57 protein-coding genes and 2 tRNA genes (1 of these 59 running past the window's edge) are annotated in these 57,671 nt (G+C 49.7%); 12 read left to right on the plus strand and 47 right to left on the minus strand.

Going from position 1 to position 57,671, the window contains the following annotated elements; translation table 11 throughout:
* On the minus strand, positions 1 to 215 hold a 215-nt coding region (locus LBQ00_04435; GenBank protein ID MDR2018107.1), incomplete at its 3' end, for a hypothetical protein.
* 101 nt (positions 216 to 316) lie between these two features.
* Between LBQ00_04435 and LBQ00_04440 the strand changes: the two genes are divergently transcribed.
* Together LBQ00_04440 and LBQ00_04445 are read left to right on the plus strand one after the other, a co-directional pair.
* Entirely contained in the window at positions 317 to 892 is a 576-nt protein-coding gene (locus LBQ00_04440; protein ID MDR2018108.1) for a hypothetical protein, read from the plus strand.
* A 480-nt stretch (positions 893 to 1,372) separates the two neighbouring features.
* Positions 1,373 to 1,831: a hypothetical protein gene (locus LBQ00_04445; GenBank protein ID MDR2018109.1), complete on the plus strand. Its 459-nt coding sequence runs from the start codon at positions 1,373 to 1,375 to the stop codon at positions 1,829 to 1,831.
* Between the two features lie 348 nt (positions 1,832 to 2,179).
* Here LBQ00_04445 and LBQ00_04450 read toward each other — a convergent pair whose 3' ends face one another.
* Positions 2,180 to 2,506: a hypothetical protein gene (locus tag LBQ00_04450; protein ID MDR2018110.1), complete on the minus strand. Its 327-nt coding sequence runs from the start codon at positions 2,504 to 2,506 to the stop codon at positions 2,180 to 2,182.
* 859 nt (positions 2,507 to 3,365) lie between these two features.
* On the opposite strand from LBQ00_04450, the gene cobO reads away from it, so the two are divergent.
* Positions 3,366 to 3,890 (plus strand): cob(I)yrinic acid a,c-diamide adenosyltransferase, encoded by a 525-nt coding sequence (cobO, locus tag LBQ00_04455; GenBank protein MDR2018111.1) that lies wholly within the window; start codon positions 3,366 to 3,368, stop codon positions 3,888 to 3,890.
* 245 nt (positions 3,891 to 4,135) lie between these two features.
* Positions 4,136 to 5,113: a DUF4931 domain-containing protein gene (locus LBQ00_04460; GenBank protein MDR2018112.1), complete on the plus strand. Its 978-nt coding sequence runs from the start codon at positions 4,136 to 4,138 to the stop codon at positions 5,111 to 5,113.
* Between the two features lie 290 nt (positions 5,114 to 5,403).
* Here LBQ00_04460 and LBQ00_04465 read toward each other — a convergent pair whose 3' ends face one another.
* The 14 genes from LBQ00_04465 to LBQ00_04530 all read right to left on the minus strand — a co-directional run bounded on the left by LBQ00_04465 (position 5,404) and on the right by LBQ00_04530 (position 17,969).
* Positions 5,404 to 6,543 carry a glycosyltransferase family 4 protein gene (locus LBQ00_04465; protein ID MDR2018113.1) on the minus strand — a complete coding sequence of 380 codons (1,140 nt, stop codon included), beginning with the start codon at positions 6,541 to 6,543 and terminating at the stop codon, positions 5,404 to 5,406.
* A complete protein-coding gene (locus LBQ00_04470; protein ID MDR2018114.1) occupies positions 6,540 to 7,664 on the minus strand; it encodes a DegT/DnrJ/EryC1/StrS family aminotransferase in 1,125 nt (374 codons plus the stop codon). Before LBQ00_04470 ends, LBQ00_04465 begins: the two co-directional genes overlap by 4 nt.
* Positions 7,665 to 7,668: 4 nt before the next feature.
* Positions 7,669 to 8,433, minus strand: coding sequence for a methyltransferase domain-containing protein (locus LBQ00_04475; GenBank protein MDR2018115.1), 765 nt, complete (start codon positions 8,431 to 8,433; stop codon positions 7,669 to 7,671).
* A gap of 137 nt (positions 8,434 to 8,570) precedes the next feature.
* On the minus strand, positions 8,571 to 9,656 hold the full coding sequence (locus LBQ00_04480) for a DegT/DnrJ/EryC1/StrS family aminotransferase (GenBank protein ID MDR2018116.1): 1,086 nt from the start codon (positions 9,654 to 9,656) through the stop codon (positions 8,571 to 8,573).
* Entirely contained in the window at positions 9,653 to 10,021 is a 369-nt protein-coding gene (locus LBQ00_04485) for an FdtA/QdtA family cupin domain-containing protein (protein MDR2018117.1), read from the minus strand. Before LBQ00_04485 ends, LBQ00_04480 begins: the two co-directional genes overlap by 4 nt.
* A gap of 95 nt (positions 10,022 to 10,116) precedes the next feature.
* Positions 10,117 to 10,884 carry a glycosyltransferase family 2 protein gene (locus tag LBQ00_04490; protein MDR2018118.1) on the minus strand — a complete coding sequence of 256 codons (768 nt, stop codon included), beginning with the start codon at positions 10,882 to 10,884 and terminating at the stop codon, positions 10,117 to 10,119.
* 316 nt (positions 10,885 to 11,200) lie between these two features.
* Positions 11,201 to 11,683, minus strand: coding sequence for an adenylyltransferase/cytidyltransferase family protein (locus tag LBQ00_04495; protein MDR2018119.1), 483 nt, complete (start codon positions 11,681 to 11,683; stop codon positions 11,201 to 11,203).
* Positions 11,684 to 11,718: 35 nt separating this feature from the next.
* Positions 11,719 to 12,876, minus strand: coding sequence for a PfkB family carbohydrate kinase (locus LBQ00_04500; GenBank protein MDR2018120.1), 1,158 nt, complete (start codon positions 12,874 to 12,876; stop codon positions 11,719 to 11,721).
* The gene (gene waaF, locus LBQ00_04505) at positions 12,863 to 13,858 is read right to left on the minus strand and encodes a lipopolysaccharide heptosyltransferase II (GenBank protein MDR2018121.1); all 996 of its coding nucleotides are present in this window, start codon (positions 13,856 to 13,858) and stop codon (positions 12,863 to 12,865) included. Before waaF ends, LBQ00_04500 begins: the two co-directional genes overlap by 14 nt.
* Entirely contained in the window at positions 13,827 to 15,329 is a 1,503-nt protein-coding gene (locus tag LBQ00_04510) for a B12-binding domain-containing radical SAM protein (GenBank protein MDR2018122.1), read from the minus strand. The genes waaF and LBQ00_04510 overlap by 32 nt, the downstream gene beginning before the upstream one ends.
* Positions 15,287 to 16,342 (minus strand): glycosyltransferase family 9 protein, encoded by a 1,056-nt coding sequence (locus LBQ00_04515; protein MDR2018123.1) that lies wholly within the window; start codon positions 16,340 to 16,342, stop codon positions 15,287 to 15,289. The genes LBQ00_04510 and LBQ00_04515 overlap by 43 nt, the downstream gene beginning before the upstream one ends.
* A gap of 34 nt (positions 16,343 to 16,376) precedes the next feature.
* Positions 16,377 to 16,817, minus strand: a complete 441-nt coding sequence (locus LBQ00_04520) for an acyl-CoA thioesterase (protein ID MDR2018124.1) — start codon at positions 16,815 to 16,817, stop codon at positions 16,377 to 16,379.
* A gap of 1 nt (position 16,818) precedes the next feature.
* Positions 16,819 to 17,694 carry a radical SAM protein gene (locus tag LBQ00_04525; GenBank protein ID MDR2018125.1) on the minus strand — a complete coding sequence of 292 codons (876 nt, stop codon included), beginning with the start codon at positions 17,692 to 17,694 and terminating at the stop codon, positions 16,819 to 16,821.
* Positions 17,691 to 17,969 carry a septum formation initiator family protein gene (locus LBQ00_04530; GenBank protein ID MDR2018126.1) on the minus strand — a complete coding sequence of 93 codons (279 nt, stop codon included), beginning with the start codon at positions 17,967 to 17,969 and terminating at the stop codon, positions 17,691 to 17,693. Before LBQ00_04530 ends, LBQ00_04525 begins: the two co-directional genes overlap by 4 nt.
* 510 nt (positions 17,970 to 18,479) lie before the next feature.
* Here LBQ00_04530 and LBQ00_04535 point away from each other — a divergent pair.
* Both LBQ00_04535 and LBQ00_04540 read left to right on the plus strand, forming a co-directional pair.
* Complete coding sequence (locus LBQ00_04535) at positions 18,480 to 19,196, plus strand: SDR family NAD(P)-dependent oxidoreductase (protein ID MDR2018127.1); 717 nt, start codon at positions 18,480 to 18,482, stop codon at positions 19,194 to 19,196.
* 117 nt (positions 19,197 to 19,313) lie between these two features.
* Positions 19,314 to 19,529 (plus strand): 1-acyl-sn-glycerol-3-phosphate acyltransferase, encoded by a 216-nt coding sequence (locus LBQ00_04540; protein ID MDR2018128.1) that lies wholly within the window; start codon positions 19,314 to 19,316, stop codon positions 19,527 to 19,529.
* Positions 19,530 to 19,555: 26 nt separating this feature from the next.
* Here the strand turns inward: LBQ00_04540 and argJ are convergent, their stop codons facing one another.
* From argJ to LBQ00_04555, 3 genes are all read right to left on the minus strand, one after another.
* The gene (gene argJ, locus LBQ00_04545) at positions 19,556 to 20,701 is read right to left on the minus strand and encodes a bifunctional glutamate N-acetyltransferase/amino-acid acetyltransferase ArgJ (protein ID MDR2018129.1); all 1,146 of its coding nucleotides are present in this window, start codon (positions 20,699 to 20,701) and stop codon (positions 19,556 to 19,558) included.
* A 2-nt stretch (positions 20,702 to 20,703) separates the two neighbouring features.
* A complete protein-coding gene (secA, locus tag LBQ00_04550) occupies positions 20,704 to 23,304 on the minus strand; it encodes a preprotein translocase subunit SecA (protein ID MDR2018130.1) in 2,601 nt (866 codons plus the stop codon).
* 107 nt (positions 23,305 to 23,411) lie between these two features.
* Positions 23,412 to 23,882 carry an HAD family hydrolase gene (locus LBQ00_04555; protein ID MDR2018131.1) on the minus strand — a complete coding sequence of 157 codons (471 nt, stop codon included), beginning with the start codon at positions 23,880 to 23,882 and terminating at the stop codon, positions 23,412 to 23,414.
* Between the two features lie 228 nt (positions 23,883 to 24,110).
* Here LBQ00_04555 and LBQ00_04560 point away from each other — a divergent pair, with 228 nt between their 5' ends.
* Positions 24,111 to 24,770, plus strand: a complete 660-nt coding sequence (locus tag LBQ00_04560) for an HAD family hydrolase (protein MDR2018132.1) — start codon at positions 24,111 to 24,113, stop codon at positions 24,768 to 24,770.
* On the opposite strand, the gene pssA is transcribed toward LBQ00_04560, so the two are convergent.
* The 7 genes from pssA to LBQ00_04595 all read right to left on the minus strand — a co-directional run bounded on the left by pssA (position 24,709) and on the right by LBQ00_04595 (position 31,693).
* The gene (gene pssA, locus LBQ00_04565; protein MDR2018133.1) at positions 24,709 to 25,476 is read right to left on the minus strand and encodes a CDP-diacylglycerol--serine O-phosphatidyltransferase; all 768 of its coding nucleotides are present in this window, start codon (positions 25,474 to 25,476) and stop codon (positions 24,709 to 24,711) included. The two genes, LBQ00_04560 and pssA, sit on opposite strands and share 62 nt — an antisense overlap.
* A gap of 72 nt (positions 25,477 to 25,548) precedes the next feature.
* Positions 25,549 to 26,196, minus strand: a complete 648-nt coding sequence (locus LBQ00_04570) for a phosphatidylserine decarboxylase family protein (protein MDR2018134.1) — start codon at positions 26,194 to 26,196, stop codon at positions 25,549 to 25,551.
* Positions 26,193 to 27,215, minus strand: a complete 1,023-nt coding sequence (gene ilvC / locus LBQ00_04575; GenBank protein ID MDR2018135.1) for a ketol-acid reductoisomerase — start codon at positions 27,213 to 27,215, stop codon at positions 26,193 to 26,195. Before ilvC ends, LBQ00_04570 begins: the two co-directional genes overlap by 4 nt.
* Positions 27,184 to 27,714, minus strand: coding sequence for an acetolactate synthase small subunit (gene ilvN / locus LBQ00_04580; protein MDR2018136.1), 531 nt, complete (start codon positions 27,712 to 27,714; stop codon positions 27,184 to 27,186). The genes ilvC and ilvN overlap by 32 nt, the downstream gene beginning before the upstream one ends.
* 8 nt (positions 27,715 to 27,722) lie before the next feature.
* Positions 27,723 to 29,414 carry a biosynthetic-type acetolactate synthase large subunit gene (ilvB, locus tag LBQ00_04585; GenBank protein MDR2018137.1) on the minus strand — a complete coding sequence of 564 codons (1,692 nt, stop codon included), beginning with the start codon at positions 29,412 to 29,414 and terminating at the stop codon, positions 27,723 to 27,725.
* Complete coding sequence (locus tag LBQ00_04590; GenBank protein MDR2018138.1) at positions 29,415 to 29,663, minus strand: hypothetical protein; 249 nt, start codon at positions 29,661 to 29,663, stop codon at positions 29,415 to 29,417.
* Between the two features lie 767 nt (positions 29,664 to 30,430).
* Complete coding sequence (locus tag LBQ00_04595) at positions 30,431 to 31,693, minus strand: hypothetical protein (GenBank protein ID MDR2018139.1); 1,263 nt, start codon at positions 31,691 to 31,693, stop codon at positions 30,431 to 30,433.
* A 219-nt stretch (positions 31,694 to 31,912) separates the two neighbouring features.
* Between LBQ00_04595 and LBQ00_04600 the strand changes: the two genes are divergently transcribed.
* Positions 31,913 to 33,118 (plus strand): iron-containing alcohol dehydrogenase, encoded by a 1,206-nt coding sequence (locus LBQ00_04600; protein ID MDR2018140.1) that lies wholly within the window; start codon positions 31,913 to 31,915, stop codon positions 33,116 to 33,118.
* A gap of 418 nt (positions 33,119 to 33,536) precedes the next feature.
* On the opposite strand, the gene LBQ00_04605 is transcribed toward LBQ00_04600, so the two are convergent.
* The 8 genes from LBQ00_04605 to galT form a co-directional block, all read right to left on the minus strand.
* Entirely contained in the window at positions 33,537 to 34,157 is a 621-nt protein-coding gene (locus LBQ00_04605; protein MDR2018141.1) for a hypothetical protein, read from the minus strand.
* 43 nt (positions 34,158 to 34,200) lie between these two features.
* Positions 34,201 to 34,425, minus strand: coding sequence for an MmcQ/YjbR family DNA-binding protein (locus LBQ00_04610; protein ID MDR2018142.1), 225 nt, complete (start codon positions 34,423 to 34,425; stop codon positions 34,201 to 34,203).
* A complete protein-coding gene (locus LBQ00_04615; protein MDR2018143.1) occupies positions 34,412 to 34,873 on the minus strand; it encodes a hypothetical protein in 462 nt (153 codons plus the stop codon). The genes LBQ00_04610 and LBQ00_04615 overlap by 14 nt, the downstream gene beginning before the upstream one ends.
* 156 nt (positions 34,874 to 35,029) lie before the next feature.
* Positions 35,030 to 35,104 (minus strand) — tRNA-Ala (locus LBQ00_04620).
* Positions 35,105 to 35,391: 287 nt separating this feature from the next.
* Positions 35,392 to 35,751, minus strand: a complete 360-nt coding sequence (locus LBQ00_04625; GenBank protein ID MDR2018144.1) for a response regulator — start codon at positions 35,749 to 35,751, stop codon at positions 35,392 to 35,394.
* Positions 35,748 to 37,484, minus strand: a complete 1,737-nt coding sequence (locus tag LBQ00_04630) for a hypothetical protein (protein MDR2018145.1) — start codon at positions 37,482 to 37,484, stop codon at positions 35,748 to 35,750. Before LBQ00_04630 ends, LBQ00_04625 begins: the two co-directional genes overlap by 4 nt.
* Positions 37,471 to 38,928 (minus strand): glycogen synthase GlgA, encoded by a 1,458-nt coding sequence (glgA, locus tag LBQ00_04635; protein MDR2018146.1) that lies wholly within the window; start codon positions 38,926 to 38,928, stop codon positions 37,471 to 37,473. Before glgA ends, LBQ00_04630 begins: the two co-directional genes overlap by 14 nt.
* A 12-nt stretch (positions 38,929 to 38,940) precedes the next feature.
* A complete protein-coding gene (galT, locus tag LBQ00_04640; protein ID MDR2018147.1) occupies positions 38,941 to 39,942 on the minus strand; it encodes a galactose-1-phosphate uridylyltransferase in 1,002 nt (333 codons plus the stop codon).
* A 145-nt stretch (positions 39,943 to 40,087) separates the two neighbouring features.
* Between galT and LBQ00_04645 the strand changes: the two genes are divergently transcribed.
* The 3 genes from LBQ00_04645 (at position 40,088) to LBQ00_04655 (ending at position 42,879) form a co-directional block, all read left to right on the plus strand.
* The gene (locus tag LBQ00_04645) at positions 40,088 to 40,672 is read left to right on the plus strand and encodes a rhomboid family intramembrane serine protease (GenBank protein ID MDR2018148.1); all 585 of its coding nucleotides are present in this window, start codon (positions 40,088 to 40,090) and stop codon (positions 40,670 to 40,672) included.
* A gap of 39 nt (positions 40,673 to 40,711) precedes the next feature.
* A complete protein-coding gene (locus tag LBQ00_04650) occupies positions 40,712 to 42,049 on the plus strand; it encodes a radical SAM protein (GenBank protein MDR2018149.1) in 1,338 nt (445 codons plus the stop codon).
* 748 nt (positions 42,050 to 42,797) lie between these two features.
* Positions 42,798 to 42,879, plus strand: a tRNA-Leu gene (locus LBQ00_04655).
* Between the two features lie 502 nt (positions 42,880 to 43,381).
* Here LBQ00_04655 and hisH read toward each other — a convergent pair.
* From hisH to dnaA, 13 genes are all read right to left on the minus strand, one after another.
* Positions 43,382 to 43,996 (minus strand): imidazole glycerol phosphate synthase subunit HisH, encoded by a 615-nt coding sequence (gene hisH / locus LBQ00_04660; GenBank protein ID MDR2018150.1) that lies wholly within the window; start codon positions 43,994 to 43,996, stop codon positions 43,382 to 43,384.
* 1 nt (position 43,997) lies between these two features.
* Positions 43,998 to 44,582 carry an imidazoleglycerol-phosphate dehydratase HisB gene (gene hisB / locus LBQ00_04665; GenBank protein MDR2018151.1) on the minus strand — a complete coding sequence of 195 codons (585 nt, stop codon included), beginning with the start codon at positions 44,580 to 44,582 and terminating at the stop codon, positions 43,998 to 44,000.
* A 10-nt stretch (positions 44,583 to 44,592) separates the two neighbouring features.
* Positions 44,593 to 45,462, minus strand: coding sequence for an ATP phosphoribosyltransferase (gene hisG, locus LBQ00_04670; protein MDR2018152.1), 870 nt, complete (start codon positions 45,460 to 45,462; stop codon positions 44,593 to 44,595).
* Positions 45,459 to 46,736, minus strand: a complete 1,278-nt coding sequence (gene hisD / locus LBQ00_04675) for a histidinol dehydrogenase (GenBank protein MDR2018153.1) — start codon at positions 46,734 to 46,736, stop codon at positions 45,459 to 45,461. Before hisD ends, hisG begins: the two co-directional genes overlap by 4 nt.
* Positions 46,717 to 47,991, minus strand: coding sequence for a UDP-N-acetylglucosamine 1-carboxyvinyltransferase (gene murA, locus LBQ00_04680; GenBank protein ID MDR2018154.1), 1,275 nt, complete (start codon positions 47,989 to 47,991; stop codon positions 46,717 to 46,719). Before murA ends, hisD begins: the two co-directional genes overlap by 20 nt.
* On the minus strand, positions 47,976 to 48,785 hold the full coding sequence (gene prmC / locus LBQ00_04685; protein ID MDR2018155.1) for a peptide chain release factor N(5)-glutamine methyltransferase: 810 nt from the start codon (positions 48,783 to 48,785) through the stop codon (positions 47,976 to 47,978). The genes murA and prmC overlap by 16 nt, the downstream gene beginning before the upstream one ends.
* A 23-nt stretch (positions 48,786 to 48,808) precedes the next feature.
* Positions 48,809 to 49,873, minus strand: a complete 1,065-nt coding sequence (gene prfA, locus LBQ00_04690; protein ID MDR2018156.1) for a peptide chain release factor 1 — start codon at positions 49,871 to 49,873, stop codon at positions 48,809 to 48,811.
* Positions 49,873 to 50,082 (minus strand): 50S ribosomal protein L31, encoded by a 210-nt coding sequence (gene rpmE / locus LBQ00_04695; protein MDR2018157.1) that lies wholly within the window; start codon positions 50,080 to 50,082, stop codon positions 49,873 to 49,875. Before rpmE ends, prfA begins: the two co-directional genes overlap by 1 nt.
* A 2-nt stretch (positions 50,083 to 50,084) precedes the next feature.
* Positions 50,085 to 51,338, minus strand: coding sequence for a transcription termination factor Rho (gene rho, locus LBQ00_04700; protein ID MDR2018158.1), 1,254 nt, complete (start codon positions 51,336 to 51,338; stop codon positions 50,085 to 50,087).
* A complete protein-coding gene (gene coaE, locus LBQ00_04705) occupies positions 51,320 to 51,940 on the minus strand; it encodes a dephospho-CoA kinase (GenBank protein MDR2018159.1) in 621 nt (206 codons plus the stop codon). The genes rho and coaE overlap by 19 nt, the downstream gene beginning before the upstream one ends.
* Entirely contained in the window at positions 51,937 to 54,294 is a 2,358-nt protein-coding gene (gyrB, locus tag LBQ00_04710) for a DNA topoisomerase (ATP-hydrolyzing) subunit B (GenBank protein MDR2018160.1), read from the minus strand. Before gyrB ends, coaE begins: the two co-directional genes overlap by 4 nt.
* Before the next feature lie 17 nt (positions 54,295 to 54,311).
* Positions 54,312 to 55,400 carry a DNA polymerase III subunit beta gene (gene dnaN / locus LBQ00_04715; protein ID MDR2018161.1) on the minus strand — a complete coding sequence of 363 codons (1,089 nt, stop codon included), beginning with the start codon at positions 55,398 to 55,400 and terminating at the stop codon, positions 54,312 to 54,314.
* 119 nt (positions 55,401 to 55,519) lie between these two features.
* Positions 55,520 to 56,836, minus strand: a complete 1,317-nt coding sequence (gene dnaA / locus LBQ00_04720; protein MDR2018162.1) for a chromosomal replication initiator protein DnaA — start codon at positions 56,834 to 56,836, stop codon at positions 55,520 to 55,522.
* A 342-nt stretch (positions 56,837 to 57,178) separates the two neighbouring features.
* Between dnaA and ileS the strand changes: the two genes are divergently transcribed.
* Positions 57,179 to 57,671 carry the 5' portion of an isoleucine--tRNA ligase gene (gene ileS / locus LBQ00_04725; protein ID MDR2018163.1) on the plus strand. The gene runs 2,252 nt beyond the window's last position, so only the first 493 of its 2,745 coding nucleotides appear in the window; it begins with the start codon at positions 57,179 to 57,181; its stop codon lies off the right edge, out of view.

Below are 57,671 nucleotides of genomic sequence, written 5' to 3' on the forward strand. Positions count from 1 at the left end.
GTATCAAAGGCAATTACGGAATAACGGGAGACACCATATAGTGACCGATGGAGACAGAAGGCATGGCCGGGCGACACCATGATAGCGCAGGGGGGCGGCTCTTTATCCTTCTCTTCTTCCATTGGATGTTTTGTTAAACCGAAGAATACGGCTTGTCCATCAAGCAAATCATCGTCAGGCAGGGAGATTGATTCTGTCGCGCATCCACAAGTCATACTTGCAGGCGCGACAGAGGGGAACGTGACATAAAGGCTTTTCCAGGCTTGAGTGCCGACCATCTTAACATTTCGGCTGAATTGGTCTATAATAAGGCATTATGAAAAAACTTATCGTTGATATTGATAATACGTTATGGGATTTCTCTGCCGTCCTTTACAAACGGATGGTAAAGGTGAACCCCGAGCTCACCCTGTATACGGAGTGGCATGATCTCGACTTCTGGAAGAAATATGTTACACCACGGGCGTTCTACAGTTTTATCAGGGACATCCATATGGACCAGTACATGTTCACCCCATACCATGACGCCGCGCCGTTTCTCTCCTCGTTAAAAGAAAATGGTTTCCACATCATCATCGCGAGCCACAGGCAAAAGGAGGCTCTTGACCCGACGGAGCGCTGGCTCAGAGCAAACAATCTGCTTTTTGACGAGATCCATCTCAGTTACGACAAGACGGTCCTCTTCGACGACTGCTTCGGCATTGTCGATGACAGTCCTTTAATTCTCGGAAAAGCATATGAGGCGGGCATCATGGGGACCGGGCTTAAAATGCCGTGGAACAAATACAAGGATTATCCATTATTCGACAGCCTAACCGAGGTGTCCCTGTTCGTGAACAGTAAGCATGATGCCTTTCGGTCTCCGGACTACCCTTTAAACCCTTCGCCTTAGAAGTATCCCTCTAAGGCTGCCGATAATCTTTCGGGACTTCCGGTGAACAAGCCAGGGGAAGCCTTGTCCTCAATGTGGGTGCGGACACAGAGATATTATTCACACATTTCGCTCATAGATTTCGGAATGACCTGAGCATGGCCCCATCCCCGCGAAGGAATGTTGCGGTATGTGCCCTGTATGCGCATAAGGTAAGGGCAAATCGTGGGCTTCATAAGGACGGTCGGCAAAGGGAAGCGATTACGAGATTAACCACACCCCTTGGTTTCAGGAAGAGGTCTTATAGCGAACCTCCCCGCCCCAAGGGGCGGGGAATTAGCCCCGTAGAGTTAAATAAATTAAGAAAAATTGAAATCCCTATGGGGTGGGTGGCATAAAGACAAGAATCATAATAAGATAGTTAAGATAAAACGAAAAAAGGATCAAAAGACAATGAGAAACCCCAAACATATTTTTATAAGGAAACAAAGGTGCCGATAGATGAAACGGAAAACCGTTTACATGGATATGGATAACGTGCGTGTCGATTTTCCATCGGGGATTGCTAAATTAGATGCCGATACCAAAGCGAAATATGAGGGCTGTTTAGATGAGGTTCCAGGAATTTTTAGCTTGATGGAGCCTATGCCCGGCGCTATTGAAGCAGTAGACCAGATAGCCAAGCACTATGATGTATTCATCCTCTCTACCGCGCCGTGGCTTAATCCCTCCGCATGGTCAGATAAATTGCCGTGGGTTCACAAGTATTTTGGGGCGGAAAAAGGCAGCTCTTTTTATAAGCGGCTGATTCTTACACATCACAAAGACCTGTTGCGTGGCGATTTCCTGATTGATGACAGAACCAAAAATGGCGCTTCTGAATTTCGGGGAGAATTGATTCAATTTGGCAGCGAGAAATTTCCGTATTGGCCCGCTGTTATTAAGTATCTTGTGGGTTAAATAGTGAAGCTCCATTCCCAGAACATTCTATTGGGCTTTCCATAATAGATTTCTAAAGGCATGTATGCGTGGCGCTGGAAATGACAAATTGGCGCCACGAAGATGAGCGCGCCGCATTTTCGGTTATATGCGACCCTGTTTTGTCAACAATGTGCCGGTATTTGGCGTCGGATGTTGTCCGGGCAGTATGCCGGACTTGAGACAAACTTTTGTTTCTATGCAGAATTCAACCGTTGACAAAAGAAGTTCGGAGGAGAGGGGATCCTCCTCCGAGCCCGACTGTTTCTCCATAGCCAGCACTACCCTGGCTTATGCGCTCATTTATAGACCAGGGATAATCTATAAGCACTACCCGGGAGTGTTTGCCTCTTCCACAGGGAAGAGACCGAAGGAAACTACAATGTTTTTCTTTATAAGGACCGAGAGAGCGATGGATACTCCCCCGCCTATCTCAATGCCGCTACGCCAGAGGCTGTACCCTCTGCCGACTTTCGTTATGGCACAAGGGATATTGCGGGTCTTGAACCATTCAACCCAGCCACTCAATGATTTTGCCGATCCCACAACTTTGCTTACCCTGAAAAATTGGTCCCGGACCTGATGATTCTCCTGAGACCCTGAGTCTTCCACCTTCAGGGGTTCCTCCGTCTGCACCTTCAGTCTGGTTGGTTCCATGAGGTCCTCCTTTTCATTCTTTCCCTTATGTCCGCTCCCCGTGTTGCACGATCAAAAGCGGCGATGCAGGGTGTTTTTGCGGGTCAGGAGTCATTGATATTGGGGTATGGTAACACATGGTTTCGCTTTTCCGGCCAATAACCGGCGCCCCCGATCCCTTTTTAAGGAGAAAGCAACAGGTATGCCAAAAATTGAACATGCCCAACATGCAGGAATTATTATTGATATTGACAGCGCATGTGTGCGATAAACTGACAAATTTGTCAGGACGTAGATCTGTGATGACGAAATTGTCAGAATTTTCCCCCAGGCCATATATGGATACCAATCAGCGAATTCAAAAGAATTCCCCTTCAGTCTCCTGATGTTTTCGGCTTAAACCAGCCAGCTGCAAAGGAGGGCCGCGCGAGGAACCTTTCGGCAATGGACGCACGACCCTGTCCTGGTCCGGCCAGCCCTTGAGGCCGTTTTTTGGCTTAGCGGATTCTATACACCTTTTTCCTCCATTCCGGGGCTCTTTTCAAAAGGAAAATCATCGTGACAGACCGGGCGAAGCCCGTCTGAAGCCCCCCCTTGTCTTCCATTTCAATGCATACAAGGAAGTATATCGTCCTGAAATGAAAACCCCCACGGCAAAATTTTCACGGGGGCAAGGAAACGCTCACGAGGCGGAAAGCAGTAGTTCTCTCTTGAGCCGTTGCAGGAATATTTTGACAATCTCTTCTGCATTTGCATAAATTAAATATTGTCGCGCAAAAAGGAAACATTGACGAGCCGGCAATCGTGACGCGACACGGTTTGAACGCTGAAAAAGGGGAGCGCATGTCGGGGTACATAGCGCTAACAACGGCTGACGGGAATGAATAACAGAGGCTATATAATCGTACTCACTGGCAATGGAAAGGGAAAGACCACGTCCGCCCTCGGCATGGCCATGAGGGCAGTGGGCCAAGACCTGAAAGTAATTATGCTTCAATTCATCAAAGGCTCGTGGCGTTGCGGCGAGCATGAAATAGCGAGGAGGTTAGGACCCTGCCTGACCATCAGGCAGTTGGGGGGCGGCTTCGTCAATGCAAAAAACCAGGATCACGAAGACGTGAATGGGGTGGCTGAGGCCTGGGCCGTATGCAAAGGAGTACTGTCTGCCGGTGAATATGACATGGTGATACTGGATGAGATCAATAATGCCTTAGCGTACGGGTTGCTTCCCGCAGACGATGTCCTGGACGCGCTCCGGCAACGCCCTGCCGGACTGCATGTAGTCCTTACCGGCAGGGACGCCCATCCACGTCTCATTGAAGCAGCGGATATTGTCACGGAGTTTAATGAAGTGAAGCATGTCTTTCAGAATGGTGAGGCAGCGAGAAAGGGGATAGAGTACTGATGTAAGGGCGCACAATGGAACGAAAACCATGGTCCTGGTGCTGTCGCTTATTCATGACGAGGGCGCCGAAGCAGGACCAGCGGGCAATTGCAGTGAAGGCCATGTATGAAAAGTATATCCAGGCTGCACGAGAAAAAGACCTGCCAAGCGAGGAAGTATTGAATTTTTGCGCTCACGCCTTCGCCTCTCGCACTGGGGGAGAGGCGAGTTTGACAAACATTCGGTCATAGCCTATTATTAAAGCAATGGCAGAGTTTCGCAGAGACCCCATATCAGGCAACTGGGTAGTATCCGGTTTAATCATGGCCAAGGGCGACTCCGCCGGCGAATGCCCGTTCTGTCCGGGCAATGAAAACCTGACCCCACCGACCATAAAACAATACCAGGGCAGCGAAAATGAATGGCGGATCCGATGTTTTGCTGCCGCCAACCCCATATTTCTGTCTGACATAGACGAGGCAAAAAGGGCCGAGGGGCTTTATGACAAGATGGGTAATGTGGGAGCCCATGAGATCATAGTGGAGAACAGGTCCCACACCAAAAGTCTTTCGAGTTTTACTGAGGACGAGTTCCTCCTCCTCATGGCGTTCTACATGGAGAGGATTCGCGATCTAAAGCAGGAAAAAAGATTCAAACATATCCAAATATTCAAGAACCACGGGGAACTTGCGGGCTCTTTTCTCTTTCATCCCCACTCCCACCTGCTTGCCATGCCAATCGTGCCGCAAATGATTGAGACGGAGCTTTCAAACACAAAAAGGCGTTACCTTCAGAAGGAACGCTGTCTTTTTTGCGACATTATTGCCCAGGAAATCAGGCAAAACAAAAGGATCGTTAGTATCAACGCCAACTTCGCTGCCATATGCCCTTTTGCCTCACGGTTTCCTTACGAGGTCTGGGTAATGCCCAGATTTCATGACGATTGTTTCGAACGCCCCGTGGATCATGGGGTCTTACGCGACCTCACCTCTATCATGCTCGACATCATGAAGAGAATGGAAAAAGTAGTAAACGCATACAGTGTGGTGCTCCATACTTCGCCAAACATGTATAAAGACCCTTATGTCACCGATGATCTTCCTGTGAGCGAATACTTCCACTGGCGTATCGAGATACTCCCCAGGGACCTCCGGTCTTCACGATTTAAGCGGAACGACCAATTCTATGTCGTGGCCATCACGCCCGAGGAAGCGACAAGCTCACTGAAGACACAGAAAATTTAGCTGCCCCGCGCAAGGGGACCATGCTAGGAAGCCGACGATGAATCTCCTCTCCTCTCTTTTTCACTCTGGCTCTGCTTCGGGTATTTTCTTTGGACTATCGCCTGCTTACGCAGAGAAACCTGGAGACATGGTTGCCTCTTTGGGCGCACTGCAGGGAATTGATTGATTCAACAAGATTGGGCGCCCTCGTGGTTAATTGATAGCGTCTATTTCTGGATTTGGATTAACGCAATAACAGGACCGGAGTAGAAAAAAAGGGGGGGTGCCGGCAGTATACAGTATGGGGTGTATTATTTTCTACGGCCCATTGTGAGAAGGGTCTCGTAGAACTCACTCATTGCATGCGCCTGAGCGGCGTAGCTCCATTTTTCCCGGGCGGACTCTTTCGCATAACTTCCGAAAGCCTCCCGCTTCGTATCGTCTGTAAGGATCGTCATTATTTTTTCGGCCACCTCACCTGGTTCGGGCGCCGCGACAAACCCGGATTTCCCATGATCCACCAGCTCGGGAAGCATCCCCAAGTCGGACACAACGGCGGGTTTACCCATTGCCATGACCTCTCTCAGGGCTCGCGCACTCCCGTCACTCCCGGCCCTCATCATGACAAAGAGGTCAAAAGCAGAAATCATCGAGAAATAATCTTCTACCCTGTATCCCGCGAGTATAACATGGTCCGCGATTCCCAGTTGTAAAAGGGGTCCGAGTATACTGTTTTCTATTTGGGAGCTTCGCCCCACGATAACGAGCTTCACTTTGTCGATTTGTTCCAGCACAATCTTGAAAGCTCTGAGTATTACATCGTAGCCCCGGTCGGGTTTCAACCGGCCTATTACTCCGATCACCAATTCGTCCGGCTTGATTCCGAGGGAGTCTCTCAGGTCTTCGACGGGACCGGTATAAGGGGTGATCCCGGGAGGGATGACGCAGGTCCTCTCCCCGTTGAACCGGAAATTTGCGATGTCGCGGTCCATGATTTTCCTGCTGAAGGTCACGAGACCATCCGTTTTCCCAAACGCCCATGACATGGTAAGGCTCTTGGGGAGACCATCCCTCTTGTGGTCCGACCGTATGACAAGCGGTCGCCATACCCCTGAGAAGGCGAAGGAAAAGAGGGCGGTAAAGTGATCATGAGACAGGTTCGTGTGTACGATGTCGATTTTCTGTTCCTTTACATAGGACCTGATGGAGCCTATATCATACGCCCAATCCGAGACAGAGAAATACCTGTTGAGCTTGAAGCCGCCGTGGTATTTTATTTGAGTCCTTTTATGGACCTCTTTCTCCACGGTCCTGTCGGGATACTCCATGGGGGTCGGGCGATAGGCTATGGTCACGTCCACACCAGCATCGGTCAAGGCTTCACACAGGGATACCGTGGGCTCCGCAGGACCGGTCCATTTCCAGTCGCTGAAAAGGTGAAGGACTTTCATGCGGCTCCTGCTCCGTAAAAGTCCCGTATGGTCTGGGAAACGTATTGGACCTCGTCCTCGGTGAGGGAGGGATACATGGGAAGGGTTATGATCTCCCTGGCGGCCTTCTCTGCCACGGGGAAAGAACCTTCCTTATATCCGAGACGGGCGTAGACCTGCTGTAGGTGAATCGGCGTGGGATAGTTTATGATGGTCGTAATCCCTTTTGAAGATAGGTATGTCATCAGATCCTTTCTTTTTTCCGATCTTATGGCGTAAATGTGATAGACGTGGCGCGCCCAGGGCTCTTCCAAGGGAAGACTGACGGGTATGCCCGCGAGTGTCCGAGTGTAAAGGGAGGCAAGGGCTCTCCTTTTTTCATTCCAGACATCAAGAAAAGGAAGTTTGTAGTGGATCATTGCCGCCTGCAGCTCATCAAGCCTTGAGTTAAACCCCTCGGTTATGTGGACGTGTTTTGCGCGGTCATCTTGACCAAAATTTCTGAGCCTGAGGGCCCGCTCATAAACCTCGTCTGAATCGGTGACCAAGATGCCGCCATCCCCGAAGCCACCCAAGTTTTTGGTGGGATAGAAACTGAATATCGCGGCGTCACCGAGGCTACCTACTTTCCTGTTCTTATAAAGGGCACCATGGGCTTGGGCTGCGTCTTCAAGCACCCGGACCCCATGGGCCGTGCAAATTTGCATGATCTCGTCCATCCGGGCGGAATGGCCATAGAGATGGACTGGTATGCAAACCTTTATATCTTTATGTTTTTTCAGGATGTCGTCAAGCAGGGCAGGATCCATGTTTAATGTCTCTTCTTCAATATCACAAAAAACGGGGTCGATTCCCTGTACGGAAAGAGCCATTGCTGTCGCCACATACGTATTCGGAGTGGTGATGATCTTATCCCCTGTTGTGAGTCCGAGGGCAAGCCCGCCCACTCTTATGGCATCCGTCCCGTTGCCCACTCCCACCCCATGCCTGACTCCTATATACGACGCGAACGCCTCTTCAAGGGCCTTCACGCCCCTACCCAAAATAAATTGTCCACCCGACAGGACTTCTTCAAATATCCTGACCAACTCCCCCTTCATCTCGCGGTGATCTCTCCCGAGATCGAATATATTCACATTCACAGGCTCAAACTCCTTTGAGCGGTTTTTCCGCAAAGATAATCAGGGTATTTCCCCCTTCCAGTATATCACTCCCCGATGTCTCCCCGAGCCAATATTTTGCCCGTTTCTTTTCCGGCCAAAACTTTATGTACAATCGTATGAGCCATACGACGGGCTTCAGGAACATCTGCTTAGGTTTCTTCTTATCATACGTGACGGTCCTTATGTCGAGTCCCGCATGTTCCAGGGCGAACCTGATGAGTGTATAGCCCATGGGGCTCATGTGCAGGCCATAAGTCTTTCCCTGGCAGTCGTTCAGGAACATCTCGCGGGAAACGGGCCGGGTGAAGAAGCCGGTAACGAGAAATTTGAGCCGCCGCTCGATGTTCAGGTAGTTGGGGGTGCTGAGGATGAGTGTGCCTCCCGGCTTAAGGACCCGTGCAAGCTCGCGGACCGCATTGTAAGGGTTCTCCGTATGTTCTATGGCTTCGAGAAAGCAAACATAGTCGAACTTCCCGTCTTCATAAGGAATCCGTCCGTTGAGGTCGCCCCTATCGACCATGAGACCATTCGCGAGAAATTGCGCGGTGTCAATATCGCAGCATGATACATGAAATTTCATCCCATGCAGTACTTCAGCGAGGGCGCCCAAGCCGGTGGGGATATCAAGTACCTCGCCCCGCGGCTTATCCCGGAGGTAACCTATAACTTTCTCGTGGACCCCGTCCCGCGCCAGGGCGCGGATGGTTGCAGGGGAAAAAGCGTTCCGTGTCTGTCGGGATTTTGTCATAGATAATATCCGTTACTATAACATACCAGAGAGACCACTTCCAGTTTTTGGAGTCCTTGCTTCTTTGGCAGTATTCATCTTTCCGTGGCCGAACCCAGGAGTGATCAAGTATGAATCTGCAATTCTCAATCCATCAATCAAAAACGGTTCATTGCATGTACAACCTGAAGGATGTCGTCTTCGCTGTGAGAGAACGATATGGGGAGACTTAGTATGGTGTTGTGTATCTCTTCGGAGATGGGGTAATTCCGGTCATCAAGTATCCCTTTCATGGCTTCCTGCCTGTGGGGAGGGATCGGGTAATGGATCTCGGTTTTTATACCCTTTGCCATGAGGTGCTCTCTCAGCCGGTCTCTTTCGGGGTGCCTTATCGCGTAAATATGGTACACGTCAAAACAGTCGCCGTTCATTGCGGGCTTCACGAAACCGTCTTTAAGATTCTCATGATAGACTTGCGCGAGCCGCCTCTTGTGCCGGTTTATCTCGTCGAGTTTCCTGAGCTTGACGGATAGAAAAGCCGCCTGTATCTCGTCCAGCCGCGAATTGACGCCGATAAGATCATTCCGGTACTTCGTATCGGAGCCGTAATTCCTTAGTTTTCGGACCCGGTTGGCAGTCTCATCACTTCCCGTCGTGACCGCCCCGGCATCGCCTAGCGCACCCAAGTTCTTGGTGGGGTAAAAACTGAAGGCTCCGGCATCCCCGAAAGATCCAATCTTCCTGTTCCGATACATGGCGCCGTGCGCCTGGGCACAGTCTTCCACGACTTTCAGGTCGTACTTCGCCGCTATTTCCATGATAGGACCCATTTCACACGGCTTGCCATAGAGGTGCACCAAAAGGATGGCCGCCGTATCAGGACCAATCCTCTCTGCTATTTTCGCCGGATCTATGTTGTAGGTGCGGATATCGGGCTCCACCGGTACAGGCATAAGACCGCACCGGAGTACCGCGATAATAGTGGCGATGTAGGCATTCGAGGGTACAATGACTTCCCTCCTGCCCTTGAGGTCAAGGGCGGACAGGGCAAGCGTGATGGCGTCCAAGCCGGAGCCGACGCCGATGCAATGTAGGCATTCCGAATACGCAGCGAACTCGCTCTCAAAGCGTTCCACATTCTTCCCCAAGATAAACCAGCCGCTTTTCAGTGTATCCCTGAAGCGTTCCACAAGGCTGTCAAAGAAGAGCAGGTTGGATTTTTCGAGGTTTTCGTATTCGATCATGGGTATTCGTCCGGTATATATTCCCCTGGATCGTAATACTCCGAGGCAAGGACAAGGAGAATCGCGTCGTCGCTGAAGTTATACATGGTGTGCCAGTCCTCCGGAGGGAGTATGAGGCCCTGATCGGGGGAATTGAGGAGGAACGTCGCCTCCGTGACGCCATTGTTTACATAAACTTCACAGCTTCCTTTCAGACAGGTCAGGGCATGGACGGTCCTGTGGTGCCTGTGTCGGCCCCTCACAGACTGCGGTGAGACTCCATAAATGTAATAGACGCGTTTTATATCAAAGGGGATTTCCTTCTCCATCACGGTCAGATGGCCTCTGTGATCGGAGTGGGTGTTAAATTTTATAAGATGGGCCAACGAAATCCTCCGGCAATGAGTTCATTTTTTATAACAGTATGCACAAGGGTTGTCAAATCAACCGTTGGTAACGCAGGGCCTCAATCCATTCATCTTCAGCGCCCCGCTTTCCGCTCAATCTCCCAGAGTTTGGCATGCTTCATGAACACGTAGTACATGGTAGAGATGACAATGATGAGTCCGGGCAGCCCATCAAGAAATCCTCTTTTCATGACATAATCTCTGAAGAAACGGTAGGCGGGCCTGAAAAGCAGGTTGGCCATATGAAAAGAGCGGCCAGCGGAATGCAGGTCCCTGGCGTAGGTTGCGGAGTAGCGGTCCACGGTCTTTATCTGGTCCGCAATGCTTAGGTAAGGTGTATGCATGTAATGGTTCTTCAGTCGTCCGACTTTGCCCTCAATGTAAATCTTGGCGTGGAGGTCACCCTTCCAGTACCCGCTTTTCTTCCTGTAAAGCCTGATCTCCTCGTCCGGATACCACCCGCCGTATTTTATCTCCCGCCCAAGGTAGATGTTTCTCCTGCTGACGACAAACCCATCGAAGATCGTTTCCGTTGCGATGACCTCTGCAATCTCCTTTTTAATCCTTTCGGTGAGCCATTCATCGGCATCAATGAATAGCACCCACGGGTTGCGGCACCGATCCTGTGCATGCTGGTATTTCTCTCTGAAATTGTTGTTGTCGAACTGAAAAACGTGGTCGGTATACCTCTCCATTATTTCGAGTGAGCCGTCAGTGCTATGGGAGTCAACCACCACGATCTCGTCCGCCCAGTCTGCCACGCTCTCAAGCGCATGCTCAATGGTCTTCCCATTGTTGAAGGTAATCATGTAGACGGAAAGGGGCTGTTTATTCTTTTTCATGCGAAGACTGGCTTTGGGTAAATTTACACCAAAAAGTGCCTGGAATCAAACAGAAGTTGCTGGGTCTCCCTTTCGCTGCTCCCGGCTGCGGGAAACGGTATAAAAAGAGATATTTTTCAAAAAATTCACCCCGGACAGGGTAGCCTGAAGCAGTTGGAGTATGCGTCTCACATGGGGCTTTCGCAGCCTGGATTATGAGCTGGCAGAATTATGAACGGCTCCGCGAAGCGTTTCACAAACAACAGTCTGTAGATTATTATACCGGTGGTAGCTGGTTTGACAGCCGTGAACGTCTCGGGGACTGACTGCAACAGCCCTATTTTTCATCAATCTCTTTGATAACCTTGATTATATCCCTGGTGGAGTGGTCCTTGGGGTCGCCTACTATGGCCACCTCTCCGCCATAGGAACGCACTATCTTACCCTCTGGCACACTGTCCACCGTGTAATCCGTGCCCTTGGCATGTATGTCCGGCTTCAGGGTGATGAGGAGTCTCTCCACCGTGGGATCACTGAAGATGATGACATAGTCGACGCAGTCGATAGCAGCTATGATCTCGGCCCGCTCGTTGGCCATGGTCACGACCTTCTTTCTCTTTCCGAGTCCCGTTACGGATGAATCGTCGTTGACAGCCACAATAAGGAGGTCGCCTAAGGCTTTCGCCCCCTTCAGGTATCGTATGTGGCCCACATGGAGGATATCGAAGCAGCCGTTCCCGAATACAACACGCTTGCCCTTCTTCTTTTCCCCGTCGATAACCTTTTGCAGATCCTTTAGACTATTGATGATCGTGCCCATGGTGAGTTACAGCCCCTCTCGTTTATTTGTCCTGCTTATTGCTCATTAAGAACTTTTCTCAACTCATCCACTGTCACAGTTGCAGTTCCCCGCTTCATAACCACAATGCCTCCGGCCACATTGGCGATTTTTGAAGCGCTGTAAAAGTCCACGCCGCTCGCAAGGGAAAGGGTGACGGCAGCACAGACCGTGTCGCCGGCGCCGGTGACGTCCGTGACGTCGTCCGAGCCGGAAATGGGAATGTGATGCACCCTGCCGTCCCTCAGGAAGAGACTCATGCCCTTGTTACCTCTGGTGACAAGAAGTGCCGTCACATTCATAAGTCCCATTATCTTCCTTCCCACCGTCTCCATATCGTCTCCGTCGCCAAGGGAAGCAAGCGCCAATGCCTCCGATTCGTTGGGCGTGATAAGGGTGAAACCCTTGAAGCTTCTCAAATTATATCTTGAATCACCCACCACCGGTTTGCTTTTCGCTGCCTCGGCCATAAGCCGTATGACGTTCCGATCAATTACTCCATGCCCGTAATCGGAGACGATAAACGCATCCATCCGGGGGATCAGACTCCTTACTTTTTCAATGAGAAGCCTTCTCTCGCCTTTGCTTATGAGGTGGCTGGTATCTTTGTCGATCCTTATGACCTGCTGCTTTGACGTGTGGGTGTCGCCGGCAAGGATCCGCGTCTTCGTCACTGTTTCGCCATCATGACGGAGAAACCCCTCTGTATCCACGGCCTCGTAGCGGGAAAAATGGTCAATGAGCCTGTCGCCTGCGGCATCGCTCCCTATAAATCCGACGGGAAAAACTTGGGCGCCAAGCGCTAAAAGGTTGTTGATCGTGTTACCAGCGCCTCCCGGGTAAATTTTTTCCTCCTCGTATTTTACGACGACCACCGGGGCTTCTCTCGAAAGCCTGTAGGGCTTGCCAAAAATATATACGTCCGCGATGATGTCACCTATCACGCATATCTTCTTTCTCTGAAATTCTTCGATCAAATCAGACGATTTCCCGCGCCTTGCCGGGAGGTAACCGCACCTCTCCTGCCCCTCCGGGGGAGCCGAAAGCAGGCGCCTGGAGGCGCGAGACCGAGGCGAGGAAGAACGTGCGTCTTCATTCTGACGATTTCCCGCGCCTTGCCGGGAGGTTTGTCTGTTTCGGTGCAGATTCGTTTCCGATTTCTTAGTTTGTGCCATTCAGGACACTCTCCACCTTCATGAAAATATCTTGGGGTTTAATGCCCTTCAGACATTCATGGTCTCTGTCGCATCTCTTCTTGTTGCAGGGTTTGCATGGAACATCGATAAACGCCTGGTGCGTATGAGGACTCTGGTAGGCCGTGTATTTTGCGTCCATGGGCCCAAGGAGGACGATGGTAGGCACGGAAAGGGCGGCTGAAATGTGTCGCGGCCCCGTATCGTTGCTAATCACTGCGGATGCCCTGGACAGGCAAACTTTGAGATCCCTTATATCAAGGTATTTGACCTCCACCAGGTCCTTTCTTCTCGCGCCTTCCGCTATGGAACGGGCAATACCTTCCTCGCCCTTTCCTGGCAGGATATACACTTTAGCATTGAGGTTGTCTGCAATCATGTCGGCAAGTTCCGAGAAATGGCTCTCGGGCCACCGTTTCGACGGCCCGTACTGAGCGCCCGGTATGAATGCCACATACGGTCTAAATATATCCAAATGTCCGTGGTCGAACCTGTATTCTTCATCTGCTGTCACCACAAGCCCGGGGCTTTGCTCGACCCTTTTTTCGCCCATGGCTTCAATTATCTTCAGATAATGCTCCACGGTCGATTCTAGTCCGGGCGCTTCCTCAACCGTACGGGTAAGCATAAACCCCCTCCTATTCCTTGAATACCCGATCCTTTCCCGCACACGGGCGGTAAATAAGAGCAGGGCTGAGCGGAATGAATGGGGCAGCATCACGCCACGGTCAAAGTACGTCTCCTTCAGGGAATTCACCACATCAAGGAAAGGCAGAAACCCTCTCCGGTCGTAGGGCACGAACCGGTCGAACAGTTCGAGTCCATTGTAGATATGCATGGCATTAGTCTTGCCGATCCCCCATAACTCGCCGGAAAGAGAGGTCTTTAGAGACTTGAGAAAAGGCACGGCCATCACCATATCACCGATCCAGTTAGGCAGATAGACTATCGTCCGTCCAGTCACTTCTCACACCCATAAAAGGGTTATATTTTACGCAATAGTAAGGCATTCCATTTAGCTCCATCTCGCGGTCAAGGACATGAAGCTCGGAAGCGATGGATTCTTTCTCCCTCTCCCATTCGCTCTTTGTCAGCGCCTTGACCCTCTTCGCAAGACTCAGGTACTTTCCCTTCCCGTCCGCATTACCATAGCCATTCACGAAAAGACAGAACATGGTTTTCAATTTTTCGGCAAAGAGGTTAGCGTCCTCTCCCAGTATCATACAGGTCTCGTCCGTAAAGTTGTCAAGGCCGCTCATTCTATCAAAGTCGATCATGCCTGCTTTTTCCGCTATATCATACGCCTTCGTGCCTATAAAAGGGAAGAACAAAGTCCATCGGAACCGTCCGGGCTTAATTCTGGCCAGGAGCTTCACCGTCTCCATCATGTCTTCCTCGGTCTCGTAGGGCAATCCCACCATAACGAATGCCGAAGTGTGGAGGCCAAATCCGTGGGCGATGAAAAAAGCTTCCGCAATGTGGTCATTGGTCATATACCGGTTTAAGACGTCACGGCGTATCCTGTTGCTGCCGCTCTCAAGTCCGAATTTGACGATCCTGCACCCCGCCTCTTTGAGATCTCTTGCCATCTCGCGGTCGAAAACACGGGCATGTGCGTTGCAGACGAACCCGATTTTGGTTACGGCTCGGTATCTCGCGGAGAAGTCATGGAGCCATTCCTTGTCAAAAGTGAAAATGTCATCGTCAAAGATGAACATCCTGATCCCTGTATAGCGGGAAAGGAGATACTCAATTTCACCGATCACCTCATCAACGGTATGTCTCCTCAGGTAGGTTCGCGGAAGGTGGCCGTCGTCCTTATAAAGGGCCATGATTTTGTGGTTAAGGCAGTAGGTACAACGGAACGGACATCCACGGGAGGCGGTCAGGCCTACCCATCCGTCTTTAGCATCAATTATCTGCTGAAAGTCGAAGATCTCGTAATCTTTGAACGGCATATTCGCGATCTCTTTGAAGGGCCTCATAGGCGCAACTATTATGCTGCCGTTCCGTTTGTACCCTATATTCCTGATGCCCGCGGGATCACCCTTTCTCACCAGTTCCAGGAACGCATCTTCTCCTTCGCCGACGCAGATATAATCAACCACCGGTTCGGCGAGTACTCCCCGAGGGTCCATGGTGGGGTGAATCCCCCCGAAAATGATGGGCACATCCAGGTAGGTCTTGATGTTCCGGGCGATCTCAAGCGCGTATTTGCACTGAGTGGTCAGGACGGAAAACCCTATAAAGTCGGGGTTTATGCGGAGCACATCCTTCTTTATCCTCTCAAGATCAAGAGGGTAGCCGACCTGTTCGTTTACGTTTAGCAGGTGAGTCTCAATGCCTTCCGCCTTCAAAATGCCGGAAATGTAGGAGATTCCGTAGTTGAAGCCTATCTGGGCATTGAGGTTGGGATAGATGAAGAGTACGCGCATGCAGGCTCCCCTATTCGTTCTTTCATTGCCAAGACCGCACCGTACACATCTTCCACGGTTATACCGTCAAGGCATTCTCTCTTTTCGCACTTTTTGTTCTTGCACGGACTGCACGGGAGGTCTTTTCTCACGACCGTACTCCTCGGGCTGTAAGGGCCGTTTACGAGCACATCCGTGGGGCCGAACACCGCCACCACCGGCGTCCCGGCGAATGCGGCCAGGTGCATCACGCCCGTATCCCCTCCGATGTACATGTCCATCTTCCTGAGGAGGGCGAGAAGTTGGGGCACATCGGTGGGACAGGAAAGAAAGGCCCCGTCCCCGACGGTCTCCCGCAATGCACGGGCATCTTCTTCTTCTCCCGGTCCCCAGAGAATAATGACAGAAGCGTGATCTTCCTCTTTTATGCGCCGGATCAGCTGCCCGTACCGCCCTATATCCCACCGTTTGAAGGCGCTCCCTTTGCTCGAAAAAGGGTTGACTGCGTAAACGGGGGACGGGATTCCACTGCTCTCGAAAAAACGGTCGATATAGGCAACCGCTTCTGCCGGCGCCACGAGGGTAAGCTCAGGGACAGACCTGTCTGTGCCGACGTGACGAGGAATGAGCATGTTTCTCTCCACCTTATGGAGTCTCTTGTCTTTTCCCTCCACTTTCTCGTGGCAGAAGAGGTGGCTTTTTTCCTTGGCATACATTTTTCCGAATCCGATTCTCTTTCCCCCCCGGACATAGAGGGAAAGGAGGGCGCTCTTAATGATGCCGTGGAAATCAAGAATCATATCGTATTTGTCTTCTCTGAGGGTACCGAGAAAACGGTCCATTTCCTTTTTTGACTTCAGAAATCTGCCTCTTTTTAAGGCCCTCACCATAGCGCTTCTCGGAAAGCGTATGACCTTGTCGATAAAGGGTTGGTGGGTGAGCAACTCGCCCACGGACCCTTCGACGAGCCATGAGATACGGGTTTTCGGGAATTGCTCCCGAAGGGCCTTTACCGCAGGCATGGCCATAAGCACGTCACCCAAGGAACTCATCCTTATGACCAACATGCTACCTGGTATTGGCATCTTTCAAGATGGCATAGAGATGGGAAGGGATGGCAACCGCTTTTCGTTCGTTGTTCACGCAGAGGTGTTTCGTGGAACCTTGAACGAGCAACGTCTCATCCTTATAAACTGAATAATGAAACGTTAACCCGCGGGACCTCAATTCCGGCATGCTCGTCTTTACGATAATAAGGTCGTCATAGGTCGCATTGTTGTAGTATTTTGCCTCAAGATTGACCACCATGAGGTAGTAGCCAAGCCCCTCAAACTCCTTGTAAGTAAAACCCTTCTCCCTCATGTATTCGCTGCGCCCCGTCTCGAAATACACGGGATAGTTACCGTAGTAGACAACACCCATCTTGTCCGTGTCGGCGTACCTTACCCGGATCGGCACATCGACGCTTGGTATATTGCAATCGGCAGATGAACTGTCAGAGCGGGGCATTTCAGAGCGCTCTCAAGTACTCGGGCCTTAAAAGCGACGGGTCTCTCCGGTTCAGAACCTGCTTAATCGCCCTGAGTATCGCCTCTTTTTCCTCCGGTAGCCAAGCCTTGACAGGGAGGTAATTCGATGCGTGGTTCGAGGCAAAGAACATGCGGGTAACGTTGGTGTTCTGAAGCATAATGTACAACTCTTCAAGGAGCTGGTAAGGGTCCGGGACCTTGAACGTGCCTTTCTGGACCTCTTCTGCCAGTACTGTGCCCGGTACGACGATCACGCTCAATGCGCCTGCATAGTCGGGATCAATCCTGCTCAGGAATTTCCCCGTCTCTTCCGCATGAATCGCACTCCTCTCCGTGCCGCCCAAGCCGAGAAGTACGGTCACCGAGAGGGTAATGCCCGCCTCTTTCACGCGCTTCGCCGCCTCCGCCGTATTGTCGAGAAGCGTCCCCTTGCACACCTTGTCGAGAATGACTTGATCGCCTGACTCGACTCCGAGATAGATGATCTTTACCCCAAGATCTCGAAGCGCTTTCAACTCATCGACGGACTTCTTTAGTATGCTTTTTGTGTTTCCGTAAACACCAATCCGCTCAAGTTTGGGAAAGGCATCCTCTATCAGTTCCACGATAGGGAGAAGTCTCTTCTGGGGTATGATGAGGGCGTCGCCGTCGGCGATAAAGACCTTTTTCACGTAACGGGCGTACTGCTTTGCCTCCTCTATGTCCTCTTTCACTTCCTCGAACGATCGTACGCGGAATTTTTTTTCCTTGAACGAACCGCAAAAGGTACACTTATTGTGGGAACACCCGATGGCTACCTGCAGTATAAGGCTGTCCGCCTCGCTTGGCGGTCTGTAAATAGATCCTTCATACCTCATTTTTCAATCCTGTAAAGTTTTTCGCCTTCTCGCACAAAACCGTATCTGGTTCTCACCACGTTCTCGAGATACTGGTCGTCTTTCTGTAATCGGTCGATTTCCTTCAAGAGGAGCTTGTTTTCCTTCTCTATCGACGCAATGGAAGCATTGACTGTTCTGGCATCCTTCCACGTCAAGAGACAAGCAAGAACCCCGCCCTCCGAAAAGACCATTTGGAAGCCAAGAGCCGATAAAAGGATAATCAGGCCATATTTCCGTATGGCATCTTCCAACATAAAATAATCTTACCGGTAAAGCAGGCAAAAAGTCAAATGTTTGCGGGATACCCGAGAAAAATAGCCGTCCCATACGCCTTGTTGTTAGAGAAAAGAAGATGCAGGCCTGAAGGCGGACCCATGCCCGACCCCCCGACCGAAGGACCCCCCCCATGCGCAGGCGGGGAACACGGTGCGCCGCGCATGGAGCAATGGCGGGATGAATACGAAGGATGTATATCTAAAGTAAATATAGCTTGGCGTAAGCTAAACTATAGACATATAATGTTATTATGCTTTGGATTTCTGTTCTTCATTCATATCTTACTCTTTAACAGTATTTAAATCTCATAAAAAGATAGTTTATGAGAACTTGTCAGGAGGAGATTTTTGTGTTCTTAAGGTTTTTTGAGGGCACTGGTTTTGTAAAAATATTACGGGTTTTTGCTATGCCTTTTTAAAAAGACTCCGGCAGAAGGCTTTATTGTGATAAGCCGGCTGTCAAAGCTAAACTACTATAGGTGAATCAATATGCAAAAAGTAATTATCATAGGCGCAAGTAGCGGGGTTGGCCTGCAACTTGCGAAATTTATGGCGAAAGACGATTTCTGTATTGGTTTGACCGGCAGACGAACGGAATTACTTGTTAAACTCCAAAGTGAATTGCATTGCAAAACCTATAGCAGATATATGGATATTGCCAACACGCCGGAAGCTATGAAAACCCTTAATGAATTGATTGATGAAATGGGTGGAGTGGACTTAATTTTTGTAAGTAGTGGAATAGGACATATTAACTATGAGTTAAACGGGGAATTAGAACAGGAAACTATCAATGTTAATGTCTCCGGTGTGACCGCTGTTATCAATACTGCCATGCAATATTTTTTAGATAAAAAATCTGGGCATTTAGCTGTCATGTCTTCTGTTGCGTCTTTACGGGGAAACTCTGAAGGTCCTGCATACAGCGCCTCTAAAGCATATATTTCGAATTACGCAGAAGGCCTGAGATGCAAAGTCAAGAAACAGAATTTAGAAATTACTATTACCGATATAAAAGCCGGATTTATAGACACTGCTATGGCTAAAGGTGAAGGGCTGTTTTGGGTTATGCCTTTGGAAAAGGCGACTCAGCAAATATATAAAGCCCTTCTGAAGAAGAAAGATGAAGTTTATATTACAAAACGGTGGCGGCTTATAGGATTTATGCTTAAAGTGCTGCCGAAGTTTTTGTACTACAAAATATAAAAATGCCAGTCAAGTATTGAGTTGCAAATATCTCCAAAAACTTGAAGGACAAGGGCCGCAGAAAGCATGGCAAAGCATCACAACAGGACCTAACCCACAGGTAAAAGAACTCTCCTTGTGCCTTTCCTGAGATGGACTCTCAGGGCCGGCAATCACATGGCCATCGACAGAAGAATTCGGGGAACGCGCCTAAAGTCCATGTATCAGGCGGCTTGGAGAATAAGGGAGGGGATGAGCGTACTCATATTTCCGGAAGGAACATGGAGCGCGGGCAACGCCGCGCCATGTTACCCGCTCAGAACAAAATTCCGCCGGCCGGAGATCGCGGAATAGCTGTGCGCTTAAACGCTCTTGCGCTGTTATGTACGGTAGGACGCGTTTATCTTTATGTAGTCATAGGTGTAATCGGTGGTATACATATCGAACCCTGCTTTGCCATCGTGGAGGTCGATTATCACTTCGATCACTTTCTTGTCCATTCGCTGCTTCATCTCTTCTTCGTCAAAGGGGACTTCAACCCCTTCCCTGGCCACGACATGGTCTTGGAGGGTGATTTCAATCTTTGACGGCACGACAGGAACATCCGCATCGCCGACTGCGGCGATGATCCGACCCCAGTTCGGATCGCATCCGAAAAATGCGGTCTTGGTGAGCGGCGAGATGGAAATCCTTCTCGCAATCTTCTCTGCCGTTTTCTTCTTCCTGGCCCCTCTCACAACGATGTGAGCGACCCGGGTCGCGCCTTCCCCATCCCTGACGACCATCATGGCGAGCTCTTTGAGGACTTTAGAAAGAGCCTTATTGAAGGCTTTCAATTCTTTCAGATCTTCTTTTCCGGTCTTCGTGAAAAGCAGAATGGAGTCGTTCGTCGAACATTCACCGTCCACAGATATTCTTTCGAAAGTCTCTTTGGCCGCGCGAGCAAAGGACCGCCGTATCGTTTCCGGAGCTACCGGAAAATCGGTAAATACGAAGACAAGCAAGGTGGCAAAGCGGGGATTTATCATACCGGACCCTTTTGCGACGCCGATCATATGGTACGCTCTTTGCCTTCCGAACGTCTCTTCAACGGTCTTAGGGAGCGTGTCGGTTGTCATGATTGCTTTGGCAAAATCCATGTGAGATGTCTTGAGCCCCTTCCCGATGGACGGCAGGGCACGAATAACGGTGTCCGTCGGGAGCCGCTTACCGATAACCCCTGTGGACGCGAAGAGGATATCCTCCCGGTTTACCCCGAGGATGGCCGAAAGGTTCTCGCCTATGGCGGCTAAATCTCCGATACCGTCCGCCCCCGTGCAGGAATTGGCGCAGCCGCTGTTTGCGAGCACGGCCCGGACCGGCGCGCCTTCAATACCTCGATTGTAAACAATGTGGGCAGCTTTTACCTGGTTTTTCGTATAGAGCGACGAGACATACATGGGATCATTGAAGAAAGCCAGTCCGAGGTCGAGACCCGAGGCCTTGATGCCGGCTGCCGTCGCCGCAAATTGAATCCCCTCTATCATGCCTACCTCCCGCAGCACTTCTTGTATTTCTTTCCGCTGCCGCAGGGACAGGGGTCATTTCTTCCTATTTTCTTCTCCTTGTCCTCAAAGGTCGCCTGCTCGCCGCCCCTGCTCATAAACATTACGGGCTCGTCACGGGTAAGCTCTTCTTTTGCGGGCTGGACTGCGTACATCTTCTTTATCGTGTCGAGTTTCATCCTGTCCAGCATACCGATGAACAAATCAAAACTCTCTCTCTGATATTCCCTCAATGGATCTTTCTGGCCATATCCTCTGAGACCAATCCCCTCCTTCAGGTGGTCAAGAGATAGGAGGTGCTCTTTCCAGTATGTATCGAGAGAATTAAGGGTGAAAAAGTGCTCCATTGATTCAAATTGACCGTCTGCAAAGATCTTCTCCTTATCTGTGTAGACCGAGACGGCCTTTTCTCTGACCAGGTCGAGAAGGCCCTCCCTCGTCAGGTCAGTCACCTGTTCAAGGTTCAGGTCCATATGGAAGAAGAAAGTCTCGTAAATCCTGTTGTTGAGCGACGCAAGGTCCCACTCCTCCGGGTAGACTTTCTCTGGTGCAGCCTCGTACACCATCTCTTCGCATAGTTCATCAATCATGTCGAGAATGCGCTCCCTCACGCTCTCGTCCTTCATTACTTCTCTGCGCATCCCGTATATGGTTTCGCGCTGTTTATTCATTACATTGTCGTATTCAAGGAGATACTTTCTTATTTCGAAGTTGCGCCCCTCAACCCTGGTCTGGGCATTCTCTATGGTTTTTGAGATAAAAGGGTGTTCAATGGGCATATCTTCCTGCATCCCCAGTTTTGCCAGTATGGGCGAGACCCTGTCGGAGCCGAAAAGCCTCATGATCTCATCTTCCAAAGAAACGTAGAACCTGGATGAGCCAGGGTCGCCCTGGCGGCCGGCACGCCCTCTCAACTGGTTGTCGATGCGTCTTGATTCGTGCCTCTCTGTGCCGAGGATATGGAGCCCTCCCAATTTTATAACTTCTTCCTTCTCCTTCTCGCAGATGCTTCGTGCCGCCTCAAGGGCCTTTTCATACTCGGGCGTCCCAGTCTCACCCTTGGCCATGACCAAGGCGAGGGCATTCGCGTTTCCGCCTAAGAGTATATCCGTTCCCCTTCCCGCCATGTTGGTGGATATGGTAAGCGCTTTGAGCCTTCCCGCTTGGGCGACGATCTCCGCTTCTCGCTCATGGTTCTTGGCGTTAAGGATGTGGTGAGGAATACCCCTCCGTTTCAGCATATCCGAGACTCTCTCGGATTTGTCTATGGAAAGCGTGCCTACCAGCACGGGCCGCCCCTTCTTATGATGTTCCTCAATCTCGTTTATTACGGCCTTGAACTTCTCTTTCTCCGTCCTGTAGATCACGTCAGTGTGATTGGTCCGGATAAGGGGCCTGTTGGTGGGGATCACCATCACATCAAGATTATATATCTTCTTGAATTCGAGAGCCTCAGTGTCGGCCGTACCGGTCATGCCCGAGAGCTTCGTGTACATCCTGAAGTAATTCTGGAACGTGACAGTAGCCAGGGTTTGGTTTTCCCTCTCGATCTTAACGTTTTCCTTCGCCTCCAGCGCCTGGTGGATGCCATCGCTGAAACGCCTGCCGGGCATGAGCCTTCCTGTAAACTCATCAACTATGATGACCTGACCGTCTTTGACTATATAATCCACGTCACGTTGAAACATGTTGTGTGCCCTGAGCGCCTGGTTTACGTGGTGCAAAAAGTCTACATATTTAGGATCATAGAGGTTTTCGATCCTGATCAGTTTCTCGATCTTCGCGACCCCTTCTTCGGTGAGGTAAGCGCTTTTCGCCTTCTCATCTATCATGAAGTCCTGCTCTTTTTTTAGTTGGTAGATGAGCCGGTTAATCTTGTAATACTTGTCCGTCGACTCTTCCGCAGGGCCGGATATGATGAGAGGGGTCCTTGCTTCATCTATGAGAATGCTGTCCACTTCGTCGACTATGGCGTAATTGAATCCCCGCTGGGCGCACTCCTCAAGAGCGTACTTCATGTTGTCCCTGAGGTAGTCAAAGCCGAACTCGTTGTTCGTCCCGTACGTAACATCGCAGCCATAGGCTATTCGTCGCTCGTCGTCGTCGAGGCCGTGAACCACGGTGTCAACCGTGAGGCCAAGAAACTTGTAGACGGGACCCATCCACTGGGCGTCTCTTTTTGCAAGGTAGTCGTTGACCGTCACCACATGGACGCCTAGACCCGAAAGAGCGTTAAGGTATACGGGCAGGGTGGCCACGAGGGTTTTGCCTTCGCCGGTCGCCATCTCCGCGATCTTGCCTTCATGGAGCACGATGCCGCCTATGACCTGTGCATCGAAATGCCTCATGTGCACGGTGCGGCCCGCAACTTCACGGACCACAGCAAAAGCTTCGGGAAGCAGGTCATCAAGCTCTTCGCCGTTCGCAATCCTCTCTTTGAATTGGGGCGTCTTTGCCTGAAGATCCGCATCGCTCAGTCTCCCGAGCTCCTCCTCAAAATTTCGCGTGCGTTCCACTAAGGGGCGGATTCTCTTCAGTTCTCTTTCGTTCTTAGTTCCGACGATCTTCTTAATTAAATTATTAATCATGTCAATATATTTATCACATCGGGTAGTGTTTTGCCAATATAAGCAGAACATCCGCCGGATAGATCATCAGGGATGAATTTACCCGGCGGATGTTCTGACAAAGATTAATCTCTGAGGGTGGCCACCAGTCTTTCAGGATGGAGAATAACGCCGATGGCATCGGCCACATTGCTCACAAGGAGGTCTGCTTCTTTCACAAGAAGGGTTGAACAGCCCTCGCGGCCTACAACTCCGATGCCCAAGGCGGCCTCTTTCAACATCATGGCATCATTGGCCCCGTTTCCTATGGCGACGACTTTCTCGGGGCCAAGCTCTTTTATGATCCTTGCCTTTTCCTTGCCGCTTCCATCCTTGCCTACTTTAATGATGCTGAAGCCTATGGTGCTCCCTTCGTTGTCAATGTTGCCGTAACTATCTGCGGTTATTATAAAAACCTTTATATAACGCGAGACCTTCTCCATCGCGTCTTTCACGCCTTCGCTCAGCTTCCCGTCGAACGCGCATGTCCCGTTATAGTCGACTACTAAATACTCTATGTCTAGGTCCCCCCATCCGGGAATAGAAACACTGATCATAACCAAATTCCTCCTCTACGTTTTTCTAGACCTTATTGTAGCACATATTATCCGTTTTAAATATAAATATTATCCTTGCTTTTTGCTCAAATAATATTTAAATCATAGCAGTTAGCGATCGGCAACGGATGAAAGAGTTCTAACCGTCCAAAAAACTGTGGCAATCCGAGCGCGTCTCCTGCCGGTTTACCGGGCCGAAATTTGACGTTGACATAATGCAGAGGTTTCATGACCGTCGAGAAATCTGATTCCATAGAGTGCGTCATATATGATGTGGATGGCGTCCTCTTCGACTCCCTTGATGCAAACGGAAGATTATACGGCAAGATAGCGGCATCCATGGGGAGGGGGCCGCTATCCGGCGATGAGTTGCATTACTGCCACACTCATACGGTCTATGAAGCAATCAATCGCCTTTTCCGACACGAAAAAGAATTGGAGAGAAAGGCGCTTGAGTTCCTCAAAAAAGTGGATCTAAGTGAATTCATCGTCTTTTTAAAAATGGAACCCCATCTGCTGGAGACGCTCGCAACTTTAAGAGAGCGGATGATCAAGACAGCGATATGCACCAACAGGACTACGTCCATGCCGCACGTGATGGATCGGTTCAATCTCTGGCCTTACTTCGACACGGTTGTCACTGCCCTTGATGTAAAATATCCAAAACCCCACCCAGGGTCAGTGGAGAAAATATTGGAAACCCTTCATGCGGACAGGGAACGTACCCTATTCCTGGGGGATTCCGAAGTGGACCGGGAAACGGCCCTCTCGGCGGGCGTCAGGTTTATCGCTTATAAGAACGAGGAGATCGCGACGGACGGTTTAATCAATGACCATCTCGACCTGCTGGGGCTTCTTTCGACTGACTGCTCTCAGTCTCAAGGATGACCTTTTTCCTCCTAAAAATGGTATAGATCGGCCCTGACAGGGCATAGCCCACGGTCCCTATGAAAAGGGTGATCTGAGGCTCGCTGGAGACGATCACGAGGAGCATAATGGCCACCACGGTGGATCGGAACGGCTTCCCCTTGAAAAAGCCCATGTCTTTGAAGCTGTAATACCGCACGTCACTTACCATGAGAAAGGCAAGGACATAAACAATGATGGGCATTGCCACCGTCTTCGGTTCCGCAGAGAACCCGAGATATGAGTAAAAAAAGACGATTCCCGCGATCACTGAAGCCGCTGCGGGTATGGGAAGACCGAGAAAATGCTGCTTTTGTACGCTGTCGGCCTGCACGTTGAACCTTGCGAGCCTGAGGGCACCACACGCCACATAGAGGAACGCGGCAAGCCACCCGAATTTGGGATAGACATTAAGCGCCCACATGTATGCAAGGAGCCCAGGCGCCACGCCAAAAGCGATTACATCAGAAAGGGAGTCATATTCCACCCCGAACCTGCTGCTTGAGCCCGTAAGTCTTGCAACCCTGCCGTCCAGCATATCGAATACGGCGGATATGAAGATGGCGCCGGCCGCATGGGTAAATCTTCCATCAATGGTGGCAATCATGGAATAGAAACCCGAGAAGAGGCTAACCGATGTCAGTAAATTCGGCAGTATGTATATTCCTTTACCTTTCCGTTTTCTCATGGTGGTCCCTTTTTTTGAGCGACTCCTCAAGCCCTTTTCGCTGTTCGTGCCAATTTCTGCAACGCTCCGGCTTTATTCGGCTATGGGTCCTTTTCTTGCCAGGATCGTGACCCCTGCCCTCACTCTCTCCTGCAAGTCTACCATAGGTTCATACTCCTTTGGCAGATACACATCAACTCTGGAGCCGAAGGATATGATGCCCACGGGTTGTCCCTTTTTAACTTCGTCTCCACCTTTTACATAGCAGGTGATGCGGCGAGCCAGAAATCCTGCGATCTGGACCATGAGTACCGCATCGCTGCCACTCCCGATGAGTATATAGTTCCTCTCGTTTACTTGGTCGACATCTTGTTTGAACGCCATGGCAAACTCGCCGCTCCTATGCCGTACCGTGCTTACACGGCCGGAGGCGGGCGCCCTGTTTACATGAACGTCGACGGGAGACATGAATATGCCGATTCGCTTTCTCTTTTCGCCCAGAAATTCGCTGTCGAAGACATCGCGCACCTCCACCACCTTCCCATCGGCCGGCGAGATGATTGTTCCCGCCTCATCGACCGTCACCCGTTTCGGGTTCCGGAAAAAAAAAACAGAAAACATGACAAAGAGGAAGCAGGCGAGGGCAAGCACTCGATAATGAAAAGCAGTAAAAAAAATGAACAGGGCAAAGGAGGGGATCAGAAACCTGAGCCCCTCCTTTGCGATAAGAGATTCTTTCAATCTTTTCTCCTGATCCAGCCCATCATGCTCCGGAGTTGTGTTCCCACTTTCTCAATAAGGTGTTCACTCTCTATTCTCTTCAATGAATTATATACGGGTCTGCCGCACATGTTCTCAAGTATCCATTCCCGGGCGAACTCGCCGCTCCTGATCTCATCGAGAATTTGCCTCATCTCTTCCCTCGTCTCTTCCGAGACGACCCTATTGCCTCTCGTGATATCGCCGTATTCGGCGGTATCGCTGATGGAGTAACGCATATACGAAATGCCTCCTTCGTACATAAGGTCAACGATAAGCTTCAGCTCATGGAGGCACTCGAAATAGGCGATCTCCGGCTGGTAGCCGGCTTCCACCAAGGTGTCAAACCCGGCCTTCACGAGTTCGGAGGCGCCGCCGCAGAGAACCGCCTGCTCGCCAAAAAGGTCTGTCTCCGTCTCTTCCGCAAAAGTGGTCTCAAGTACACCGGCCCTTGTGGCGCCAATTCCCTTCGCGTAGGCCAGGGCTTTTTTCTTTGCTTTTTTTGAATGGTCCTGGTAGACGGCGATGAGTGACGGAACGCCCGCCCCGCGTTCATATTCCCTTCTTACGAGATGGCCCGGGCCTTTAGGGGCGACCATGATTACGTCGATATCCGGCGGCGGAACAATCTGGCTGTAATGGATGTTGAAACCATGGGAGAAAACGAGGGTCTTTCCTTTTTTCAGGTTCTGTTTTATCTCTTCGTTGTAGAGTTTTGCCTGGAGGTTATCTTGGGCAAGTATCTGGATCACCTCCGCATCTTTCGATGCCTTTGCCGCGCTTACGGGCTTGAATCCGTGGTCCTTGGCTATCTTGTAATTCGGCGTGCCTTCAAGCTCCGCCACCAAAACATCTATCCCGCTGTCTCTCAGGTTCTGGGCTTGCGCATGTCCCTGACTGCCGTATCCTATGATGGCAACCTTTGCACCTTTCAATACGTTGAGGTCGGCATCTTTGTCGTAATACATTTTAGTAGCCATCTTCTTCTCCTCCTTTGGAATGTTTTTCTTTCATTTTTATTGTTTTCTCCCCGCGCATCATGGCAATAGGGCCGGTCCTCACAAGCTCTTTGATGCCGAGAGGCTTGATAAGGGCAAGAAAAGCCTGGATTTTCGCCTCGTCGCCCGTTATCATTATGGTATACGTCTTGGGGGAGACGTCTATGATCCTGCCCCGGAAAATTTTAACCATACGGGGTACTTCCTCTCGGATCTTGTCGTCCGTACTTACCTTCACAAGGACCATCTCCCGGGAAACATAATCCGCATCTTTGAAATCGACAACTTTTATGACGTTGATCAGCTTGTTGAGTTGTTTCAATACCTGTTCAATGATGGCATCGTCACCCTCTGTCACTATAGTCATAGAGGAGGTGGTGGGATCAAGCGTCTCGGCAACGCAGATGCTCTCAATGTTGAAGCCCCTGCCGCTAAAAAGCCCCGCCACCCTCGACAACACACCAAATTCGTTTTCAGCAAGTATTGATATTATATGTCTCACAAACCCTCCTATACGAGAAGCATTTCCCGTAGCGACGCCCCTGCGGGAACCATGGGATAGACCGATTCCTCAGGATTGACGAGTATGTCGACGAAAGCGGGCCGTTTGTCCTGAAATGCCGCGCGAAGCACGCGATCCACATCTTCCTCTTTTTCTATCCTGAATCCCGCTGCTCCGTAAGCCTCCGCGACCTTGACAAAATCGGGAGCATACTGCATGGGCGTCCATGTGTACCTTTTTTCATAGAAAAGCTCCTGCCACTGTCGTACCATCCCGAGATACCCGTTGTTCAGAATTACGACTTTGACAGGAAGCCCGTATTGGACCGCCGTCGCAAGTTCCTGGATATTCATCTGAATGCTCCCGTCACCTGCAATATCAATGACCAGAGCGTCTGGGTAGGCCACCTGGGCCCCGATACCGGCAGGAAATCCGAACCCCATGGTTCCGAGTCCTCCGGAAGTAAGAAGGGTCCTGGGCTTCAGGAACTTGTAGAACTGGGCCGTCCACATCTGGTTCTGCCCCACTTCGGTGGTTATTATGGCATTGCCTCCCGTGATGTCGAAAATCCTCTCGATAACATACTGGGGCTTGAGTGTTCCGTTTCTCATGTAGGTAAGCGGATATTCCTTTTTCCAGCGCTCGGTCTCATGGATCCACTCGGAGATATGGGACTGATAATTCTCGAAATCATCCCTGTCCTCCGTTGCAATCTCAATCATCTTCCTGAGCACATCCCTGGAGTTACCCACGATCGGTACGTCGACATGTATGTTCTTGCTTATGGATGTAGGGTCAATATCTATATGGATGACCTTCGCATGGGGGGCAAACTCATCAACTTTTCCCGTTGCCCTGTCGTCAAAACGCGCTCCAACCGCAATTATCACATCGGATTCCGTGATTGCCATGTTTGCAGCATATGTCCCGTGCATCCCCAACATACCGAGAAACAGGGGATGATTCCCCGGAAATCCGCCAAGCCCCATGAGTGTGTTCGCTACCGGGATTGAAAGCATGCTGGCAAGCTTTGTCAGCTCCTCGGACGCCCCGGATAAGATGATTCCACCGCCAGCGTAGAATACGGGCTTCTTCGACGATGCGATAAGTTTCATCGCCTTCTTGATCTGACCCAAGTGCCCCGTGTAGGTTGGCTGATAACTCCTGATGTGGACCTTGTCGGGATACTTGAACTCTCCCAGTGCCGCCGACACATCCTTCGGTATGTCAACGAGAACCGGTCCCGGCCGACCGGACTTCGCGATATAAAACGCCTCTTTTATGATCCGGGCGAGGTCATTCACATCCTTAACCAGATAGCTATGCTTGGTACACGGCCTCGTGATACCCACAATATCAACTTCCTGGAACGCATCGTTGCCAATTAGCATGGTCGGAACCTGGCAGGAAAAAATTACCAGAGGGATGGAGTCCAGATAGGCCGTGGCGATGCCGGTTACCGCATTTGTGGCTCCCGGACCGGAGGTGACAAGAGATACACCCACCCTGCCGGAAGCCCTGGCATATCCGTCGGCCGCGTGCACGGCGCCCTGCTCATGCCTCACCACAATCTGCCCGATGTCGGACAGGCCCAATGCATCGGTTATGTTAAGAGTGGCTCCTCCGGGGTAACAAAACAGGGCGTCGATACCCTCCGCTTTCAGCGCTTCCACAAAGATTTGTGAGCCGTTCTTCTTCAATTACCCTTCCCCTTTCTTCATTGCTTTAGCTGTCTTTTCCATAAGGTCCTTGAAATAGAGTTTCTTTTTCTTCAAGACCTTGGTTTCAAGCTCCTCATCCTCAGTGAGGTAGGATTTCTTGAGCAACATCTGCAATCGGCTGTCCAGAGCTGCGTGTTGGTCTTTTGCATCGTTATATATCTTCTCGTTTTCGCTCTCGCTCCGCTCGGTCATATTTCTTATCTCCTCAAGAAACCAGACTGGCAGCATCCGGTCCGCTTTTTACATAATCTTGTGCGAGAAACATCATCATCTTCCGGGAATTATGAATCTCGGCTCTATGTTCCCGGAGAACGCCCCGTTACGTCCAGATGGAGGCATCCTTCATTCCCGCCTTTTGATGCCCGCTGTATCCCTCTCGCAAAACAACCCTTATTATACAAAATCAAAGGGGTACAAGACACCATTATCATAAGTTTAATTGAGATATGGTATAGGAAATATTGAAAAAAGTCAACTCACCCGCCCCCGCCTCTTTCTCTCACCGCTACCCCCCTACTCTTCCCCCGGGGGCGTCTATCCCGGTGTCTGCCTTGCATCAGGGGTTCTCTGCTCGTTTCGCCTATTACGGCGTGTCGTATGCCTTCATGAGGGGCGGTCTCGTGTGCTGCTTGATGCTTTCGGTAGCGAAAGGGCCTCTTCGTTGGCAGAATTGGGCGGCCCCGGCGGCGGAAGCTGCTCGTGTCCTTGACAATCTTGCCTTGGGCTACCTTTTAAAAGGTCCGGTGCGGGTGCGGTTTCTTTTTGCCAGGCACTGCTTCTGTTGAGGGAAATGCGGACCCAAGGTCCTTGGCTGCCGCTTCTGTGTAGCAATGTTGGCTTGATTGTTCAGGTAATCGTGGGACTGGGTGAGGGTGAAGCACAAAAATTCTTCGCGGTCACCCTAAAGACGGCTCGCATCAACAACAGATATACCGACACGGCGAAACAGAAACCCCGTTCGCACACAACGCGGTGTCGTATAAGCCGGTTAATTACTACTCCTTCTTGAGATAGACCAAGTCGGATGCGGAGAAGCTGCCTCCTGACACGCTGGTGGCCCACGATGCGTCAATACCGAAGAGCTCGCCCACTTTGAGCTCTCCTTTATAGCTCCCTTTCACCTTGCCCAGGGGCATATTTGTTCTGGAATCCATGATCTGCTCGCCTGGCGCGTAGACTTCAAGGATAGCTCCCTTGTCGAGCCCCGAGAGTCTTCCGGCATTGATGTAAACCTTCTCGTTCTCGAAAGACGCGATCCTCGCGTGCCAATCAATTGAAAGGACCGTTTTCAGGAGGTCGTCGGCGATTATTTCGATAGAAAGGTCAATGGCGCGGATCTTCGCCTTTTCCGTGCTCAAATCGCCTTTTTCCCGGGAGAGAAATACGGGGTTCCTCCCGGAAAATTGTTTCAGAATAGTCCCGGTTTCGGTATTATAGACGTCGAGGCCCATTTTAGATATAGCAAATGCGGTCTCTTTCTCGTCTTTCCCTTCAATCTTGGATGTGCTCGTGAATATATCGGAAAGAGTCCCTTTCAACACCGCCTGAACGCCGTAAATCTCATTCAAAGCCTTCATATTCTTGGGGTCTGTCAGCGACCCCGTGAGGTTCGTGGTTCCAGGATCGACACAAATAATGGCGTTCGTGTTTTCAATCCTGGAAACGAGTCTCCTTGTCGCAAGCTCTCCCAAGGCCTCCGCTTTATAGTTCGTGAGATCGGTGATGGGGAGCACGATGACCTTGCGCTTCATCTTCGGCGAGGGATAGGCAAAAGGAAGGGCCGGTGTGGTCATATAACCCGTCATTCCGGGAGGCATGGCTCCCATCTGGGCAGGGTACGCCATTTGCGGGGCCAACCCTTTTTTCTTGTAATCCTCTTCAAGTTTGGCCAGCCTGCTTTCAAGCTCCTCCCTGTCTTTCTTGCTTGAACCGCTTAGTGCGGTCGACACTACCTCTCCGAGTCCCGGCACGTATTGATCTTTCCTTATCCAGACATATTCGGGCTCATACGGTGTCAGCATGTACTTCTTGTTGCGGGTATATATATACTCTATTCCGTCAAGTATCTTTATATCCCCGGGCTTCACGTCCAGCACATCCAGCCTGTCGCCCCTGTCGTCCTTCTGGGCGGGAGTATCGCTTTTTGCAGCCGCCTCCTTCGGGGCTGTTTTGGCCGATCCCGTCTTTTTACCGGAAAAGGGCATGGAACTGCACGCGAAAAGCAAGAAAACAAGCAGAAAGGTTAGGTATTTTTTCATCAAATGATTATACCCGTATCGGGCAATAAAGTCAATCCTGGTGCGCTGCAGGCCGCTTTCATTCCCCTGGTGTCGTCTCCTCTAATCTGGCCGCTGTGCATATCAGGCGTATTACAATTTAGGCAAAAATCTATTGACAAACTATCTAAAATAATTGACTTCAATCTTAATTTTTGATAAAACGAAATTTTATTATTAAATTTAGGAGGTGTAATAATTATGTGGGAACAAGACATTAAAATTGATGAATTAAAAGAAATAAGAATGCGCCCGAATGTTTATTTTGGTGTAGGTGCTATTTCCAAGATAAATGATATTGTAGAAAGTCTTAAGTCAAAATCTATAGACAAAATAATCGTTGTTTCGGGCAAAAACGCCTATAAAACAACAGGCGCATGGGATTATGCAGAAAAAGCCCTTAAGCAGCATAACATCGGTTATGTTAATTATGACAAAATCACGCCCAATCCCACCACGCATCAAATTGATGAAGCGGTTAAAATCGCGGCTGATTTTGGTGCTAAAGCAGTAATTGCAATCGGCGGAGGCTCGCCCATTGACGCAGGTAAATCCGTTGCTATTTTGCTGAAATATCCTGAAAAAAACTGCTCAGAGCTTTATGGTTACGAATTTACTCCGGAAATTGCCGCTCCTGTTGTAGCAATTAACTTAACCCATGGAACAGGCACTGAAACAAATCGTTTTGCGGTTGTGACAATACCCGAAAAAAACTTCAAGCCGGCCATTGCTTACGATTGCATATATCCTTTCGCCTCAATTGACGACCCCGCTTTAATGACAAAGCTTTCTCCGGAGCAAACGCTTTATGTTTCCATAGACGCGGTAAATCACGCCGTCGAGGCCGCCACAACTATAGCAAGTTCACCTTATTCAATAACTTTGGCAAAAGAAACCATCAGGCTTGTTGCAAAATATCTACCTGAAGTTATTAAAAATCCTGAAAATTTAACGGCAAGATATTTTCTTGCCTACGCGTCGCTTTTAGGCGGAGCAAGTTTTGATAACGGACTTCTTCACTATACGCACGCACTGGGGCATCCTTTGAGTGCGGTTAAACCCGAACTTTCGCACGGCTTAAGTCTTGCCGTGCTGCTTCCCGCGGTTTTGAAATATATATACAAGGAAAAATCAAATACTCTTGCAGATATTTTTTCTTCTGTCGTAAATGAAACATGTGGGTCACCGGATGAATTTGCAAAGAAAATAGAGCAGTGGATTTTTGACCTTGGGATAAAATCTAAGCTTCAAGATGAAGGCTTTACAGGCGAAGATATACCAAAACTGGTTGATCTGGTTTACACCACGCCTTCTTTGGAGCTTCTTTTGAGTTTAACCCCGTTGCAAAATACCAAGGAAATTGTTACGGCAATATATAATGAGTCTTTGACTGCTTATAATTCGTAAATATATTGAGCTGGAACTGAAACAATTAAAAACAATAGAGAGGGGTGGAACCCTCTCTATTTGTGGAACGCATTGACTAAGCCGGAAATCTTCGGGCTCTGGCAATATCAAATGATGTGTATCTTTAGGTGAACACCCTCTCAATCATTTCTTCTAATGTGGTATCGTTGTTTTTGCTGATGTAATCGCGTATTTCATTATCCTTTTCTTCCGGTTGTGTCCAGATAGTTTCGCAAATTAGTTCGCGGCCGATGGAACTTACGCTGACATTAAGCCACTTGAATGATAGCAACTGCCGATTCTTTGCGTTATTTTACCTCAATTATATTTTGTCGTTTGTCGTTCGAAATTGGTTGCAAAATAACCCATCTCCCCTTTGAGACTATTGCATCACAACCATATTGGTATAATCGACTCCTTATCGGCATATTTTCTTTTTCAATTTCAAAATTCTACTTCTGTGCGCTTTTGATAAATCGCTTGTTCTAGCGTCCAAGACTTCGAAAAACACTTCTTTGTTGTCAAGACCTATACAAACAGAAATCCGTTCAGTGTGTTGCGGAATGTCCTTTGCCCTACAATTTTTGATGTGGTTAAGTAGAATAGGGAATACCTCTATCCGGCAATCGCTGTTAACTCTGCATAGTTCGGCAAAAACGCTAATGCTGTTATCAACCGTAATTACGCTTCCTTTTTTGTATGCTGTGATAATTTCTGATAAGCGGCTACTTATTATTTCTGGTTTAATCGAAGCAACGCAGGATAACGCTTTCATGCTTCCCCAAACAATCCGATTCTCTTTATCGGATAAAGCGGTGATGAAATCATCGGCAAAATCCGCAATCAAAACTGGCTTTCTTTGCCCTATCTCATACAAAACTTTAATGCAATCATTGGCTATGGCTTTGTCGTTCGATTTTAATCCAGCAATAATCTCGGCAATTCCTTTTTTATCCATATTTTCGCATAGCTTTTCCGCAATCTGAATATTAGGAGCTTCATCATTGCGACCAAGCCGACAAGCCAATAATTCAAACATCTGGCGATCCTTCTGATTTGTGCCGCAAAGTGATATGGATTTCCTATTCTTTATAGGGGTTTTTTCCCGCCGCGAGACCATAGCTTTCGTCAATACGGCGAAAGACTTCTTCAATGGGAACCGATCCGTCAAGACAAATTGTGACCCAATGCTTCTTATTCATATGATAGCCGGGATAGTATTTCTTTCCGTCTACCACAACATCTATTTCTTCCGAGTTCATTCGTAAGTCGATTATATCGACCGTGCCGTCTTCACACAATCCCAATTTTTTCTTTGGTAAGAATTAGGAGTGCAGCATACCATTTCGAGTTATCCTGCCGCCTGTAAACTGCGTTTTCAGGGAACTGCTTCCAAAGATACTGAAGTTCATCATGATACTTTTCCCGAACATAGCAAATGACCTGCTTCGCCCCATCACTCTTAAAAATATCGGCCTCGCAGCAGTTATTGGCAATCGAATCAAGCATACGTTCATATTCTTCGCGCAATCTGCCGACAAATGAACCCGAAGCATTAGAAATGCGATGGAGGACATAACGTTCTTTTGAAGATAGGTCAAATACTTCTGCGGTTACCTGCCCCTCTCTTGTGACAGCGACAATCATCTCAAATTGGCCGTCAACCAAAGCGGTAGAATAGACATAACCATTTTCATTCTCAGTAAATCCAAAGGGAAGGAGTTGACCGATCTTGATTTTTCGATTTTTTAGCAAATCATTTGAAAAGCTTATAAGGAAAATCTCCTTATGATTTCATCAAAAATATATGGACACTTGAGCCTGAAAGATTTGCAAGTGACCCAAACCATTTCAATGTGGGGGGTAAACACCATCTCTGAACGTGAAAAGGTGGTTCGGATTGTCTGGTGATGGTGGAGGTGGCGGGAATCGAACCCGCGGCCCCCTCGTTGCGAACGAGATGCTCTCCCGCTGAGCTACACCCCCTGATTCAGGCTTTATAATATTATCTTATGGCTATCAATAGCAAGGATTTTCTTTGGTGAAAGGTATTCTTATTGGTGCAGGTTCGAGGAAAAAACCGATTCACCGAACCGGGAAAATCAAGGTTGCAGCCATGGATCACACTCACCCGCAACGGGGCGGCCGAGATAGCGGTCCGGCCTGAGCAAGGCTGGTCGAATGGCGGTTTCCTAAAGGTGCGATCTCCGGCGCCAAGTATTTTAAGGATCATAAAGGCACATGATCATGAGAGTTCTTTCTATGGGCCTCGGTCAGCGGTTAAGTATGTTCTTTATGGTTTGCTTCAGTTCATCCGTGTCCGCCGACTTCACCACATACCCGTCGGAGACCCAGCTCGAAAAGTCCTGTTTGAATTCACCGTATGCCGAGCAAAGGATCACCGGCTGGTCCTTATTTATATTCTTAATTTCGCTCAGAACCTGTATGCCATCAATACCGGGCATCTTTATATCCAAGATCATTATATCGAAGGTCCCGTTCTTGAATTTTTCTATAGCTTCGTAGCCGTTGGAGGCAAGATCCACCTCATAGCCCTCATCTTCAAGCTCCTCTTTGAAGAGTATTCTTATATTTTCCTCGTCGTCAGCAACCAACAGCCTTATGGTTTTCATAAAAGCTCCCCCCCTAATATTGTATGATTATTCTGCACGGGAAGATAGACCAGAAACGTCACGCCTTTTCCTACCTCGTTTTTTATATCAATCCGGCCGCTATGGTTCATAATGATCTTGTTCGATATGGCAAGCCCAAGACCAGTCCCTCTTTCCTTGGTGGTGAAGAAGGGGTTGAAGAGGTTGTCCAGTATGGAAGGGTCGACTCCGCCTCCTGTGTCGGAGATGGAGGCAAAAAGGAACTCTCTTTTGTCCCGGATCATTTCTCCTGTTTCTATTTTGATCTTCCCTTTGCCATTCATGGCTTCAAAGGCGTTGATCAGAATGTTGATCAGAACCTGCTTGATCTGCTGACTGTCGCAGGTTATGGAAGGCAGAGGCTCCCGGTAATTCTTCTCGATCGTGACGTCCTTCCACGAGCTGTCAGAGATGAAAAGGGAAAGCGCTTCATCAAGCGTGCTGTTTATATCGCATGTACCCGTCATTACAGGTGTTTTTTTTACATAGCTCAGTATCTCTTTGAGAATTGATTCGAGACGGGTTACCTCCTTGATGATTATATCTACGTACATGCTTTCCGGCTGATCAAGGCGGGTTTTTTTGGCGAGCCTCTTGGTAAATCCTCCGATTATAACAAGAGGGTTCTTGATCTCATGCGCGATATTTGCCGTCATTTCTCCCAGGCTCTTCAATTTTTCCTGCTCAATGAGCCTCTTTTGGGCGTCGGAGAGCTCTCGCACCACATCCCGGAGCCGCCTGTTGAGCAAAGTGTTTTCCAGGCCGTTGGACATATAGTTCGATATGGTGTTTATGAGGGAACGCTCGTCTTCGTCGGCGGCAAAGCCCTGCCCTCTCGCGACACCCATTGTGATGGTCCCGATTATACGGTTCTTGGAGAGTATCGGGGAGACATAAAGCGAGAACTCAAGGGTCATCTCTTCTGCGTCCGGGGTCCGATCCTTGAGGGTTATGGATCTCCCGCTTTTTATAGACTCATGCTCGGTCTCACTCACACGCACCATCGTCTCGGCGTCTATAGTGCCATACGTGAACCTCTGCGTACCAATCCGCAAGAACGGGTACTCCAGTTTGATGGTCACAAACTTCGCATTCAGCGCCTTGCCGATAATGAGGGTGATGGTCCGAAGGAGTTCCTCGGGTTCCACATCCGACGTGAGCACCTTTCCCAGTTCAGAGAGCGTGGCAAGTTCGCTAATCCTCTTCTTCGAGCCGAGGATCAAGGCATATGTGCGCAGCACCCCGCCGATTTCTCTCGAAAGAATGGCGAGAAGGGTCTTTTCCGGGTCGCGTATCACGCCCCTTGAGGAGACCGCCACGAGCACCCCGTGGAGATAGCTGTCATCAGATAGAGGGAGAAACGCATAAGCCCCTCGGTTTCTGCTAAGTCCGCTCATCTCGGGATAGAAAGGGCACCCCAGCTTCGGAGACACATCCTTTGCGGTATAGTATTGGGGCGCCCTTTTTTGGGCCACGCCCCCCACAACGCCTTCCCCTACGCGGCATCGGTGTTTGCTCAGGATCTTGAAGAGGGCGCTGCCGTCATTCATGAACCTGCACGTGAGCTTCTTGTCCTGATCAAGGATGTAGACTATTACCTCTTCAAAACCCAGGTCCTGCCCTATAATATTCAGGATTGACCTGATCCGGGAGGATATCTCAAGGTTGGAGTGGGATATCTCTATTACCTTCCCTAAGAGCTCAGTGTAATTCATGGGTACGTATCGCCCTTTCATATAACCCAAGGTACTCTTTCGCGGATCTCTCCCAGGAGAAGTCAGCGGTCATGCACCTTTTCACAAGGGTTTGCCATGCCGCTTTGTCCTGGTATACCTTAAGGGCCCTCTGCAAGGCGTCAAACATCGCCTCCTTCGTATAATCATAGAACTTGAAGCCGGTCCCTTCATCCGGTTCCATGGTGTAATCTATTATGGTATCTTCAAGTCCGCCCACACCCCTTACGACAGGGATCGTCCCGTATTTGAGGCTGTAAAGCTGGTTTAGGCCGCAAGGCTCGTAACGGGAGGGCATGAGAAACATGTCCGCTCCTGCTTCAATAAGATGGGCAAGGCGGTTGTCATAGGTGATCTTTACGCCAAAAGAGTTCCGGAGGCTTTTTGCCATCTCGGTGAAGAGCTCGTGGTATTTTCTTTCCCCCGTCCCAAGAATCACGTACTGGGGCCCAAGGGCGAGCATCTCCTCAAGGCCTGATGAGATGAGATCAAAGCCCTTTTGATCGGCAAGCCTTGATATGGTGGCGATGAGAGGCGTTGAGCTGTCCGCCGGTAATCCGAAGGCCTGCTGTACCGCCTCCTTGCACACCGCCTTATTGCTCGTGTCCTCTGCGTTATACCTGGCGGGAAGGAACTCGTCCGTTTCAGGGCTCCAGTCCTGGTGGTCTATCCCATTGATTATGCCAAAAAGATCCTTCTTTCTTGTACGCAGGATCCCGTCCAGGCCGTAGCCGAACTCCTGCGTCTGTATCTCCTCGCTGTATTTCTTGCTCACCGTACTGATTATATCAGAGAATATGATACCCCCTTTTAGGAAATTGATGTTGCCGAAAAACTCAAGGTAATCAGGGGTGAAGTATTCCCACCCTATGTTGAGCAGGTGCATGTCGTGATGCCAGAAGATCCCCTGGTAGCCAAGGTTGTGGATGGTGAAGACTGTGGCGATGTTCTTAAGGATGGGGTCATCCCTGTAGATTGTCTTCAGAAATACAGGAGCAAGGGCGGTTTCCCAGTCGTTGCAGTGGAGCACGTCAGGCACGAACCCCGTCTCCTTGATAGCCTCAAGTATGCTTTTCGAAAAAAAGATGAATCTCTCGGCGTTGTCGAGGTAATCGCCGTCCGGGGTGCTGTAGAGGTAGTCCCTGTAATAGTACTCGTCGTTTTCCACAAGATACGCCTTGACCCCGTCATAGGCGCTCTCCACGATCTCCGCCTCCACAACCGCCTGCGACACTTGGCACGCAATCTTCAGGTTCTTGTATTCCAGCGGGAATTTTGTCTCATCAATGCCCTTGTGCTTGGGCAATATAACTCGCACATCGGCGCCCAGTTTATTGAGCACCTTCGGAAGCGCACCGGTGACGTCGGCAAGCCCTCCAGTTTTTTTGAACGGGAATATTTCGGGAGAAGCGATCAGGATCTTCATGCAGCACCCCCTCTATATAGTAGTGTCCCTCAAGTATTCGGTAGCCTCTTCGGGGGGAGTCGGATTTATGTAGAAACCTGTCCCCCATTCAAATCCAGCCATCTTAGTAAGCCTGGGAATGACCTCAATATGCCAGTGATAATGGGGCATATCGCCGTTGCCGAAAGGCGCCGTGTGGATCATGAAGTTGTAAGGCGGGGCATTCAGCGCCTTGTTGTACTTTTTGAGGATCACCGAGAGCGCTTCTGCTACTTCATAAAAGTTATCTTCTTTGCCCCTCTCTACAAAATACGGCTCGTGCCTCTTTGGGACGATCCATGTTTCAAAGGGAAATCGTGGGGCATAGGGCGAGAGGGCGATGAAGTGGGCGTTCTCAAATACTACCCTAACGCCGTCCTCCTTCTCTTGGGCAATTATGTCGCAGAAGATGCATCTGTCTTTGTAGCGGTAGTACGTGAGACCTCCGTTTATCTCTTCAAGCACCCTCCGCGGGACAATCGGGAGCGCGATCAGTTGAGAGTGGGAGTGGTCGAGGGAGGCTCCCGCGATGGACCCCTGGTTCTTGAAAACCATGACGTATTTGAACCGTTTATCTTTCGCGAGGTCAAGCACTCGCTCCTTGTACGCCACAAATACGTTCTCAATGGCGGTCGTCTCCATGACCGAGAGTGTTTCGCCGTGGACCGACGTTTCCACGATCACCTCATGGGCCCCGACTCCGTTCATCCTATCATAGAGGCCCATACCCTCCTTGTTCAGGTCGCCTTCAATTCTGAGCGCGGGGAATTTGTTCGGGACCACGCGAAGGGTCCACCCCGGACTGTTTGGCGGCGAAAAGTCCCTTCTGATAGAGTAGACTTCAGGAGGGGTCATGTTCTCGTTACCAGGACAGAGCGGGCACATGCCAGCCTTTGCCGAAGTCCCTTCTTCGGCGAAAAAGACCGGCCTTTTCCCTCTTTCAGTGGAAATTATGACCCATCTATCAATAATCGGGTCCTTCCTCAGTTCAGGCATACGTCACTCCATCCCCTCAATATTTTGACTTGGTACCCGACGCGTGGTATATATTGCGGTGATACCGATTAAAGATAACATACCGACGCGCACATATCCAATTATAACCACATGCCTTATCATTGTAAACCTTGCGGTTTTTCTCATGCAAAAATTGTACCTGCACGGACACGCAGATGAAGAGGTTTACAGGTACTTAGGGCTTGTGCCCAAGGAATTCATCGCTGCTTTTCGCTCCAGGTGGGACCTCATACCCTATAATATGCTTACCCTGTTTACCTCCATGTTCCTTCACGGCGGCATCCTCCATATTGGAGGGAACATGCTTTATCTCGCGATTTTCGGCAATAACGTGGAGGACGCCTTTGGTCACATGAGGTTTCTTTTCTTTTACATCGTCTCCGGCCTGATTGCAGCGACTTTTCAGATCTTTTATGACCCGGGCTCCGCAGTGCCTATGATAGGCGCCAGCGGGGCTGTCGCGGGCGTCCTGGGATCATATCTTGTGCTGTTCCCTCTTGCCCGCGTCAAGACGATCCTTTTCATTGTTATCTTCATCAAGATCGTGGAAATACCCGCTATCATTCTTCTGACAGTCTGGTTCATTATGCAGGTGCTTCTTTCCTATGGCGGGGAGGGTGTGGCTTGGTATGCCCATATCGGAGGTTTCATTTTTGGCCTCGTGACTGCCAGGCTTCTCAGCACAAAAAAGAAAAGGCGCAGGCGATGAGCCGATGTTTCACGTGAAACATCTCCCGTGAACGGCCATATGAATGTTCTTCTCGTCAACCCGCACATATATGATTTTGCGGCTTACGGCTTCTGGTCAAGTCCGCTCGGCCTTCTCTACCTCGGGGGTATACTAAGGAAAAACGGCATGAACCTCAGGCTCATTGACTGCATGGTCACGCTAGATGTGAAGCGCAAACCCGATGGACGCGCCCCGTTTCTCAAGAAAAACGATCCTCGCCCCCTGCCCGCACCCCTCGCGGGCATCAGGAAGCGACTCAAACGATATGGCATGTCCGACGCGCGCCTGCGTGAAGCGCTGCTCTCTGCAGACCCTCCCGACCTTGTCCTTATAACCTCCATCATGACCTACTGGTATCCTGGAACAAGAGAAGCTGCCTCCCTCATCCGCGAGGCCTTTCCCGCAGCAAAGATCGTGGTCGGTGGGATTTACCCGTCCCTTTGCGCCGACCATGCTTTCGCAAACCTGCGGGACGCCCACCTTGTCTTAAACCATACCCAGGTTGACCGCCTCTACGCCTACATTGAGGAGAGTCTATCTTTCCCTCTCTCCTTCAAGCCCTCCCCCTACGACCTTGACACCCTTCCCTACCCAGCCTTCGACCTTTACGAATCTATTCCCTTCGTTCCTCTTCTCACCTCCTATGGCTGCTCCTTTGCCTGTGCCTACTGTGCTACCCCCTACATGCATCCCGCAATAGTCCGCCGCAACCCTGCGCATGTTGTTAGCGAGATCCGCCACTGGCAGGCCTTGGGCGTAAAGAACTTCGCCATATACGACGACAATTTCCTCCACAGGGCCGAGATCTACGCAAAACCGATGCTCACCCAAATCGCCAGCCTTGCTGATCCCATGGACATTTACAACCCAAATGCCGTGAATGCCGCCCTTATAACTGAAGAATTGGCGGAGCTTCTGAAGGCCTCAGGGTTTAGGGAGGTCCGCCTGGGCCTCGAAACGGTTAACCCCGAGCTCCAGCATGCAACCGGGGCCAAGGTCAATTCAAGGGTCTTCGAAAGGGCCGTCGCCGCCCTCTTCAAGGCGGGCTTTCCCCCGGGCTCAATAGCCGCTTATATCATGGCGGGCCTGCCCTTACAGCCTTGGGAGGATGTCCAGCGCGCGATAGATTATCTCGCAGACCTCGGCGTAAGGACTCACATTGCCGAGTACACCCCCATACCACATACCCCGCTGTTTGACCGCTATCACCACCTGGCCAGATATCCCATCACAGACGACCCCCTCTACCAGAACAATGCCCTTTTCCCCTTCGCTTGGGAAGGCTTCACAGAAGAGGACCTTGAGCGCTTGAAGAGATCTGCCAGAGACAAGAATGCGCTTCTGGTTGATAAGTAGCCAGATGCTGCCGTTTGTTATGTCAGGTTTTAAATCTTCCCAAGCCCTAAAGCCACTTGGATAATTCCAATGCGTCCCTCCGTGGCAGCCACTGCTATCACCCGGGGATTCTAAAACATGACAAAGCGGGTATTGTTCGTTACATATTACGCTCTAATTTATCGTCCATCGCATGCCTGCTCGTGTATCGTTTGATCAGATTCACCGCCCAATCATCGGCTCCATCACTTAAGTCACCCCAGGAATAGTTCCAACTTAATGTGTGGTGACAGTGCACACGCTGGAGCGGGCCAACCAAGGCAAATGAACCTCTCCCCCGCAAGCGGCTGGGAGGTTCATCAATAGGGGTGGTGGCTTGTATAAGATTCTTCTTAAACTCTTAAAGAGATAGCCCGCTGTTTTAGGCAGGACCCATAAAATACCTTCAGCGCAGCGCCGCGCCACAATACCGACCACAGTATGGTCTCGATTACACCGAGACCCATCACGAAAGCGATCTCGCACATTAGCTCCATTGAACACTTGACCACAGAGGGTGCCGCCTCAAGGCCAAACACAGATCCTCCCGCAGAACCCCGCAAGGCACTTTATTTATCCGGAGGTTCCATACATACCCTTCTTCTCTCGTTGCAAGGCGAATAAGGCTTGGTAGGCCGGTAAGGCGCACCATGGAGGCAAGATTGGAAGTTCCTTTAGAGCGGTTCTCTTTCTTGATATATCACGACAAAACGTGTACAATACATTCTGCGCGAGAGTGGCGGAATTGGCAGACGCACTGGACTTAGGATCCAGCGGGTTAAACCGTAGGGGTTCAAATCCCCTTTCTCGCATTTTTTAACCCTCGGCTCCCGCTCGGCTTCAGTTGCCCCGCTTTTGCACCCTTCCCACTCAAAAGGTTTCCTCTCAAATGCCCCGAAAAGGATAAAATCTGTCGTGATCGTCCTTGTGCGTTTTGTACCGTAAGATCGCTCTTTTTGCACATTGTTTCCCGAAGAACCTTGCTTACGTCCATCTCAGCAAATCCTCCGCGATAGTTCCGAAAACCAGCGCTGTGAAACGCTTCGCGCAAACCGACCCCAACCTCCTCCATTCTTCCGGGCGTCGGGGGGTCTTTCCCGTCACAATACCGCAAGCGCAACAAGACGATGGGCTTCGTGGTCCTTTCCTTCGCTCTCCTTTGATAATAACAAGACCTCTTCCCGCGAAACCAAGGCGCTCTTCCAGTTGCAACTCACCATCTCGCGCTTACAATCGCCCTGTCTGCAAATGGGTAAAATTGTTGATGAGCAGGCAATGTTCCGCGCCTGTGGGACACGCCGCCTTGGGCGGCCCTTACCTGGCGGCCATCACCATTTTCAGGAAGTTCCTGAGAATTGCCAGCCCCACGCCCTGGCTTTTCTCCGGATGAAACTGGCACGCGAACACGCGCCTTTTCTGTATGGAAGACGTGAAATTGATCCCGTAGCTGGTGGTTGTCGCGACCACATCCTCTTCTTCGGATCTGCAATAAAAAGAGTGACCAAAATAGAGGAACTCACCGTCCGGTATTCCGTCAAGGATCTCCGCCCCCTTGACCCGCTCAATGCTGTTCCACCCCATATGGGGCACCTTCGCCTCCCTCTTGAACCGCAGGACAGTCCCTTTCGCAAATCCCATGCCTTTCACTCCCGGGGCTTCCTCGCTCGACTCAAACAGGATCTGCATCCCCAGGCATATACCAAGATAGAGTTTGTCGTTCATGATCAGATTTTTGATGAAACCGAGAAGCTCAAATTTTTCCAAGTTTTCGATGCATTTGCCGAAGGCGCCCACGCCGGGCAGAACAATGGCATCCGATTCCTCAATCACCTTCTTGTCTCTCGTGATCACCGCATCGGCGTGCAATTTCTGAAATGCGTTCGTCACGCTCTTCAGATTTCCCATTCCGTAATCAATGATCGCAATCACATCACAACATCCCCTTCGTGGACAGAGCCCCTTTTATATTCTCACCTATTGCGGACGCATCGTTTAGCGCCCTTCCGAAGGCCTTGAACACTGCTTCCACCTTGTGGTGGAGATTTTCCCCGTAAACCAGGTTCACGTGGACAGCGCACTTAACTTCGGCCGCAAAGGCTTTAAAGAACTCACTCACCACCTGCAAATCAAAGAGTCCGATCCTGCCTTGGAGCTCTCCCTTCCACACAAAGGCGGGTCTTCCGCTCAGATCAAGGGCTACCACTGCAAGAGATTCATCCATGGGCACCATGGCGTGGCCGTATCTCTTCAGTCCTTCGAAATTGCCGAGCGCCTCCTTGAACGTCCTGCCCAGGACTATGCCCACATCTTCCACCGTATGATGAGAATCTACCTCCACATCGCCCTTTGCCTCAATGAAGAGATCGAAAGACCCATGCCTGGCAAAGAGGTGGAGCATGTGGTCGAAAAAGGGGATCCCCGTCGATATTTCCGATACCCCTTCCCCGTCAATAACCACCCTTACTGCGATGGTTGTCTCCTTCGTGGTCCGCTCGACTTTAGATTCTCTGCTCATTTTTTCCCTCTTACGGTATCACTTTATTCAAAGGATATTCCACAATTCCCTCCGCGCCCGCCCGCTTGAGATCCGGGATAATATCTCTTACCACTTTCTCGTCAATGATCACTTCCACGGCGATCCAGTTCTCGTCCGAAAGATTTGACACGGTCGGCGTATGCAGCGAAGGGAGAATCCCGGATACCTTTTTAAGCGCCCGCCTGGGAACATTCATCTTGAGTCCCACCTTCTCCTCGGCAAGGAGCGCGCCTTTCAGCAATATCATTATATTCTCTATCTTCCTTTTTTTCCACTTGTCTTTCCATGCCTCCCGGTTGGCGATGAGCACCGTCTCAGACTCAAGGATCGTGTCCACGATTCTCAGGTTATTCGCTTTTATCGAAGCTCCTGTCTCGGTGACTTCAACGATTGCGTCAGCGAGAAGGGGCGGCTTTACTTCGGTAGCCCCCCAGGAAAACTCCACGGACGCCTCTATCCCTCTCTTCCTCAAAAATCTTTTCGTAAAGGCCACGAGTTCTGTGGCGATCTTCTTTCCCTTTAAATCCTCAATGGTCCGTATAGGCGAGTCCGCAGGCACCGCGACCACCCATTTCACGCCCCTGAACCCCACTTTGCCGTATCTCAGGCGGACAAGCTCCACCACCTTCGCGTCCTGTTCGAGCACCCAGTCATAGCCTGTGATCCCCATATCAAGGATCCCGTCCTCCACGTAGCGGGCCATCTCCTGGGCTCTGATCACGAGACCCTCCATCTCGGGGTCGTCAATCACGGGGACATACGACCTTTCGGGCAGTTTTATGGTGTATCCCGCATTTTTGAAGAGTCTGAATGTACTCTCTTGCAAGCTCCCTTTCGGAAGACCTATCTTAAGCTTCATAACAGCTCCTTTCTTGCCAGTATTGCCTCTCCATGGGCAAAGAGGCCTTCTATCCGGGCCAGCCTTGCCGCATTATCGGCAAATTGTCTTACAAACTCCTTTTCTGCTTTCACCACCGACTTTCTCTTTGTGAACGTATCCACCGAAAGGCCCGCCGTGAACCTCCCCGCACCGCTTGTAGGCAGGACATGGTTGGTGCCTATATAATAATCGCCCAGCGCGACGGGCGTACAGGGGCCGACATAGATTATACCCGGATAGAGGAAGCGCCGTGCTTCTTCTTCGTCTCCGATGACCTCCATGTGTTCGGGCGCAATCATGTTGATTGCCTGCACCATTTTCTCTTTGTCGCTATATTTCACGAGAAACCCGTTGTCTGCAAGGGCCTTCTCCATGACGGGCTTTCTCGGGCTGGCCGCAGAAAGTCCATCCATGGCGGAGCGGACCTGTTCAAGGTGCTCTCTTGAAGGCGAGAAGAGTCCCACCACAGCCATTTCGTCATGTTCCGCCTGGGAGAGGAGGTCCCACGCGATTACCTCGGGGGAGAAGGGCTCGGTGGCGAGGACGATAAGCTCGGAGGGGCCTGCGAGCATGTCTATGCCCACTGTTCCGTATACATCCCTCTTTGCCGCTTCCACATATGCGTTTCCCGGACCCACAATGACGTCGACCTTCGGTATGGAGCCCGTTCCGTATGAAAAGGCGTATATGGCCTGAGCGCCGCCGATCCTGTATACATCGTTTATACCCAGAAGGCTGCATGCGGCGAGTATATACGGGTTTATGATCCCTTTCTTCGCGGGAGTGGCAACAAATATCTCACTCACCCCGGCAAGCTGGGCAGGCACTACGCCCATGATCACCGAAGAGGGATAAGGCGCGGTCCCGCCAGGCACATACACCATGGCCCTCTCCAGGGGAACCATTTCTTCGGTCACGGTGAGACCTTTTCTCCTGTATATCCGCTTACGGCCTTTCTGTCCCCGGTGATAGGCCTTCACGTTTTTTATCATGCCTTTCAGCACCGCCTTGTCCGCTTCATGTATCCCGGTCTCCGCTTCATGTATCTCTTTTTCAGACACTTTGAGGGGGTGGTCTTTCTCCCACTCGTCCCATTGCCTTGAAAACTCGACAACGGCCGCTTCGCCCTTTTCCTGAATAGCATTCCTGACGTGTTCAACCGCTACTCCGACATGCGTCTTCCTCTTTTCCCTGCCCTCCAAGACGAAAGCGATGAGTCGGTCGAATTCCTGATCAAGATTCCAGATCTTCACCCTTCCTCCTCGTTATCTTTGCGCCAAGACCGGAGAGCTTCTCCTCTATGGTTTCATATCCCCGGTCGATATGGTAAATTTCTGAAATCTCCGTGGAGCCGTAAGATGCGAGACCCGCGACAATAAGGGACGCGGACGCCCTCAGGTCCGTCGCCATTACCTGCGTTCCGGAAAGGATCTTGCCTCCCTTTACGATGGCCGTATTGCCTATCACTCTTATGTCCGCACCCATACGCCGGAGCTCCCCCGCATGCATCATCCTATTCTCAAAGATGGTCTCGGTTATGGCGCTCACCCCGCGGGAAATGCTCATGAAAGCCATCGTCTGGGCTTGCATGTCCGTAGGGAATCCTGGATAGGGGGCCGTCTTTATATCCACGGCCAGAGGCCGCTTTTTGTTCATAGCCGCTTTTATCGTGGTCCCATGCTCACTGATCTCCATGCCCGCTTCCTTGAATTTGTCGATTATCGCCTTCACATGATCAGGATTGCATTCCTCTATCTCAATATTTCCTCTCGTAATGCCGCACGCGGCGAGGAATGTCCCCGTCTCTATCCTGTCCGGGATTACGTCATGATCACAGGGAGTGAGCGCCTCAACCCCATTTATCCTGAGCACCTCCGTGCCGTCGCCGTCGATCCTTGCCCCCATCTTTCTGAGCATGGCCACAAGATCAACCACCTCTGGTTCCTTGGCCGCGTTCTCAATGATTGTCTCCCCTTTGGCAAGGACAGCGGCCATGAGGATGTTCTCCGTGCCGCCCACCGTCGTCGTTTCAAAGGTTATTCTCCCGCCCTTCATTTCTTTTGCCGTTACCTCCACGTAACCTTCTTTGATGTTGACTTCGCAGCCGAGCGTGGCAAGTCCTTTAAGGTGAAGGTCTATGGGCCGCTCCCCTATGGCGCAGCCGCCGGGATACGATACCGTTGCCTTTTTAAGCCTGCCCATAAGCGAGCCAAGAACAAGCACGGAGGCCCTCATCTCCTTGACCAGCTCATAAGGGGCTACATGATTCTCCAATTTACGCGTATCCACTTTCAGTCGGTGAGGCTCAACCCATTTCACCTTCGCTCCGAGAACACTCAGGAGACGGATCATGGTATCAACATCCTTAAGACGGGGGACATTCCCTATGGTATACACGCCCTTTTTCAATACAGTCGCCGCGAGAACCGGCAAAACAGCGTTCTTCGACCCGCTTATCCTTACTGCTCCTTTAAGCCTATCTCCCCCTTCAATTACAAATCTGTCCATGACCCTCTGACCATCCTTTCCTTTCCCGCAAGGTCCTTTTTCAGCGCCGCATTAAGCCCGCTGGATTCAAACAGTTCCGCCACTTTCTTTCCCTGCCCGTCGCCTATTTCGATAAGCACAAATCCGTGCTCGCTTAGGTGGTCAGGCAGGAGGCGGACGAATCTCCGGTATATGTCAAGCCCGTCAGGACCCCCTAAAAGGGCCGACGCCGGCTCGTATTCCTTTACATCCCTCATGAGGCCGTCCCATTCGTGTTCCGCCACATAAGGAAGGTTCGCAACAATCATGTCAAACTTCCGACCTTTCTTTATACCGCTCATCAGGTCCGAGCAGAGGAATGTGAGCCTCTCCGCCATACCTGAATCCCGCCCGTTCTTTTGCGCCACGTCAAGGGCGCCCGGCGAGATATCCACGCAGAGCACACTCCTCAAGGAGAGCCGTGCAATAGTGTTCCCGACAACACCAGAGCCTGTTCCCATGTCCATGACGGACCGCAGGTCATTCCGTTTTTCGAGAATCGCTAAGGCCTCCTCCACGAGAAGCTCTGTTTCCGGCCTGGGGATCAACACTCTGCCGTCCACGAAAAACGAGTGAGAGAAAAATTCTTTCTCTCTTGTGATGTAGGCAAGGGGCTTTCCCGCTTCCCTCTCTCTCACGAGGGTTGTTATGGTACGTGCCGCCTCGTCTCCGATCTCATTGTCGAGACTGACCAGAATCTTTTCTTTTTTGATGGAAAGGGCAAAAGAGAGGATAGGGAGAACATCTGCCCCCTTCATTGCTCCCGCCTCTGACATGATGTCTCGGATACGCAACGATTTTACCCTTTGTTCATGGTTTCCGATCTGAAGTGGGCCGTCAGGGGGGCGATGATCCCATCCAGGTCACCGTCCATGACGTCTTGAAGCTTGTACAGCGTGAGACCGATTCTGTGGTCCGTGACCCTGCCCTGGGGAAAGTTGTATGTTCTTATTCGTTCGCTTCTGTCGCCGCTGCCTACCTGCTTCCTCCGCTCCTCGGATATTTCCTGCTCTTTTTCGCTCTCAAATTTCTCTTTGAGCCGCGCCCGCAGCACCCTTATGGCCTTCGCCTTGTTTTTGTGCTGTGACTTCTCGTCTTGGCAGGTAACCACGATACCCGTGGGCAGGTGCGTGATCCTCACTGCGGAATCGGTAGTGTTCACATGCTGGCCTCCGGGTCCGCTTGATCTGAATACGTCGATTCGGAGCTCCTCGGGGCTTATGTTCACCTCAAGTTCTTCGGGTTCTGCAAGGACCGCCACGGTCACCGTGGAAGTATGGATGCGGCCCTGCGCTTCCGTGAGGGGTACCCTCTGAACCCTGTGAACCCCGCTTTCGTACTGGAGCAGGTTGTAGGCGTCCTTATTCTCAATCGCCAGTATCGCTTCTTTCAAGCCCCCCAGGTCTGATGTGCTCGCCTCCATAAGCTCCGTCTTCCAGCGGTTCTTTTCCGCATGCTTCAGGTACATGGCAAGGAGGTCTCTCGCGAAAAGAGCGGCTTCTCCGCCTCCGGTGCCCGCCCTGATCTCAAGGAACATGCTCCTCGCGGTCGTTTCATGTTTGCTGAGCAATTTATCGGTGAGCAGGGCTGCGAACCTCTCCGTCTCCTTCTCCAGGAGCGCTACCTCTTCCCTGGCCAGGTCTTTGAGGTCCTCATCCGTCTCGGACCGGACCATCTCCGCGACTTTTTCCGCCTCTTCCTTCTGCTTCCTCCAGTTCCTGTAAAGATCTACAACCTCTTTGATCTCGGTCCGCTCCTTGGCGAGCAGCTTAAAAGTCTCCATATTGGAGAGGGACTCGGGCTTGGCCATCTCTTCCTCAATCTCCCGGTACCGCTTCTCCGTCTCTTCCAGTCTTTCAAACATTATTTTTCAATCTTCTTGCCGTACCTTCTCTCGAATTTCTCCACCTGTCCCGCGGAGTCAATCCTCTTCTCCTTCCCGGTGAAGATTGGGTGGCACTTCGCACAGATTTCCACGGTAATCTTTTCCTTCACGGACAGGGTTTCGAAGGTATGGCCGCACGCGCATTTGACTGTGGCTGTCTTCAGGTTGGGGTGTATTGCTTTTTTCATGGTTATCCTCCTTTGCTCATTGAATATAAGAAATCTTTATTCGAATCGGTGTCGGTCAGTTTCTCAAGGAGAAACTCCATGGCCTCCACCTGGTTCATAGGCTGAAGCACTTTCCTTAAAAGCCATATCCTCGACAGGTCGCCGTTGTCGAGGAGAAGTTCTTCTTTTCTGGTTCCCGATTTGTTTATGTCGATGGCCGGGAATACCCTCTTCTCGGCAAGCTTCCGGTCGAGGTAGATCTCCATGTTTCCCGTGCCCTTGAACTCTTCAAAGATGACCTCGTCCATCCTGCTGCCCGTATCTATGAGAGCTGTGGCAACGATGGTCAGGCTCCCCCCCTCTTCAATGTTCTTGGCGGCCCCGAAGAATCGTCTCGGCTTCTGCATGGCGGACGCGTCGATACCGCCTGACAGAATCTTGCCGCTTGATGGCACCACAGTATTGTAAGCCCTCGCGAGCCTCGTAATGCTGTCGAGGAGGATGACCACATCTTTTTTGTGCTCCACGAGCCTCTTGGCTTTCTCTATCACTATCTCCGCCACCTGCACGTGTCTTGTGGCCGGCTCGTCAAAGGTGGAGCTTATCACCTCTCCGTTTACGGACCTGATCATGTCCGTAACCTCCTCCGGCCTTTCATCAATGAGCAGGACGATCAGATGAACCTCCTTGTGGTTTCTCGTTATACTGTTTGCGATGGACTGAAGGAGCATTGTCTTGCCCGTTCTGGGAGGCGCGACGATCAAGCCTCTCTGGCCTTTGCCGATGGGGGTGAAGAGATCCATGACCCTTGTGGAAAGGCCGTCTGTCTTTGTCTCCAGGCGGAGTCTTTCGTCGGGATAAAGAGGGGTGAGATTGTCGAATATTATCTTGTCTTTGGCCACGCTCGGGTCATCAAAGTTGATCGTTTCCACCTTGAGAAGGGCGAAGTATTTTTCGTTATCTTTGGGGGGCCTTATCTGACCCGAGGTCGTATCCCCTGTCCTAAGGCCAAACCTCTTTATTTGCGACGGCGATATATAAATGTCGTCAGGACCCGGAAGGTAGTTAGAGTCTGTTGATCTTAAAAAACCGAATCCTTCAGAAAGGACTTCGAGCACCCCCTCTCCGTAAACCGACTCATTTTTGTCGACGAAGGCCTGGAGTATCGCGAATATGAGCTCCTGTTTTCGTAAACCAGCAGCATTATCTATATTCATCTCCTTCGCCATATGGGTCAGTTCCCCGATTTTCTTCTTCTTTAATTCATTAAGGTGCATGTATCCTCTACCTCCCATATTTTTATCTGTTCCAAGAGAAAGTTCGTCTCGCCTATAAGGTCTTGTTCCGTCCCGTTGTTATTTACAATATGATCAGCCATTTTCTCTTTTTCTGACAAGGGCATCTGGTTTGATATCCTTCTCTCCGCGTCCTCGCTTATCATTCCCCTAAGGAGAAGTCTTTTCCTTATGGTCTCCATGTTCGCCGATATCACCACGGTCTTTGTCAGTTCTTTATTCATCCCTTTTTCAAAAATCAAGGGTCCGTCAATGATGACGGCTCTTGCGCCCTTTTCCTTTTCCCATGCAAGCCGCCGGGCCAGTTCGCCAAGGATCCGGGGATGGGCTATTTTTTCAAGCATGGCAAGACGCTCCCGGTCCTGAAAAACCAGCGTTTTCATCCTGTTCACGTCAATTGATCCGTCGTCTCTTATGAACTCTTCGCCGAAGACTCTCCTGATATCTTCCTTTACCTCGGAGCTGCCGGAAACTTCCTTTGCGATATGATCAAGATCAATTACCTGGTAGCCTGCTTCCCGTAACATCCGTGATACCGTACTCTTGCCGCTCCCTATGATGCCTGTAATACCGACTGTAATCATATGTCGAGGTTTCTGACATTCAAGGCGTTTCCCTCGATAAAAAGCCTTCTCGTCTCGATATTATTGCCCATAAGAACGGTAAACACCTGATCCGCTTCCACTGCGTCTTCAATGGAAACCTTGAGAAGGGTTCTTCTTTCCGGATCCATGGTGGTCATCCAAAGCTGCTCGGGGTTCATCTCTCCTAAGCCTTTGTATCTCTGGATGTTAATTCCTTCCTTCCCCACGCTGTTTATAAAGCCAAGAAGACCTTCGGCGTTGGAAAACACCTTTTCCGCCGCCCCGTTTACCACCCGTACCGCCCCTTCGTAAAAGGGTTTCGCCTGTGTATACTCCTTATATGCGGCCAAATAATCACCCTGACTGCACATCTCGTAATCAATTAGAGTGGTCGTTTTTCTCGAGAGGTCCTTCACCAGAAGAGAGAAAAGACTGTGTTCCCTGTCCTTGGTCAGCGTCGTCTCGAAACCTTCCTTTTCTACATATTCCTTTACTGCGGTCAGTCTGTCCGGTTCCTCAAAGTCCTCTCTCCTTGAAATACCTGCCCCAAAAAGGCCCATGATTACAATCCTGTCGGTGCCGGCAATGTTCAAATCCCGCACATACCGCTCTACGCCTCTCATTTTCTCCACACCGCTCTTAAGAGTTTCACCTTCCACCTTTTCTTCGCCAAGATAACATTGTATCTTGTCCATGCCCCTGGTCATGATGTGCCGCTCAAAATCCTCCTCATCCTTCGCATATATTTCTTTTGAGCCATGTTTTATCTTGTAGAGCGGCGGCTGGGCTATATAGACATATCCATTCATGAGAAGGTCTGGCATTTTCCGGTAAAAAAGTGTGAGGAGGAGTGTCCTGATGTGGGAACCATCCACATCGGCGTCAGTCATAATTATTACCTTGTGATATCTCAGCTTTTCTATGCTGTCCGTGGTTATCCCCAAGGCCAGATAGATTGCTCTGATCTCCTGGTTTGTGAGTACTTTTTCCTGCCTCGATTTTTCCACATTCAATATCTTACCCCGAAGCGGCAGAATTGCCTGGGTCGCCCGGTTTCTTCCCTGTTTTGCAGAACCTCCCGCCGAATCTCCCTCAACGATATAAATCTCGCAAAGGTTCGGGTCGTTCTCCTGACAATCGGCGAGCTTTCCTGGCAGTATCCCGCTTTCCAGAAGACTTTTCGTCTTTACAAGCTCTTTTGCTTTCTTTGCTGCCTCCCTCGCCTTTTTTGCCTCCATCGCCTTAGTAATAATCGCTTTGGCAATATCCTGATGGAGCTCAAAATATTCAGTAAATCTTTCATTGAGAACAGACTCCACGAGACCCTTAATCTCACTGTTCCCGAGCTTCGCTTTCGTCTGACCCTCAAACTGGGGATTTGCTATCTTGATGCTCACGACGGTGACCATACCCTCTTTTATGTCATCGCCTGATACGTTCTCTTTTACTTTTATAGTTGGACTTGACTGGATAAAATTGTTGATGCTCCTCGTAAATGCCGCCCTGAATCCCGCCACATGGGTACCGCCTTCCTGGGTGTTTACATTATTTACGAAGCTGTATATATTTTCATTATATCCATCGTTATATTGGACTGCCACCTCGATAAAGTCGAGAGGCTGCCTTTCGCTGATCACATATACGGGCTCCTCGAAAAGGGCGGTTTTGTTTGTATTCAGATATTTTACAAAGGCCTTTACGCCGCCTTCATGTTTAAATTCCTGCCGTTTACCCTTCTTTTCATCGGTTACAACGATATGGATACCGTTATTAAGGAAAGATATTTCCCTCATCCTGTGAGCTATGATGTCATAACTTATCTCTGAAGTCTCAAAGAGATTTTCATCAGGTTTAAACTTTACTTTCGTACCCGTCTTTTCTGTATCGCCGATAATCTTGAGTTCCGCTGTTTTATTCCCCCCTTCATATCGCTGGAAGTAGACCTTCCCATCCCTTCGGACTTCTACCTCAAGATACTCGGAAAGAGCATTTACCACGGAAAGACCAACACCGTGGAGCCCGGCAGAATAGCGATAGGTATCCTTATCAAACTTACCGCCAGCGTGAAGTTTCGTAAGTACCACTTCCAGGGCCGGTATTCCTTCTTCGGCGTGAATAGCCACAGGAATACCTCTTCCGTTATCTTCACATGTAATACTGTTATCGCGATGAATAATAACCTGTATCTTGTTGCAGTATCCTTCAAGCGCCTCGTCTACACTGTTATCCACAAGCTCATACACAAGATGGTGAAGTCCCTCAACACCCGTATTTCCTATATACATGGAAGGTACTTTTCTGACTGCGTCAAGACCTCCCAATATTTTTATATTTTCCGCTCCGTATTCTCTCATTTCCTAATTCCTTTTTTTTACACTCTGATTGGCATCACGATATTTTTATAATACTCTGCTCCATTTTCCTCCTCAAAGAGAACGGCGCCGTATGTGGGTGGTACTTTCACAATAATTTTCTTCCCTTCAATATGGGATACTATATCAAGGATAAACCTCACGTTAAAATTGAGGCTCATTGTTTCCCCTTCATAGATAATATTGATCATTTCCCTGGCATGACCTATGTCCGATTCTGCCTCTATCTCCATACAACCCGCCGAGAGCGTGATTTTAACTGGTTCTGACCGCCCCATAATTGACGAGACGCGCCTTAAACCCCTTAAAAAATATTCCTTTTTAACAACTGCTGTGTTCTCACTCTGTTGTGGTATGACATTATCATAATCGGGAAAATTCCCCTCAATAATCCTCGACACTACCGTAGCCTTGTCAGTGCTGAACTGAATATGCTTGTCGTCGATGGATAATTTCACATTATCATCGTCGCCTATAATCCTCTCAATTTCCGACATAGACCGTTTCGGAATGGTAATCCCCTTAAACAACTTGATATTTTCTATATCCTTCTGATACAGGGCCATCCTAAAACCATCCGTACCAACCACGACTATTTTTCCTTCATTTCCCTTTATGTGCATTCCTGTAAGTATATATCTCGTCTCGTCATTCGAAATGGCAAAATTTACCTTTTCCACTATCTCGCGAAGAACCCCTCCGTTTAGACTGAATTCCTCAAATCCCTTAATTTCCCTCACTTCAGGAAATTCATCAGGCTCCTGAAGACTTAAAACTATCTCCGTCTGTTTCTGCCTGATTGTCAAGGTATTCTCTTTTATTTCGAGATTTATCTCGCCATTATCCATCTCTTTCAGTATCTCGAGGAATTTTTTCCCGTGGACTACTATTTTCTTTTCCTCATCCGTTTTGTAATCAATATGGCTTATGGCGCTTAGTTCAAGGTCAGTGGAATATATGGTAGTTTTCTCTCTTCCAAAAGATATCAAAATATTAGAGAGTATGGGCATGAGAGATCTTTTCTCTGTAATTCCTACTAATTTTGATATTGGAGCGGAAATAAGATTTTTATCTATGATTATATTCATATAAACCTCACATCATAATAATAGTTTGGTGTTGATTTGTTAAAAAGTATCAAAGCTCCAGTAAATCTAAATAGATCCAGATAAAAATACTGCAATAAGGTTGTGGAACGTTTGTAAATTCATGTTAATTTAATTCTGGATTCTAGGTTTTCAACAGCATTTTTCAACTCTTTTTTTATTTTTATCTCGGCTTCAATTTTTCTTATGGAATGAAGCACAGTTGCGTGATCCTTTCCACCGAACTTTTCACCAATGCTTACCAGAGAAGAGTCCGTCAATTTCCGTGAGAGATAGATCGCGATTTGGCGGGGCAGTATGAGTGATCTGATTCTCCTCTCTGACTTTAATTCTGATATCTTTATAGAAAAATAGGAGGCTACATTTTCTATTATAAGATCAATAGTAATCTCTTTTTTTCTCTCTTTTATGAGATGACCCATCACATCTTTGGCGAGATCAATGGTAATTGGTACGCCTTTAAGGGATGAGAAAGCGACGATTCTTGTGAGGGAACCCTCGAGGGATCTTACATTATCATCTACATTTGAGGCGATGAAGAAAGCTACATCCAAGGGCAGGTCAGCATTTTCATATTCTGCTTTTTTATTGAGAATGGCTACTTTTGTCTCAAGGTCGAGGGACTGGATATCTGCTATTAAACCCCATTCGAAACGTGAGCGCAGGCGCTCCTCAAAATTTTCTATGTCCCTCGGAAATTTGTCGCTCGTCACCACAATCTGTTTCATATTGTCATAAAGAGCGTTGAAGGTGTGAAAAAACTCTGCCTGGGTTCTTTCTTTACCTGCGATAAATTGTATGTCATCAATAAGTAAAATATCCATTTTCCTAAAATGGTTTCTGAAATCTTCCATCTTCTCATATCTCAACGAATTTATGAGGTCGTTAGTAAAAACCTCGGCCGTTGTATAGCAGATACGATCGGGTCCTATGGAACCGTGGTTCAGCGTGAAATTGCCTATAGCATTGAGAAGGTGAGTCTTGCCGAGACCCACGCCACCATATATGAAGAGAGGATTATATGTCTTACCGGGATTGGTGGCAACCGCAAGACATGCGGCATTGGCAAATTGATTGCTTGCTCCCACCACGAAGTTTTCAAAGATATAACGCGGGTTAAAGATATTATATTTCGGCGGTTTTCTAATAACCACGCCCTTTGTGTTTTCCTGTTTCTCTTCTTTTTTGAGAACGTACTCAATTTTGACATCTTCTTTTGTAACATCCTTAAGCAGACTCGCCAGAGTAGACTCGAAATTCTCCACAATCCAGTCGCGGAAAAAGGTATTCGGAACCATGATATAACACCTATGGTCCTTGTATTCCGAAAATTGGATTGGATCAATCCACGTTTTATAGCTATCTTCGCTGATGATACTCGCAAGCTTAGGTTTTATTTGGGAGATAATATCATCCATTATTATACGTCGTTGTGAACATGTTTTCAACAAATGTGGATATCTTTAAAGGTTTCCCGAATGGCTTACAAAAATATTAATATAAACGGGAAATTATTTCAACCTTTTTTTAATCCCGTCGCTTGAGTTACGCCACAATGCCGCAGCCACCGCATGTCCCGGGAGTCTTGATTTATAATCATTTTTCTCTATTTTCTTGCAGACGGAAATTGTGGCTGGTCCTGCCGGGAAACAGACGGAAACCAGGAGCCTGATTTTCATTGTCCTTGCTATGGATAAGGTCTTTGTGTTAGATTTATATGATAATTCGTAGAAATTTCTTGTTAAGGATACCTTTAGAAAATGGACTATAAAGAAACACTTAACCTTCCAAAAACACCCTTTCCCATGAAAGGGAACCTTCCGGTAAAAGAAAAGGAGATGCTTGCCTTTTGGGAGCGGATCAGACTCTACAGCCGGCTTGCGGAAAAGGATGACCGGCCCACTTTCATCCTCCATGACGGCCCCCCCTACGCCAACGGGAACATACATCTTGGGACCGCCCTCAACAAAATTCTTAAGGATATTATTATAAAATCGAAGTTCATGTCCGGTTTTCGGGCAGACTACGTCCCGGGCTGGGACTGTCATGGCCTCCCCATTGAGCATCAGATAGAAAAGGAGACGAAAGAGAACCTCACAAAACTTGAAGTGCGCCGCCGCTGCAGAGAGTATGCGGCCAGCTTCGTTGACACGCAGAGGGAGGAGTTCAAGAGGCTTGCCGTAGCAGGGGACTGGGATCATCCCTACATCACCATGGATTATAACTACCAGGCCACCATTGTCGAGGAGATCG

The sequence above is a fragment of the Syntrophobacterales bacterium genome (assembly GCA_031274925.1).
GTDB lineage: Bacteria > Desulfobacterota > Syntrophorhabdia > Syntrophorhabdales > Syntrophorhabdaceae > PNOM01.

Excerpts from the sequence above, each read along its gene's own strand:
- LBQ00_04440 (MDR2018108.1), top strand. The coding sequence starts at position 317 with ATGAAAAAACTTATCGTTGATATTGATAATACGTTATGGGATTTCTCT.
- LBQ00_04445 (MDR2018109.1), top strand. The coding sequence starts at position 1,373 with ATGAAACGGAAAACCGTTTACATGGATATGGATAACGTGCGTGTCGAT.
- LBQ00_04450 (MDR2018110.1), bottom strand. The coding sequence starts at position 2,506 with ATGGAACCAACCAGACTGAAGGTGCAGACGGAGGAACCCCTGAAGGTG.
- cobO (MDR2018111.1), top strand. The coding sequence starts at position 3,366 with ATGAATAACAGAGGCTATATAATCGTACTCACTGGCAATGGAAAGGGA.
- LBQ00_04460 (MDR2018112.1), top strand. The coding sequence starts at position 4,136 with ATGGCAGAGTTTCGCAGAGACCCCATATCAGGCAACTGGGTAGTATCC.
- LBQ00_04465 (MDR2018113.1), bottom strand. The coding sequence starts at position 6,543 with ATGAAAGTCCTTCACCTTTTCAGCGACTGGAAATGGACCGGTCCTGCG.
- LBQ00_04475 (MDR2018115.1), bottom strand. The coding sequence starts at position 8,433 with ATGACAAAATCCCGACAGACACGGAACGCTTTTTCCCCTGCAACCATC.
- LBQ00_04480 (MDR2018116.1), bottom strand. The coding sequence starts at position 9,656 with ATGATCGAATACGAAAACCTCGAAAAATCCAACCTGCTCTTCTTTGAC.
- LBQ00_04490 (MDR2018118.1), bottom strand. The coding sequence starts at position 10,884 with ATGAAAAAGAATAAACAGCCCCTTTCCGTCTACATGATTACCTTCAAC.
- LBQ00_04495 (MDR2018119.1), bottom strand. The coding sequence starts at position 11,683 with ATGGGCACGATCATCAATAGTCTAAAGGATCTGCAAAAGGTTATCGAC.
- LBQ00_04500 (MDR2018120.1), bottom strand. The coding sequence starts at position 12,876 with ATGGCACAAACTAAGAAATCGGAAACGAATCTGCACCGAAACAGACAA.
- LBQ00_04510 (MDR2018122.1), bottom strand. The coding sequence starts at position 15,329 with ATGCGCGTACTCTTCATCTATCCCAACCTCAATGCCCAGATAGGCTTC.
- LBQ00_04520 (MDR2018124.1), bottom strand. The coding sequence starts at position 16,817 with ATGCCCCGCTCTGACAGTTCATCTGCCGATTGCAATATACCAAGCGTC.
- LBQ00_04525 (MDR2018125.1), bottom strand. The coding sequence starts at position 17,694 with ATGAGGTATGAAGGATCTATTTACAGACCGCCAAGCGAGGCGGACAGC.
- LBQ00_04530 (MDR2018126.1), bottom strand. The coding sequence starts at position 17,969 with ATGTTGGAAGATGCCATACGGAAATATGGCCTGATTATCCTTTTATCG.
- LBQ00_04535 (MDR2018127.1), top strand. The coding sequence starts at position 18,480 with ATGCAAAAAGTAATTATCATAGGCGCAAGTAGCGGGGTTGGCCTGCAA.
- argJ (MDR2018129.1), bottom strand. The coding sequence starts at position 20,701 with ATGATAGAGGGGATTCAATTTGCGGCGACGGCAGCCGGCATCAAGGCC.
- LBQ00_04555 (MDR2018131.1), bottom strand. The coding sequence starts at position 23,882 with ATGATCAGTGTTTCTATTCCCGGATGGGGGGACCTAGACATAGAGTAT.
- LBQ00_04560 (MDR2018132.1), top strand. The coding sequence starts at position 24,111 with ATGACCGTCGAGAAATCTGATTCCATAGAGTGCGTCATATATGATGTG.
- pssA (MDR2018133.1), bottom strand. The coding sequence starts at position 25,476 with ATGAGAAAACGGAAAGGTAAAGGAATATACATACTGCCGAATTTACTG.
- LBQ00_04590 (MDR2018138.1), bottom strand. The coding sequence starts at position 29,663 with ATGCTGCCAGTCTGGTTTCTTGAGGAGATAAGAAATATGACCGAGCGG.
- LBQ00_04595 (MDR2018139.1), bottom strand. The coding sequence starts at position 31,693 with ATGAAAAAATACCTAACCTTTCTGCTTGTTTTCTTGCTTTTCGCGTGC.
- LBQ00_04600 (MDR2018140.1), top strand. The coding sequence starts at position 31,913 with ATGTGGGAACAAGACATTAAAATTGATGAATTAAAAGAAATAAGAATG.
- LBQ00_04605 (MDR2018141.1), bottom strand. The coding sequence starts at position 34,157 with ATGTTTGAATTATTGGCTTGTCGGCTTGGTCGCAATGATGAAGCTCCT.
- LBQ00_04625 (MDR2018144.1), bottom strand. The coding sequence starts at position 35,751 with ATGAAAACCATAAGGCTGTTGGTTGCTGACGACGAGGAAAATATAAGA.
- LBQ00_04630 (MDR2018145.1), bottom strand. The coding sequence starts at position 37,484 with ATGAATTACACTGAGCTCTTAGGGAAGGTAATAGAGATATCCCACTCC.
- glgA (MDR2018146.1), bottom strand. The coding sequence starts at position 38,928 with ATGAAGATCCTGATCGCTTCTCCCGAAATATTCCCGTTCAAAAAAACT.
- galT (MDR2018147.1), bottom strand. The coding sequence starts at position 39,942 with ATGCCTGAACTGAGGAAGGACCCGATTATTGATAGATGGGTCATAATT.
- LBQ00_04645 (MDR2018148.1), top strand. The coding sequence starts at position 40,088 with ATGCAAAAATTGTACCTGCACGGACACGCAGATGAAGAGGTTTACAGG.
- LBQ00_04650 (MDR2018149.1), top strand. The coding sequence starts at position 40,712 with ATGAATGTTCTTCTCGTCAACCCGCACATATATGATTTTGCGGCTTAC.
- hisB (MDR2018151.1), bottom strand. The coding sequence starts at position 44,582 with ATGAGCAGAGAATCTAAAGTCGAGCGGACCACGAAGGAGACAACCATC.
- hisG (MDR2018152.1), bottom strand. The coding sequence starts at position 45,462 with ATGAAGCTTAAGATAGGTCTTCCGAAAGGGAGCTTGCAAGAGAGTACA.
- murA (MDR2018154.1), bottom strand. The coding sequence starts at position 47,991 with ATGGACAGATTTGTAATTGAAGGGGGAGATAGGCTTAAAGGAGCAGTA.
- prmC (MDR2018155.1), bottom strand. The coding sequence starts at position 48,785 with ATGTCAGAGGCGGGAGCAATGAAGGGGGCAGATGTTCTCCCTATCCTC.
- prfA (MDR2018156.1), bottom strand. The coding sequence starts at position 49,873 with ATGTTTGAAAGACTGGAAGAGACGGAGAAGCGGTACCGGGAGATTGAG.
- rpmE (MDR2018157.1), bottom strand. The coding sequence starts at position 50,082 with ATGAAAAAAGCAATACACCCCAACCTGAAGACAGCCACAGTCAAATGC.
- rho (MDR2018158.1), bottom strand. The coding sequence starts at position 51,338 with ATGCACCTTAATGAATTAAAGAAGAAGAAAATCGGGGAACTGACCCAT.
- coaE (MDR2018159.1), bottom strand. The coding sequence starts at position 51,940 with ATGATTACAGTCGGTATTACAGGCATCATAGGGAGCGGCAAGAGTACG.
- gyrB (MDR2018160.1), bottom strand. The coding sequence starts at position 54,294 with ATGAGAGAATACGGAGCGGAAAATATAAAAATATTGGGAGGTCTTGAC.
- dnaN (MDR2018161.1), bottom strand. The coding sequence starts at position 55,400 with ATGAATATAATCATAGATAAAAATCTTATTTCCGCTCCAATATCAAAA.
- dnaA (MDR2018162.1), bottom strand. The coding sequence starts at position 56,836 with ATGGATGATATTATCTCCCAAATAAAACCTAAGCTTGCGAGTATCATC.